Here is a 57,671-nt window from a genome sequence, read left to right on the forward strand (position 1 = left end):
TGGTATCTCGATAACCAGCAATGGGTGGAGGAAGTAACTTCGGGCGATTATATGAAATATTACGAACAGATGTATCACAACAGATGATTCTTTAGTTTAGGATGGAACGTTTAAAGGCAGTTTTGGCAGATAAGATACTCGATATATCAACGGGTAGCGGAGAGGAGGTTAGGATTAAAATCGATAAAATCCAGCGCTTCCGTGACTTTGCTAATGCCTGCCAGACGCTGATGATAAAATATCCGGCTATAGAAGACGAACTTATAAAAATGGTTGAAGCCGAAGATTTTGATACGAAAGTAGCTTCATCACGTGTCGATTCCGTTATCCGTTTGGCCGATACAAGTACTGTAAATCCGGGCACTATTATTATTCCTCCTGTAGATGAACCGTTAAAAATAGAAGAGGGAGAGGAAAGCAACAAAGTGGAGGAAATGTCTGATATAGAGGTTGCCGATCCTGATCTTGAAAACGAACTTAAGTATACTACTTCTGTAGATGATATACCGATGGAAATTATACATACGGAAGATGAAAATATTTATCAACAGGAAGATATAGATGCGGCTGATCTGGAATATTCTTCGGAAATTTTTAATGAAGATTATTTGCACGCAAGTAAAGAATCAGCTATAACATTAGTATCGGAAGAAAGGTTAGACGCTTCTTTGATTTCCGATGCGGAAACCGAACCGGATTCTGAATTGGAGGCAACAGTAAAAGAAAACGAACAAGCCCCTGTTATACATATACATCCAAATGATGAAGACGCACAATTGAGTGATGAAGAACGTGCTGCACACCGGAAAGTAATAATAAAACGGACTATTCAGGTAATTGCTATCGTTGCAATTGTTGTTGCACTCATCTTTATTATTAAATTTGTGATGTCACACTGGCAAACCATTTTGATCATTGCCGGAGTGCTGGCTATTTTAGCCATATTATTTTTCCTGTTCAGGCGAAAGCGTTGAACAGGATTATGTCGAACCAATTATTTCCAAAATGGATTATTATAGGCAAAGTTCACTAAAAAATTACAATTCGTTTAAAACAGAAGCTACAGCAAAAATATTTTGTCAGCCCACCAGTGTTGCAGAGCTTCGACAGTGTTTATCAGATTATCCCGATGAGAAGAAACTTATTATAGGAGGAGGTTGTAACCTTTTCTTTACAAAAGACTTTGATGGGCTCGTCATTCATCCTCAAATAAAAGGATTGCGCGAAATATCCGACGATGAAGAAGAAGACGAGGATATATTTCTCGAAGTAAATGCATCCGAAGACTGGGATGAATTTGTTGCCTATTGCGTTGAAAGAGGATTTGTCGGAATTGAAAATCTTTCGCTTATTCCCGGTACGGTAGGTGCGGCTCCCATCCAGAACATCGGTGCATACGGTGCGGAAGTAAAAGATGTAATTCGTGAGGTAGTAGCCATCGATATGGAAACCGGAGAAAGTGTATCATTTTCCAATGTTGAATGTGAGTTCGGTTACCGTGACAGTATATTTAAGCGGACAAACAAATACTGTATTATATCTGTTGTTTTCCACTTGAAGAGGACATTTGTTTATACACCGAAATATTTCGACCTGAATAAAGAACTTGAAGATATAGATGAGCCTACGATCAAGGATGTTCGCGATGCAGTTATCCGTATCCGTCAGCGTAAACTTCCCGACGAAAAGGTTTTGCCTAATGCGGGTAGTTTTTTCAAAAATCCATATATTACACAGGAAAAAGCTGATAAAATAAAGGCAGATTTTCCGGAATTGCCTGCATTTTTACAGAAAGACGGTTCAATAAAGACATCCGCGGCTTTTCTTATCGACAGGGCAGGTTATAAGGGTGTAAGAGTAGGAGATATAGGTACATATCCGTATCAGCCCCTTATTATTGTAAATTACGGCTCTTCAAACGGGAATGATATCGTGCGCTTTAAGCAGGAAATACAAAAAGCAGTAAAAGACACATTCGATATAGAACTGGAACCGGAAGTAAGAATATTTTAAATCACATACAAATTCTTAGTTGATCTTTTAACTAATAAAACTTATAACTCGAAAAATATGGCATCATTTATCATAGAGGGGGGCTGTAAACTCAAAGGTGAAATTACTCCACAAGGAGCAAAAAACGAAGCATTACAGGTAATCTGCGCAGTATTGCTTACACCCGAAGAGGTTATTATTGAAAATATACCCGACATTCTGGATGTAAATAACCTTATTGCACTTTTGTCTGAAATGGGTGTGGAAACAAAACGACTAAGCGAAGATTCTTGGTCTTTTAAGGCTGAAAACGTAAATATTGATTATCTTCAAACTCCTGAATTTTTGAAGAAAAGCGCTTCCCTACGCGGTTCGGTAATGATTATCGGCCCTTTGGTAGCCCGTTTCGGCAAGGCCATGCTTCCTAAGCCGGGAGGCGATAAGATCGGCCGCCGCCGTCTGGATACACACTTTATCGGTATTCAAAAACTTGGTGCTGACTTCAAATATGATGATGCTCAACAGATATATAATATTACAGCAGATAAACTGCAAGGTACATATATGCTGCTCGATGAGGCCTCGGTTACAGGTACAGCCAATATACTCATGGCTGCCGTATTGGCAGAAGGTGAAACAACTATATATAATGCAGCCTGTGAGCCGTACTTGCAGCAGTTGAGCAAGATGCTGAATCAGATGGGAGCAAAAATATCCGGTGTAGGTTCTAATCTTCTCCGTATAGAAGGAGTTAAGTCACTAGGTGGAGTAAAGCATCGTATCTTACCCGATATGATCGAGATCGGTAGTTTTATCGGTATGGCTGCTATGACCGGATCAGAGATAACCATAAAAAATGTAGCATATGACGATCTTGGAATTATTCCCGATACATTCCGTCGTTTAGGTATTAAGCTTGAAAGAAAAGGAGATGATATACATATTCCTGCGCAGAAAGAATATGAAATTGATACATTTATCGATGGTTCTATTCTCACCATTGCCGATTCCCCGTGGCCGGGCCTTACTCCCGACCTTATCAGTGTGCTACTTGTAGTGGCTACTCAGGCAAAGGGCAGTGTGCTGATACATCAGAAAATGTTTGAAAGCCGTCTCTTCTTTGTTGATAAGCTTATCGATATGGGAGCACAGATAATTCTTTGCGACCCACATAGAGCAACCGTTATTGGTACAGGCAAGCGTCCTATGCGTGCCACAACTATGACTTCGCCTGATATACGTGCAGGTATTGCACTGCTTATAGCAGCTATGTGCGCCGATGGTAAAAGCACGATTCATAATATCGATCAGATAGATAGGGGATATCAGAATATAGATGTTCGTCTGAATCAACTCGGTGCAAATATAATGAGGCTCGATTAAGCACGAAAATATACGATATAATATTATTTCAATTTTTACACTATGACAGAAAATGAGAAATATCTCTACGACCATTTCCTGATTAGTATAAAATCAGGTTTTGAATCGCTGGAAGATATTATTGACAGTACTCTCGAATCAATAGAAGACGAGGGCTGGGAGAATGAAGTATCCGAAGAATGGGTAAGGGAAATCATAAAGAAAGAATATGATAAAAATGTTGAAGCCAGTAAGAATTGGCAGCATCCTACCGACACGGAGAAATTACATGCAGTATTTGATAAGTTATGTGAGCAAAAGATATTGGCTTTGCATAATACCGGATATACACAGTCGGAAGCAATATATGATATTCAGGATATGTGGCAAGACCTCGAAGACGGGGGTATAAAACCAACCGGTTATTGTTATTATCATGGGCAGGATCTTGAGGGAGTGATTAAAACAGGAACTCTTTATATTGGTTTTTACGGAGAAAAAGAAAAGAATGATAAAGAGGCTATAATAATAGGTAACAAGGTTGTATCAGCCTTGAAAGAAGCAGGCTTTACCGTCGATTGGAACGGGGCAGCATCGAAAAGGATAGAAGTGCGGAATTTCAAGTGGCAGAATGTATTCACATCGGATGATGAGGTCGATGAAAAATGGGGGTATGACCGGGTTTTTGAACTAATGACTGATCAGTAGATATAAACATATTATTTATTAATTTTTAGTCCGGATTGGTTGTTTTTTATATAAGATCTTATAAAATCCGGAAAATCGGTTCCTTGGAATGTTTTAGCATAGGTATTATTAATATTGATATCCGGTCCTAATGAATCCACATTGCTAATTGTAGTAGCTTTAGATATTAATGTGGTTAAAGCTACATAATTAGTTCCTTTTTTACAGGATGCCGGATATTGTGGATTACCTTGAAATCTATATGGACCGTATAGGATATTGTCTTTTATTGTATTTTTTACATTTGTGGGATATCCTTCAGAGTTAACATTAGATTTCCACGGAACATATCTGCTATCTATTGTATATCCGCTGATATCATATATCAGATTTCCTATCAATTGGAAATTATATGCACCATCATCACAAAATATGCCTCGATAATCTCTGCGCCCTTTTATACCATGGATAATATTATATCTGCAGATTGTATTATCCTGATGAGTATATATATATATGGCCCCACCATCCATAACAGTATTACGCAAATAATTTTCTTTATAATCTTCAGTAAAATAAATATGGTTATATTCCATAATTCCTGATCTTTCATTAGTAGCAGTTTTATAACCCGTAGAGGTAATTCCGTAATAACCTCCGTAATTTGAAATGTTATTCTGCGCTATGTAAAAATTCTTGGATGTGACAATCATTACACCTCGGAATTTATTAAATATAGAAGTGTTGGATGTATTATTATTGGTGGCACTTGTGTTCCATGCAGATGAAAGGAACATTCCCCCATAACAATCCGATACATTATTATTAGAAATATTTACATAATTAGAAGTGGCAGTTTCCGATTTAGGATAACCGATATTTTTTGATGAAATTTTTATTACAAATTCATTCCCTATATTTTTAAATGTATTATTCTTGATTTCTATATTGTTGCTATCGGAAAAATCGAAAAGATTGGTTTTATCTCCATTATAAGGTAAAATGAAAAGCGAACTGCCAGCGAGAGTGAGGCCATTAATTGATATTTTCTTAAAGTTTGTTTTTTTTATGGTTAGTAATTTATTGTAATTACAGACAAAAACTTTGTTTTCATTTTTGGGTATATATATATTATCACCTATAACAGCTACTTTATTCTTCTCTATAGCATCTGCAATATTGGTTATGTAAAACAGCGGAAATTCTTTAGCGAACGAGTAGTCACTGTCTAAATTCATTGTATTGTCATATTGAAAATAAATAAATTCGTCGTCAGATCTAAGAATAGTCCCATATTTATAAGTATACCATGATTTATAGAATAAGATAGAATTACTAAAATAATCAGCCTCTTTATTTTTAATTAACGAAAGTTCGTCCGGCAACTTAAATCGTGCAATCTTTTTTAAAGAATCGAAAACAGTCACATTCGATTTCGCTCTGTTTATCTTGTTCGATGACAAAAAGCCAGTATCTCCTGTGTATAATAAATTAAAATTTTCATTTACAAATACAGTTCCTTTTATATATTCTGATTTTAGTAAACATTTATAATGAGTTTCGGTTTCTCCAATCTTATCATTTATAGTATATTCGTCACCGTCCGATATAATAATGGTATTCTGATTTTGGGATTCGGTAGTAAACTCAATAACAGTATTGGGATAATCATACGAAGTTAAACTGATTTTGTTCTGATCATTAAATTTATATACGCCTGCTTTGAAAGAAACTTTCAATATTGTATTGTTTTGAGGAGATAAAGATTTTAATATATTGTTAAGTGTACCATTTAGTTTATTAAAGTCAGATTGAGAGCCAATGCCTATTTCCTTTAAAGCCTCGGGTTGCACGCTTTTTATGTTTTTAATGTCTGTAATCATGGCGCTTAAGGGTATTTTAGTAAAAATAATAATCATTATAATAATGGTCTTTTTCATAAGTTTGTATAAATATTTTTATGCTGTTACGTTATAAATTTTTTAATTTTATTCTTCAAGCCCCAAAGTCCTCAAACTCAAATCAATTTCTTTTTCATCACCTGTATGCTTCCCTGCAACATCCGAAAGTTTTACGGCTTTGAGGTAATTCGCATCTTTTTTATGTACTTTCACATCAGTCAGTTTTATAACTATATTCAGTGGCTTCGCGCCTACATCATTAGAGAAAAATGTACCGATACCATATGTATCATGCATACGTCCTGCCACGTGGTCTTTTATCGCTTTTACCGATTCCAGATTTAACGAATCGCTGAATACGAGCGTTTTTGAGGTAGGGTCTATACGGTTTTTTTCGTAAAATTCTATAGCTTTATCGGCAAAGACCAGAGGGTCGCTACTGTCATGCCTTACACCATCGAATAATTTCGCCTGTTTTAGGCTGAACGAATTAAAGAAGGCATCCGTAGTATAGGTGTCTGTGAGGGCTATCCCCAAGCTACCGTCGTATACATCTACCCATGCTTCCAGCCCTTTTATATTTGCAGAACGATAGCCGAATACTGCTCCGTGATACATAAACCATTCGTGAGGCATAGTGCCTATTGGTGTCGTATTATATTTCATTGCCAGATAAAGATTGCTCGTGCCTTTGAAATATTCACCGGAATTTGCCTGCAATGCACCGACAACCTTATCCTGTACATTGAACGAAAAGCGGCGGCGTGTACCGAATTCGGAAAAGTCGGCTTCCATTTTAGCCAAAGCTATCGCTTTTTCCTTTGCTTTTTCAGTCACACCTTGAGGTACGGCCCCTGCCATCTGGAAATATAATTCGGAAATGATAGCTAGTAGTGGAACTTCCCACAGTACGGTTCTGTACCAATAACCTTCAATTACCACACTGAGTTCGCCGCCATTTTGCGTGATAGTTACTTCTTCAGGTTTGTATGTAAAACCTTCTAAAAAATCGATAAATACAGGGTCGAAAAAATAGCACCTTTTTTTGATAAAGGCTTTTTCTTCTTTTGTCAGTTTGAGCTTTGCCATAGCTGCGACTTCTTCACGCATTCTTTCGGCGAAGCCTTCAGGGAATTCTGTTTTACCTCTATTCGTAAAGGCATATTTTACAAATGCCCAGGGGTAAAGGCGCTGAATGGCCATCATTACTGAAAACTTATAGAGATCGTTGTCTGTGAAATGCTTGATAATCATTAAATACGGTTTTATATATTTTGACAAATATAGTTTTTATTATTAACAAATAATTAAAGCCGAAGTTGAATAAAAATTCAAAATCGGCTTATAACTATTATATATAAGGTTAGTTAGTCCAGTTTATGAATCACCAATCCCGAACGTAATTTCGGCTCGAACCATGTGGTTTTAGGAGGCATAATGTTCCCCGAGTCAGCAATGTCCATCAATTGTTTCATTGTTACGGGATAGAGGGCGATAGCCAGTTTCATTTCTCCGCTGTCTACACGTTTCTTCAACTCACCCAGCCCTCTGATACCGCCGACAAAATCGATTCGTTTATCAGAGCGCAGGTCTTTTATTCCTAATATCTCATCGAGGATATATTTTGAAGAAATCGTTACATCCAATACGCCTATAGGGTCGTTATCATCGTATGTTCCTGCTTTGGCAATCAGGCTATAGCATTTGCCGTCGAGATAGATAGAAAAAGTGTGAAGTCCTGTCGGAGGAGCAATATCAGAGCCTTTTTCTTCTACAGTGAAGTGCTCTGCCAATTTTTTCAGGAATTCGGCAGTAGTCAATCCGTTCAGGTCTTTTACTAAGCGATTATAATCGATTATATTCAACTGGGTGTCGGGGAAGCATACAGCCATAAAGTAGTTGTATTCCTCATCTCCCTTGTGATTTGGATTTTGTTTTGCCTTTTCAGCACCCACCAGCGCCGCGGCCGCTGAACGGTGATGTCCGTCAGCAATATATAAGTATGGTATGGCAGCAAACAATTCCGTAATCCTGTTTATATCTTCTTTATCTTTTATTACCCAAAAGTGGTGACCGACACCGTCTGCAGCGGTGAAATCATATTCGGCAACTTCGGATATAGCTTTCTGAACAATCGCATCCAGTTCTTTATTATCAGGATATGCGAAAAATACAGGTTCTATATTGGCGTTGTTTATCCGCACATGCTTCATCCGGTCTTCTTCTTTATCCCGGCGGGTAAGCTCATGCTTTTTTATTTTATCATTCATGTAATCCTGCACATGTGAGCAGACTACAAGTCCGTATTGTGTTTTGCCATTCATTGTTTGAGCGTAAACGTAGTAGTATTCTTCGGGGTCTTGTACAAGCCAGCCTTTTTCCTGAAATTTATTGAAATTATCGACAGCCCGTTCATAAACTTCAGGATGATGCTCGTCTATCATTTCTTCAAAATCAATCTCCGGCTTGATGATGCGATACAGCGATTTTTCATTTCCCTCGGCTTCGAGGCGGGCTTCGAGTGAGCTTAATACATCGTAAGGACGTGAAACTACTTCCTGAACAATACTTTTCGGTGGTCTTACTCCTTTGAACGGTTTAATAACGGCCATGGTTCTTAAATCTTTATTATAAGGTGATACAATATATCTTTTTACAGAGAATTTTCAACAAAAAGAAGTTTCTTTTTGTCAATTGCAAATATATAAAAACAATGAAATATATACATTATCTTATTGAAAATTCAGGTAAAAATATCTGGCTAAAAACATTTTGATATGAGGATTGAAATAAAGTTAATATTATTTTATTCAATATATTCTCGTTTGAGATATAATTACTAATTTTGAGGACTTTAAAAACGAGATAGAAGAATACTAATTACCTAAATTTTATAATAATGAAGAAATATAATTTTAGTGCAGGACCTTCAATTCTTCCTCAACAGACCATTGAGGAAACAGCAAAAGCCATAATGGATTTCAACGGCTCATCATTTTCACTGATGGAAGTGAGCCACCGCGGAAAGGACTTTCAGGCGGTTATGGACGAGACTGTAGAATTGTTTAAAGAATTATTAGATGTGCCTGCCGGTTATTCAGTAATCTTCCTTGGCGGCGGTGCCAGCCTCCAGTTCTGTATGATTCCTTACAATTTGTTGGAGAAGAAAGCTGCTTACCTCAATACAGGTACATGGGCCAGTAAAGCACTGAAAGAAGCTAAATTGTTTGGAGAAGTTGTTGAAGTTGCAACATCAAAACCAGCCAACTTTACATATATCCCTAAAGATTATGTGATACCTACCGATGCCGATTATTTTCACATCACTACTAATAATACAATCTTCGGTACTGAAATCCATAAGGATATAGATTCTCCGGTGCCATTGGTGGCAGACATGTCATCGGACATTTTCTCACGTCCGGTAGATGTTTCCAAATACGCTTTGATTTACGGTGGTGCACAGAAAAATCTTGCTCCTGCAGGGGTGACATTCGTTATTGTTAAGGATGAGCTGCTTGGAAAAGTAACCCGTCAGATACCGACAATGCTGGATTACCGAACACATATCGAAAACGGCTCAATGTTCAATACGCCTCCGGTAGTGCCTATCTATGCAGCTATGCAGACGCTGAGATGGCTGAAAGCTAACGGTGGTGTGTCGGCTATGTACAAACGCAACAAAGAGAAAGCGGAATTGCTTTACAATGAAATAGACCGCAACCCTGTATTCAAAGGAACATGCGCTATAGAAGACCGTTCATTGATGAATGTATGTTTTGTACTTTCTTCGGAATATGAAGGTAACGAAGCTGCTTTCCTTGAGTTTGCAAAATCTAAAGGATTATGCGAACTGAAAGGTCACCGTTCAGTAGGTGGTTTCCGCGCTTCTATATACAATGCAATGCCTATCGAAGGTGTGCAAGCGTTAGTTGCTGCTATGCAGGAATTTGAGAAGAATATTTCAAAATAATTGTTTAATGAGCCGATATGCCTATATGCCAATGCTTTTTCGAAGCTAATGGCTAATGGCTAAAGGCTAAAAGCTTTTTTAAATGAAAGTACTAATAGCAACAGACAAACCATTTGCCGCCGAAGCAGTAAACGGTATTCGTGATGTAATTGAAAAAGCAGGCTTCGAACTAGTCTTGCTCGAAAAATATACAGAAAAGAAACAATTGCTGGATGCTGTAGCAGAAGCAGATGCAGCAATTATTCGCAGCGATATATTCGATAAAGAAGTATTGGATGCGGCAAAGAATATGAAGATTGTTGTGCGTGCAGGTGCAGGCTTCGATAATATCGACCTCGATGCTGCTACAGCCAATAATATCTGCGTAATGAATACGCCGGGGCAGAATGCCAACGCCGTAGCCGAACTGGCTCTCGGACTTGCTGTATATGCCGTACGTAATTTCTACAACGGAACATCGGGTACGGAACTTATGGGTAAGAAGCTGGGTATTCATGCTTATGGTAATGTAGGACGAAATGTTGCCCGTGTAGCTAAAGGATTCGGTATGGAAGTTTATGCTTTCGACCCGTTCCTGACAGCAGAAGCTATTGAAAAAGAAGGTGTAAAAGCTGTTGCTTCGGCAGAGGATTTATATACTACATGCCAGTTTGTTTCATTGCATATACCTGCAACAGCCGAGACAAAGAACTCTATCAATTATGAGTTATTGAATAAGATGCCTAAGAATGCATTGCTTATCAATACGGCGCGTAAAGAGGTCATCAATGAGGCTGAAATCGTAAAACTGATGGAAGACCGTAAGGACTTCAAATATGTTACCGATATCATGCCGGGAAATCATGCAGAAATGGCGGAGAAATTTGCAGGCCGTTATTTCTCAACTCCTAAGAAAATGGGCGCACAGACAGCCGAGGCAAATACCAATGCAGGTATAGCCGCTGCAAACCAGATTGTCGATTTCATCAAGAATGGCAACGAGCGTTTCAGGGTGAATAAGAAATAATTATTCAATATGCCAATGAACTAATATGCCAATGATATAGATGAAGAACTCCGGTATTTGCCGGAGTTTTTTATTTCGTTTATTAATTGGCATATCGGCACATTATTTCATTAATACATTGATTTATCCCGACATATCGCTGCCCATCTTCATCAATCTTACAGGCTTAAATTGTAAAAAATAAAGTATTATACCTACTAACAAAATGATTCCCAGAATCAGCATCCATCCTGCAATTGTTTTTATACTTACGGTGACAGCCTGTATCTGTATTTTCTGATAAAGCAGATTCGTAGCTATTTTCTGCGCCTCTTCCAAACTCCAGCCTTGCGAAAGGGCTGTATTTACAGACGATGTAAACTGACTGTTTGCCAATGTATTCTGCATATCCACACCTTCGGATAGAACGCTTACATTTTGTTGTTGCAGGCGGTAGAGCCAGTTTGTAAGTATCGATGCACCTACAGCCGGAGCAAGCGCCGAGCGAGTAGAGATGAGGAAGAATCCGTTATATATAAGTTGTTTTGGAGTTAGTCCGTAAATACCATATATAGCGAAAGCGACAAAGAGCACGAGCATCCCTAATCCACGCAGAAACATCAATACATAGAGGTCTTCGTATAATCCGTTCGGAGCAATCTGAAAATACAGAAGGGCAATCGACAGCGTAAAGCATCCGAATCCCAAGAGTATGAGCCATGTCATGCGGATTTCCTTCATAAACCAGTAGTAACAGATAATTCCGCCGACAATAAAACCGGGAATCATATATAAATATAATTCGTTTACATGTGTACTATCCAGTCTTAATACATTAGTCGTATAAGACGAAATAAGGATGCTAAATGATGCATAGAACATCAATAGAAAAGACAAAAGAAAAACCGTTACCGAGTTCCTGTTCTTCAATACGCTCATATCCACAAACGGATTATCCGAGAACTGCCTCCGGATGAAGAGCCAACCGGTGAGCGGAATTAATATAATAGCTGTAATTATACTGCCCGATGTAAACCAGTCTTTTGTTTTGCCGTATGTAGCCACGTAGATAATTGCCATAAAACAAACTGAAACCAGAAACAGGCTGAGCCAGTCTATATCTTTGATAGGAATACGTACAAGCCGTCTTGCAAAAGACATGCAGATTACTACTGCTACAATGGCTACAAGCAACATTAATATCATGAAATAATACATATACTGCCAGTTGTAGATATAGGCAAATTCGGCAGTAAGTACCAACGATAGTTGCCCGCAGGTGAGGGTTATCGGATAAAATTTAGCATAGAATTCATTACGCGTACCACTTGGACTGAATGCAGGCATCAGAATGTTTATCGTTTCTATCAATGAAAAGGCTTTGAAATATCCGATAAAGAAACTGCAGACAATGATAACTTCTATATAATTGGTTTCAGCACATACCAGACTAAGTAGAACCTGAAAGAGGAGTACAACAAGAATTATTGTTTTTGCCGTAGCAATCGGCTTCACTTTGGGTATAACCAAATATGCGACAGCCATACCCACCGATGAAGCATAATATGCCATATTGATATCTTCCGATAATACCCCGAGGTAGCTGGATATATCTATATTGCTACCTGTATATGCCCCGTTGACGAGCATTACAGGTATCAGTATAATGATAGCTACAACCACCTTAAGCCATCCGGGAACCCAGTGCCTGAACGGGCTGATAGTCGTTGTGCGTATTACGGGGATTATCATCTTATATCTGATTTATTTACATTAATTAACTGTATTATGTTAAAAAGTAACGAAAGTAACTAATAATAATGTGCCAATTAGTAAATGTGCCGATTTGCAAATGACACAAAGCTAAAAAAACAACACTCTGATTTATGACTAATATTTTTTGCATTTTTTAACTATATATTGTTAAAAGGTAACGAAAGTAACAGATTTTCCTATTTTCGTTCATTAAATAAATTATTGCTACTCCATTTTCTTTGCGCCATTGCGTCTTTGCGAGAGTACAAAAGTTACAAAGGTTACATATCTACACTATTTTACTTTCAAGTATGCTTAATAACCATTTCAAAGAACTAATTATCTATTATATAGATAAATCTTCTCCTAATTCTTTATAGCCTCCGTAATCACCATCATCCCTGCACGGAGTTTCTGCATATCTTCGGCTGAAATATCTTCAAAGTCGATGCGGACAGGAATACGTTGCTGTATCTTTACAAAGTTTCCTGCCGAGTTGTCGGTAGGCAGCATCGAATATTTTGCTCCTGTAGCTTCCGATATGGCAGTAATCTTTCCTTTAAATACTTTGCCGCTGATAGCATCTACCCTTACTTTCACCTCCTGACCGATGTAAATGTTTTCAATCTGCTTTTCGCGGTAATTGGCAATAATCCATTTGTTATCGTTCTTTATCAGGTTGGTGATGGTCTGCCCTGCCTGTACCAATTGCCCTGCTTCTAAGGTACGGCGGCCGACATATCCACTGTACGGAGCAGTGATAGTTGTATACGAAAGGTTTAATTTTGCCATGGCAAGGTCTGCTTCGCGCCGGAGAATTGTAGCTTCCGCATTTCCCTGCTTTCTGCTAGCTTCGGTAGAAGTTGATTTCAAAGATTCCTTTTGCCGCAACATAGCGTTGTAGTGGGCGCTTTGAGCATCATACTCACTTTTTATCTGGTCGTACTGCTGCTGTGAAACCGATTCGGCATCCAGCAGGTTTTTATAGCGTTTCAGGTCTTGTTCTGCTTTCCACAGACGGGCTTTGGCTTCTTCTATGTTAGCTTCCGATACGGTTATGTTGGTGGAAGAGGTAGCTATATTAGAAGATAAGACAGATGAAGAACTTTTCGCATCCATCAACGCAGCTTCGGCGTCCATTTCCTTTATTTTGAATTCCCTGTCGTCTATTATCAACAACGTATCGCCTTCGTTCACCCACTGGTGTTCGGTAAAGCGTACTTCTTTTATATAGCCTGTTACACGTGAATTGATAGGAGTTATATATTGCTCTATTGTGGCATCGTTTGTAATCTCGTAGCGATAGTAGCGGATAAAGAAACTGACACCCCATGCAATACCTCCCAATGCCAGCAATATGCTGATAGTATTGAGGATAATATTCCGTGTACGTTTCTTTTTCAGTTTCAGATAAGCTTCTCTTTCCTGTTGCTTATCTAATATTTGTGAATTGTCTGTATCCATAATTATAAATTTCCACTGACTTTTTGTAATTGATAATAAGTGTATATCGCATTTGTTTTTGCTGCCGTCAATTCCAGTTCGGCATTCAGTTGTACATTATTTGCATCCAAAAGGTCGGTGAGTATAGCCAGTTGATTAAAATACTTATTTTTTACAATGCGGTAATTTTCATTGGCCTGCTCTACCGATTTTTTCAGCGCATCGATTCTGTCCAACGCTTCCTGATGCTTTACGTAAGCCAATTTTACATCTGTTCGGATGTTTTGCTTTTGCTGTTCCTGTGCAAGTACCTCCAATTGTATCAGGCTTTTGGCAGCGTTTGTATTATGCTTCCTGTCGAAGAGTGACGAAATATGATAGGACAAATTGAGGGTAACGCCCCACGCATTCATATATAAATCCTGTGCAGGCGAAATATTCGGAACCGGTCGTGCCAGTGTATTGCTCGCCTGTAAAGAAAGAGTTGGCAAATAATCTGCTTTTGTCAGTTTCAGGTTGTTTTGCGCCAGTGCGATATTCTTTTCCATTATTTTCAGGTCGGGATATTGCGTATAAGCCTGACGAACATAATCGTTTTCCATATTTATTTCGGGACGCGATTTCAGTAATGACGAGTCGGGTTCTAGTATAGTCGATTCATCCAGTCCTAGTACAATATCCAGTTGTTGCGAAATTAATGCTATATCATTTTCCGTTTCCTTGTATGCCAATTGATAATTGGTAAGTACGAGTTGGCTGCGCAGGACATCATTTGTTGTAATCATACCCTGCTCTTTCATTTTTTCTATGTCGCGCAGGCGGGTTTTAGCTTCCTCGATATTTTGTGTATATACGTCGCGATGCTTGTAGAGATTAAACAGGTCGAGATATTTACCCATTAGCCAGAGTTTCAGATCCGATTTATCTTTTTGCAATGATAATTCTGCTATTTCCTTTTCGAGTTCGGCCTTTTCTATATTGTTTTTGATTCGCCCGCCCTGATAGATAGGTTGGGTTGCTGTCACCTGATAATTTTGTTTCCAATCAGGAGTATCGGAACGTTTCATAAATGAAAAATCCTTATCGAGGATTACAGGTGTGCCCGTATATCCGAAAAGCCCTCCTACAGATATGTCTGGCAAGCGTCTGTTTTTAGCCAGTCCGACTTTATCTTCCGAAATCTGGCTTTTTACGATAGAGGATTGTATGGTAATACTGTTTTGCAGACCTCGTTCAAAAAGTTCGCCGACGGTAAGCCTGTAAGCCGTTTGAGATGATAGGGTGAGTGTGCAGCAAAAAAATAGTATGAGTATGTGTAATATTGTTTTCACTTAATTTTCCTTATTCGTTCCGGTAAATTCTTTCATATACTCGATACATAACTCAATATGCTCGGGATTTACATTTTCTTCCAGTTTTGCATACACGTCGTTTATAATCTTGTTTATACGTGTGTGCATTTCTTTACCCTTAAATGTGAGTACAACAAGCTTGTTTCTCTTGTCGTTAGTGTCTTCTTCCCGTATTACAAGCCCTCTTTTCTCCATATTCTTTATCAGATAGGAGAGGCTCGATTTGTCTTTGAACGTCAGATTTGCCAGTTCCTGTTGGTTTACTTTACTTCCGGCCCTGTCCATACACCTCAATATATGTAACATTTCGAATGTCACATCTATATTGTGTTCGCGTATTTTTCTATGGATTATCTGACGGTAGAAAGACTGGGTCTGCAATATTGTCTGTACAAATTTTTGCATCATGTCTCTTCAAATTTTTCGTGTGCAAAGGTATAACAAAATATTTAGTTGAATGTTTAACTAATGTCTTTTTTTATACGTATAGCAAAAAATATAGTTGATACATTTTTCTGATTAAGTATAAATACAAAAAACTCCGGTATTCGCCGGAGTTTTTTAGTTTAGTATTATATGTTTACTATCTTAATATCTCATCCAATTTTTTATAAAAATCATCCGATTCACCTCTGACTACAGCCTGTATAATCCGGTTTTTATCTATAATTATTTTTGTAGGATATGCTTCAATACCATATAGGACGATTACATTCTTTTCCATATCTTTTGTGTCTGCATTTATAAGCTGAGTCCAATTTAGTTGATTGTCGATAACCGCTTTCTTCCAGTCTGATTCTTTATCATAGCAATCTATTCCGATAAACTCTGCTTTATTTTTATATTTATTGTAATACTCTTTCATGCGAGGAAATCCATGAATACACCATCCGCACCAGCTACCCCAAAAATCCAGCACAACATATTTGCCTTGAAAATCAGAAAGCTGTACATCTTTTCCTTCCATGTCTTTTAGAATAAAATCGGGTGCTTCCTTTCCCTCAATTATCTTTTTCTTATTCTCCTTAATTGCGATATATTCCCGGCTTTGCTGAATTCTTTTTTCTAAAAGTGGTTTAAAAAAGCCATTTATAGCAGGTTCAGATAATGTTTTATAATAGATGTCAACGGAATCAAGAGGCTGATTGATCAGATAATATCCGGATAATTCCGAATCGGGATTGTTTTTTATAAAGTTTAGTTCTTCGGCTCTGATTTCATTATTTTTTTTATTCCTTATATCAAACAAAACCTGTATTAAAGAATCTTGCGGAGTATCTTTACCTCCCGGGCCATGCGTATAGTATTCGATTGCTATTTCCAAAGAGTCTATCGTAAGCCCCGTAGTTTTATTTTTATTTCTTGTTTCCGCATAATCTTTACCGATGTCCGAGCCTGAAATATGATAATCAATATAATCTTTTTCTATTTCTCCTTCTATCTTTATTTTTTCGGAAGTATTCACAAACTGGATTATAGATAATCTATCTGATGAATATTTATGTCCTGAGTATCCTGTTTTTATAAGCTTACTAGGACTAAAAGCAACAATGTATTTACCTTCTATAGGAAAATTATAAGAAAATTTGCCGTCATTTGCAATAACAGTGTCTTTTATATACTCTTGATTTTCTTTCTCGGATAATCTACGATACTCAACAAACACAGTATCGTTACCGAGGTTTTTAATATCGGCGTATACCGATTCTTTTTGATTATTACATGAAATAAAGCTGAGGAGTGCCAGTAAAGTATACATGGATATAAATTTTCCCTTATTCATAGTTTTAAATTTAATGATATTACTTTCCATTATTGCCCGTTTTGACGCAGGAAAGAGATAAAGGTTACAAGAATTAAGGAAAAATGTTCGTAAGATGCTTTTATCCGTTGTATGTCTGAATATTACACAGGACTTTTTGATAGATCGGATTCTGATTTAATATATAATCATTCCCCACCATGAAAAGCTGTTCGCGTGCGCGGGTCAATGCAACATTCAGCTTACGGTCTACTGTTCCCTCACGGTTCATATTGCTGAAATATTTCAATTGATAAGGCTTGTTGAAGGAGAATGACAGGATGATTATATCCCTTTGGCTACCCTGATACCGTTCTACCGTGTCGACCATAATATTATTAAGTTCCGGTATGCCGGTTTCTTCCAGTTTTTGCTTTATCAGCGCTATCTGGTTGCGGTAAGGTGCTATAATACCTAGTGTCCGTTCTGGGTCGAAAGGAATGTTGTTTACTTTGTATATTTCCAGTAATGTTTTCGTCAGATTGACTATAACATAAACTTCCGCTCTATTCACCTTATCCGAAATATCCGTATTATCGGTTTCCCTAACGGGAATAAAAGATACGCGGTTTTTTGCTGCTAATAGCTGATAGTTGTCATGGATATCATAAACAGGAAAATTCAAAGGTATCTCCTGTCTTTCAGTAGCCGTAACAAGTAAATTGTCGTAGAAATTTATGTTTACCAGTTCTGAAATATCTCTGTGCATACGCCCGTGATACGTCAGTGTATCGTAAGCTTGTGCCCAGCCTTGTTTCTGGCAAATACGGAACAGCCGCTCAAACAATGATTCGCGGCAATCATACAATCCGATATCGTTCAGTTCTTTTTCTTCTACTTTCGATTTGTCCTCGCTTTGCAGGGTAATTGTAGACAATTGCTTATGGTCCCCAATCATAATGAATTTATCGAATAAGGGCAAAAGTCCGATAATCTGCGGTTCCAGAATCTGGGATGCTTCATCGATAATAGCGACATAAAATCTTTTAAGGTCGAATAATTCAGGCTTTCCTGTAACAGATGCCAGTGTTCCTACAAATATGCGGGTATTCCTAATAGTATCCAGCAATTCTTTCCTGCTGTTTGCAGCATGCGATATATTCTGCAACAATCTGTGGCGGTAAGTTTCGCCGCAGGATAACTCACTGCCGATACGTATATATTTATCGCAACTGCCTTCATCTTCACACAATGCATTCGAGATAGAGGAGCAAAGCTCATCGACAGCTCTATTGGTATATGCTATGACGAGAATATTGGTATCCTGATTTTCATGAAAGCGTTCGATCAACTGACGGGCAAAAATAGATGTCTTTCCTGTTCCCGGAGGACCGACAATCAGAAAATAATCTTCAGCCGATAATGCTTTTCTTATGACGCTTTCCTGCTTCTCCTCTTTTGTTATAACAGGATTGTCGTTGTCAGGCGAAAGGGTAGAGGAGGGCCTTTCTAAGCCCAGTAATAAGTCCTTTTTATACTGTGGCGCGGAGAGGAATGCAAACAGGCTTTTATACATCGAATTGTAACTATGGTCGAGTTTGTCATGTTCCACTGCCCAATACTTGTATTTTGTAAAGAATTCCCTATTCCGCTGCTTATACCTGAAACGGAGAATAACTTCGTCCGAGGAAATCTTTACTACTATCCCTTTCAGAATCTGATTCGTCAATACAGATTCTTCATCGTTTAGCCGCGGATAAAGAATGCATATTTCACCCTCGCGGAAATTGACGCAATCGGCTGAATTAGTACGATAGAAGCGAATAACCATGTCGCGTCCGCTATCATCTATATCTTTTATCTCGAGGTTAGCAAGCAATTCGAGGGCATTTTGCCGCTCTTCGAAAGTTGTGTTCCATAGGGCGGAAACACTCATAGATGAGTCGTAGTTTTCGTCTCCTGCTTTTTGGAGATAAAGTTCGCGGGCGATGAAACCGACATAGCGATAGAAATACATCCTTTCAAGTGGAGTAGCCTTATCTATAACTTTCTCCATTTCAGCCATTTTGTCAATAAAGAACTGGGGTGTGCGTCCGTAATTATCTATATTGAAAAGGGTTCTAAAGACTTTCTCTGCCGTGGCGATATTTCCCGTATATAAATCGTGTTCGGTTGCCACAATCAGATTACGTGTATTAATAATCTCCTTTTCCAGTTGCCGGTATATGGCTGCAAAACGCAGATTTTCCCCGGCATTTTCGGCAGCAGAATAAAGTATCGTAGGATATATATGCCGCGCATCTTTATTGAACACGCTTTGTATCATCAGGCGATAGATAACCGTCTGGGTTTCGTGGTTAGGCGATATCTTAGTTACATCTTCCCGTGGATAGGGAGGTTTGCCCGATTTCAACTCTATAATGCGGTCGATACCCGTCTCGTCATCTGAAAGTTGTAGCAAGTCGAGTCGCCCCTGAAAACCGTATTTCTCACAAAAGAATGAGGGTTCTAATGTGCAAGATGCCGTATCGAATCCGGTTACAGGCAAATCGTTCATTACCACCCGTTTAATATTGTCGAATTGCATGCGTGCTTTTACCATAAATTCCTTAAAAGCAGAATTTTCGGCGATTTCCTTGCAGGCAGCATATTCGAACGGCATTGAGCGGAACGATTTCATAAATACTTCTTCGAAGTCGATATTGGCTGCATCTTCTGCATAAATCAGTTCGTCCAGAAAGAAGTTTGCCAGATTTCCCAGCAGGATATAATGAGTATTGGCATTCGGTTCGAATTTGCGGCGAAAATAATGAAGATACGAACTACCATACGACTGAAAGCATTCGGCCATTGCAGAGGCATCTATCAGGTAATCGGGTTCCAATACGAATATTTTGGGAATATAATAGCCCGAACTGTCCTGTTTAGCATCTATCAGATTGAGTTGTGCTCCAATCCACAGACGCTCTATTGTTTCATTGAAAATATGATTGACAGTCGATACATTGTATCTTACTTTCAGTGTTTCACTATTCTGTGCATCAGACTGGCAGACAAGCAGTTCGTTATCCCTGTCTCTTTCGAGTACCTGTACGCGTATTTTATCTGGCAGGGCAGATTCGGTTTGTGTTTGGTAATCGAAAACTGTATCTTCTACATAATCGAAATCTTTTTTTTCTCCATCGATAAATAACAGGAAATTTTCAAGCGCTTCCTTTGCCTGCTGATATTGGGAGGGTGAAACAAGGTTCTTTTCACTTCGCAAAAGAAAAGAGGATTTTATCCGTATGTTTTGCAGTTGCCATTCCAGATTTTTCGGTAACCCGTACTTTTGCCCGATGAAGACAAGGCGCGAAAATAAAGAAGGAAACTGCAAGGACTCACTTGCGGTGATTTCCTTGCAGCTTCTTTCGAGTATCCGTTTCAGTCGGATATATTTATTTCTTAACGATAGGTCGGAACTATCTGTTTGTTGTATCTCGGAGAGATAGGTAGAGAATAGCGGCTTTGAGATATCCTCAGGCATATTTATTCACGGACATAAAGATCAAGATCTACACCAAATTCAATGTCGTAATCCGAATCTATATCTCCTTTGCCATCTACTATAATAGTAGCATACCCATAACGCCGTATCTGTTCTATCATCATATCAAGGAAATACTGCGCTTGATCAGTTTCATCCTGAACAGGAAAATCGAAATGTATAACATCGTATTGTAGCTTAGCATTCGTCCCTTCTACACGGAGATCCATCCAGTCTATATATCCATCAGTATAGACATATATATCAGAATAGCCGCTGATAAATTTTATATCATGGATTTCCACATATCTGTTATTTCCTCTTAGTCTGATATTATCTTCATAAACTCTGAAACTTGTCTGAAAGACCTTATTGGTTGTAACTGTTAATTCAGCTGTATAATCCAAGCGCCCTCTATCCCAGTAGTAATGATCATCTTTCGAACACGACGAAAAAGAGAATAATACTACCAGAGAAAAGAGAACAGCAAAATAAGTATACTTCTTCATATTTTTTTAAATTTTATGTTACAAAGGTATATTAATTTATTCTTATATCATATATGACTAAGAAAAACCCGTTTTGTAACATCGGGATTGTGAGATATAGAAAAAATTTATAAAAGGTAAACATTTATTTATTAAAAAGGTTTATATATATTTGCACCGAAATCTTTAGGGGTGCCTTAATAAAACGGGCTGAGATCACACCCATAAAACCTGATCCGGGTAATGCCGGCGGAGGGAAAAGAAGAATGCAATTGCGCACATGCATATTCTTACATTTCGGGAAATTATCTTATCAAACCCCTTTTTTGTTTAACATCAGGATATATAACGTAAAGATTGTTATATCCGTATAAATTATGTCTTTAAATGAAAAAGGTCATCTGGGTTTTTATTGCACTTTTCATAAGCGCGGTAGGAGCCATTTATTCACAACCACAGGCGGATAGTTTAAAACTTGTCAAACTGGAAGAAGTCGTAGTTTCTGCTACACGGGTAAGCCGTGGCGCACCTATCGCTTATTCCGATGTAGGCGAAGTGGAGATAAAAAAGGATAATGCTGCAAAGAATATCCCTTTTATATTGCAGACTTTGCCCTCGGTAGTGTCTTATACCGAAGGCGGAACGGCTGTGGGAAATACGGCGCTTCGCATCAGGGGAACGGATGCCAGCCGTATAAATGTGACACTGAATGGTATGCCGTTGAATAATCCTGAAAGTCAGGAAGTATATTGGGTGAACCTGCCTGATTTATCCAACTCCCTGCAAAGCATGCAGGTGCAGCGTGGTGTCGGTACATCTACCAACGGTACCGCTTCTTTCGGCGCCAGCATTTCTATGCAGACAGCCGGAGGAAAAGGCGGTAAGCCCTATGCCGATTTGTCGTCGGCATACGGGCAATACAATACGTTATTGCTGACGGGTGCTGCCGGAACAGGAATATTGAAGAACGGCTTGTCGCTGGATGCGCGCTATTCATATATAAAAAGTGACGGATATATCCGCAACGGGAAAGTAGACCATAAGAATATCTATGCTGCTCTTTCGCATTATACCGATAACCAAATGATTCGCCTGATATATATGAACGGGATACAGCATACGGGCATCACATGGGAAGGGATAAGCCCTGAAATGGTGAGCACCGACAGGCGTTACAATCCTGCGGGGAAATATACCGATGATAACGGGAAAGAACGCTATTACGATAACGAAACAGATAATTATTATTCGAATATCGGTCAATTGATTTATACACGCTATCTTTCCCATTCATTGACTCTGAATGCAAATCTTAATTATAATAACGGGTTCGGCTATTATGAAAATTATAAAGTAGATGAAACTTATGAGGACTACGGATTAGGAAATCAGACTGTCGACGGAAAGACTTACAGCACTTCCGACTTAATCCTGCGCAAACTGATGCGTAACGATTTCTATGTGGGCAGTCTTAATCTCGATTATAAAGTCGGGAAGTTCGGATTCATGCTCGGAGGAATGTACAGTTACTATGACGGTTCGCATTACGGACGTTTGCTTTGGGTAAAGCATAATGAAAATATACCTGACGGCTATAACTGGAACCGCAATACGGCAATAAAGCAGGAGGCCAGCGCATTTTTGAAAGCAGAATACCGACCGCTGGACAATCTGTCGTTATTTGCCGAAGTTCAGGAACGGTATATCGATTACCGTATGAGAGGACGAGATGACGACCTGATGGACTTAACGAATAAGAATTACTATAATTTTGTGAATCCTAAAGGTGGTATCTCTGTTCGCTTCAGTAATTATAATGAAGTTTACGGCTCATTCGGTATTTCCAATCGTGAGCCGCTTCGCGCCGACCTGAAAGAATCGCTGAAAGGTGGTGTTGCGCGCAGTATTACATCCGAAAGATTGTACGACTACGAACTGGGATATAAATATGCGAATTCTTTTATCTCTTTTAGCGCTAATCTTTATTATATGGATTATAAAGACCAGTTGGTACAAACCGGAAAACTAAATGATATAGGTTATAAATTACAGGAAAATGTACCCGATAGTTACCGTACAGGAATAGAATTTTCGCTGGCCTATACTCCTACAGGATGGCTCCGTCTGGATGGAAACCTGACACTGAGCCGTAATAAGATAAAGAATTACACAGCCTATACCGATGTATTCGATAATGCGGATAACTGGAATCTGATAAGACAGGATGCCGAGTTTTATAAATCGACGGATATATCCTTTTCACCCAAAACGGTGGGTAGTCTGTCAATTACATTCAAACCTTTCGAAAAGAAAGATTTTAGCCTCTCATTTATCAATAAATATGTAGGCAAAATGTATTATGATAATACTTCGAGTGCGGATAAACGTTTGCAGGATTATTTTGTTACAGATATGGTAGCATCCTATACACTGGATGCAAATAAAATAGGAAAATTCGATTTCCAGTTCTTTATTAATAATCTGGCAAGTATCAAATACAGTGCAAACGCATGGGTATATACAGCCCATTTCGAAGATGGTTCGGAGATTGTGGATAGAGGATTATATCCTCAGGCAGGAACAAATCTGTTAGGTAAAATAAGATACCGTTTCTGAAAAAATGTAGGATGATAGCGGAGCATCATTTTTTGCCATACCTTTGGTGCTCCGCTTAATAAATATAAAGAATGGATATAATACTCACTTTTATAGAAGATAACTGGATAAGTATAACCGGTGCAATTATCGGGCTCATTTATTTGTATCTCGAGTATAAGGCGAATGTGTGGATGTGGGCGGCAAGTATTGTAATGGCGGCATTCTACATTTATATATTCTATCATACGGAGCTGTATGCCAGTATGGGGATTTATATCTATTTCTTTATGGCTTCCATATATGGCTGGGTAGTATGGATAATGCGGAACCGAGATAAAGAATCGGGTGCGGAAATAATTACATCGGTCGATAAGAAATATGTACTGCCCATAATCATTGGAGTAATTATAATAGCAGTCATTATTTACTTCATCCTTAAGCACTTTAGCCATAATATTCTCTTGGTGACCATAGGCGATGCGCTTACAACCTCACTGAATATTGTCGCCTTGTGGATGATTTCCCGTAAATGGGCAGAGCAATGGTTGCTGGTTATACCTGCCAATGCCATTTCCAGCATTCTACTGTTCGTACAGCACGATATGATGTCGGGCATTTTATTCTTTATTTTCTTTATTGTCTCCATTATGGGATACCGCAACTGGAAAAAAATGATTTTAACATACTGAAAGCCTTGAAAATAAAGTAAAGAAACTCTATAAAACCAATATTTATTCTCATTAATAGATAAATACTGTTATCTTTACATTTTAGATACGTAAGATTAGAGAGGTTGATGAGGATTTTCCAGATTATAACTGTTTCTGAATATGGAGGAGCCCAGACTATCGTAGCAAATCTTGTTAAAACATTAGGTGACGAACATGAACTTTTTGTTTTGTACGGAGGTGATGGTGAAGCTTGGAACACATTAGGAAACAACTTTACAAAAATAAAATTAAACAATCATCGCAAAGAAGTTTCATTAAGGGATATAGGTCTTCTTCTGAAGCTTTTTTATTACAGGTTCAAATATAAACCGGATGTGGTTCATCTCCATTCATCAAAAATGGGGGTGCTGGGGCGTATTGCTTTCAGCCGTAAGAAGACAGTATATACAGTACACGGCTTCGATTCTATCCGTAAGGCATTCAGCCGTTTTCTGGTAATCGAAAAATTTTTGAGGAATAAGGTATTCAGGATTATAGGGGTAAGCCACTATGACGTGAATATGATGCGAGAAGAAGGTATATACAAAAAAGTAGAGTGCATATATAACGGTGTGGCCGATTTATATCTCGAGAGGTTTGAATATAAAGACCGTATAACGGAACAGCTGGAATCGATAAAGCAGTCACATTTCGGACTCATTATGTGCATATCGCGCATATCCAAGCAGAAGAAATTCGATTTATTCCTTGATATTGCCACCCGGATGCCTCATTGTGCATTTGTATGGATTGGAAATAAAAAGGAAGTAACAAATACACCTTCCAATGTCTTTTGTTTGGGAGAAGCCGAATTGGCATGCGCTTATCTTAAATATGCCGATGTATTTGCCCTGCCGTCCAATTATGAAGGGTTGCCGATGTCGATGCTGGAAGCGCTGGCTTTCGGTGTTCCTGTTGTGGCATCGGCTGTTGGAGGTGTGACAGAGGTGCTCGACGGTAAAAACGGCTTTGCTGTGGAGAACAATGTGGATTTATTCGTAGAAAAATTAGAATATATACTTTCAGACGAAAAGATAAAAAAAGACATGTCTTTGTGTGCAAGACAGTCATATCTTGCTAACTTTACAATCGAAAAAATGGTAGACGGATATAAATCCGTTTTTAATGCAATCGTTGCAAATAAGAAATGAACAATCCTCTTGTTTCGGTATTGATACCTTGTTATAATGTGGAAAAATATGTCGAAGAATCGGTTAATTCGATTCTCAAGCAGACATATACCAATCTACAGGTTATACTAATTAATGATTGCTCTACCGATCGTACCGGAGAAATATTACAAAGGCTTGCCGGAGAGGACTCCCGTATTACTATATTTGAAAATGAGAAAAACCTTAAATTGATAGTAACCTTAAATAAAGGTTTGGCCTATTGTAAAGGTGAATATATCGCGCGTATGGATGCAGACGATATTTCATTGCCAACCCGCATTGAAAAAGAAGTCACATTTCTTGAGCGCAACAGAGATCATGATATTGTAAGCACTCTTTTTTATGCTTTCAGGACTGAAAATCCGGGTAAACGTGATTTTCATCACAGCCCGCTGAAAGATGAAGAACTCAGGGCTTATTTGTTATTTAAGTCAGGTATCTGTCATCCGGCAGTAATGATACGTAAACGTGTTTTCACCGAATTGGGGCTTGGTTTCGAAACTGAGTATCTGCATGTCGAAGATTATGCCTTGTGGTCGAAAGCGATGTATAAAACCAAACTGGCAAATGTTGGAGAGCCATTGTTACTATACCGGGTACATAAGTCGCAAATATCATCGGTGCATGAAGATTTACAGACAGATAATAAAAAGAAAGTGTTCAAGATACATTGCCGGCATTTAGGATTGCCGACAGATAATGAATTTATAGATATTTATTCGTCTGTAGCAGAATGCGTACCTTTGCATTCTTCTTTTAAATATCTCGATAAATGCGAGGATTTTATGCTTTCCCTAATCAATATAAATAAAGAAAAGCCATTTTGTGATGCGAAATATCTGGAGCGGATGCTGTCTATACATTGGCTGCGGCTATGTGCAAACTCCCGTCTGGGGCTGAAAGTGATGAGTAGGTTAAAAAAATCTCCATTCTATAAGGAAGAAAATTACACTTCGAGAGATTTTGCCGTTCTTTACACAAAGTGTACTTTTAAGCTTAAATATAAAAAATCGTTTATTTATAAACTTGTTTTCAGATAACCAATGCAGAAACTGAAAGAGATCATACCTATGTTCCTGCCTCTGATGATGACATTTTACTTCATTTATCCGCAGGCTCTCGATGTAAGGGGAAGATCTTTTATTCTACTATCCGGAGTGTTGGGGTTGGCCTTATATGCATATCACAGGTTCCCATTCAGAGAAGTTGCAAACGTAATCATTGCTTTGGGAGTCATGTTCTTTATGTTCTACACTTCGGGCTGGCTCAATAATATGGCCGACCCCTATACGATAGGCTATTTCAGGAGTCAGATTGCGTGGTTTTTTTCCGCCTATCTCATAATATTCACTATATATAGAATTCACAAGAAGCCTTCTTTTAATACCTTATTGCTCTATATTGCCGGAGCAATCGGTTTGCAGGCACTTATCACTTTTGGTATGAATCTGAATGAAGGAATTCATGATTTCTTCTTTTCATTACAGATGAAATCCGAATTAACAGAAGAAGTCATGGATGAAGGAGGTAGCCAGCGACTGATGGGTTACGGTATTGCCTTTTTTGGTGCGGGTGCCGTTAGTGGATTGGGGCTTATTTGTATTTCTTATTTGCTGATGAGGCTAAAGCTTGATAACAAGGGTTTTATAGCCCTGATCTTATTATATGTATTTACTTTTTATATAGGATTGTTTATGGCCCGTACTACGGTTATCGGTGCAGCAGTAGGGCTTGTCGTTATTGCCATTCTGTATTTATGGGACAACAAATCGGTAAGGGCACAGGCAAAGATATTCTTTATCGCTTCCATATTTATGATGGCGGCAGGATACGTATTTGCGATGTTCTATTTTCCGCATTTTTCCGATTGGGCTTTCGAATTGTTTATAAATTTTCTTCGTACTGGAAAACTGGAAACACGTTCGTCGAGTGGTTTGGAAGAAATGTTTCTGATTCCTAAAGATTTACGAGTACTTATGCTGGGCTCCGGCCGAATGTTGTTTATGGGTACCGATGTTGGTTACTCACGTATGCTCTTTTATGTAGGCATTCCGGGAACATTGTATTTTTATATTTACCCTATGATAGTGTCTAAGTTTTATATGACAAAAGACTGGGCTGTAAATCTGGCATCGGCAGCTGTCATTGTATATTCGTTGGGACTGAATGTAAAGGGTTGGATAGATTTGAATCTTATTATATATCTCTTCTTCTTTTATTTTATGTTTTATAAATATTACATCTATATTCCAACCCAGAATATAGGTACAAGGACGCTGGCCAGTTTCAGGAAGGAGAGGAGAGTAAAGAATAATGGAATGCTTAATTCATAAATGGTAGGATGATGAAAGAATGTGTTATTCTGGCAGGAGGTTTCGGAACCCGTCTACAAACAGTAGTAAAAGATGTACCTAAATGTATGGCGGAAGTTGCTGGTAGGCCTTTCTTGTCTTATCTTTTCGACTATGCAGTAGAGCAGGAATTCGATCACATTATTCTTTCCTTGGGATATAAATCGGATGTTGTTATACAATGGCTCGACAATCAGAATGCACCATTTAAAATATCGTATGTTGTAGAAGAATATCCGTTAGGAACAGGAGGAGCTATCAAGTTAGCTTTCGAAGAAGTGACAGGTAAAGATGCTTTCGTTATCAATGGAGATACCTTTTTTGATATAGATTCTAATTCGCTTATGGAATTCCATAAATCGAAGAATGCCGATATATCTCTAGCTTTGAAACCAATGGCAGATTTTGATAGATATGGTTCTGTCGATCTCGATAAATGCGGACGGATAATGCATTTCAATGAAAAGCAATACCAAAAGGAAGGACTTATAAACGGAGGTGTTTATATTATATCGAAAGACATATTTTCAAAACTGAATTTGCCTGAAAAATTCTCTTTCGAAAAAGATGTGATGGAATCACATATAGAAGACATTAACATCTATGGGTGCATACAGGATAATTACTTTATAGATATAGGTATCCCTTCCGATTTTGAAAAAGCCAACAAAGACTTTGCACAGAAATGAGTATATACACACACTATAAATATCTTTTTCTCGACAGAGACGGCGTCATCAATCAGGAAAGACCCGATGATTATGTAAAGAATATATCGGAATTTGTATTCGAAAAAGGTGCATTAGAAGCTATCGCTATACTATCCGCTAAGTTCGATTATATTTTTATCATTACAAATCAGCGGGGTATCGGGCGGAAGATAATGTCCGAATTGGATTTGGCAAAAATACACGGATATATGCTGGCGGAGATTGGTAAAGCCGGAGGGCGTATAGATAACATATATTATTGTACCGACCTGAATTCCGAATCTATCAACAGGAAGCCCAATGTAGGTATGGCTTTTCAGGCACAGCACGATTATCCGGCTATCGATTTTACTCGTTCGGTGATGGTAGGAAACAGCAAGTCGGATATCGAGTTTGGTAATAAATTGAATATGTATACTGTTTTGGTAGGCGATAAATACAAAAAAGAACATAAAATATACAGTACTGCAAATGCTTATTACGAAAATCTCTATAAGTTTGCAGTGGATTTCAAACTTTGAAGACGCAGGACTATGATAATAAGAAGTAAAGCACCATTCAGGCTGGGATTGGCCGGCGGAGGCACCGATGTTTCCCCCTATTCCGATCTTTACGGAGGTTGTATTCTGAATGCAACGATCAGTTTATATGCATATGCTAATATAGAAACACGCAACGATAATAAAATTGTATTCCGTATCCCCCAGACTGATGAAGAATACATCTTCGATTCAGCTCTTGAACTTCCGATCAGCAATGATAAGGCCGATCTGATGAAAGGTATCTATAACAGGGTTGTCAAAGACTTTGTAAATAAACCGCTTTCTTTTACATTGACTTGTGCATTGGAAGTTCCGTTCGGTTCGGGCTTAGGTACATCATCTACTCTGGCAGTTGCTATTCTTGGCGCATATGCAGAATGGCTGAAACTGCCTTTAGGTGACTACGACCTTGCTTATCTCGCCTATCTAATTGAACGCAGCGACCTGAAACAGGCGGGAGGAAAGCAAGACCAGTATGCAGCGGCCTTTGGAGGCTTTAACTTTATGGAGTTTTCCGCTGACGACAAAGTCATCGTAAATCCTTTGCGCATCCGCAATGAAACGATAAACGAGCTTTCAAACAATATGCTGCTCTATTATACAAATACAGGCCGTAATTCGGGTGATATAATAGAAAAGCAGCAAAAGAACGTAAAGGACCAGCGTCCCAAATCGATAGAGGCCATGCACCAGATAAAGAATCAGGCTTACGAAATCAAAGAAGCCATTCTTAAGAACAATCTTGATGAAATAGGACATATACTGCATCGGGGATGGACGTATAAACGGGAAATGGCGGATGGCATATCTACACCTTTTTTCGAAGAAATATATAATACTGCAATCGAAGCAGGAGCGTCGGGTGGAAAAATCTCAGGAGCAGGCGGTGGCGGCTATGTATTTTTTTATTGCCCGGGGAATACTAAATTTGCAGTGTCGAAGGCTTTGGAAAAGCTGGGAGGAAAAGTACAGCAATATTCTTTTACAAAGAAAGGGCTGGAAACATGGCATATAAGGTCGAAATAAATGAAGATAGCTGTTCTTATACGTGTTTATGACAGGATAGAGGATTTGAAATACAATCTTCAGATAATAAGGAACACGTGGAAAGAAAACGATTATTATATTATTGTTGTTAGCAACGGGAAGAACAACGGTTATGAAATATTGCCGGAGTCGTTACCATTGATTGATAAACTGGTTACTCTGGAGGAGAATGCCGGACATAGAAAGGGCAATTCGCAGTTGCTTATGGAGGGGGCGAAATATATCCCTGCCGATTGCGATTATACGCTTATTCTGGAAGCCGATACATGGATGTATGGAGATAGAATCGTATCGAAGTACACAAAATCGCTGTCGGATGATGTGCATAATGTATGGGCGAGTGCCGACTGGTATGATAAGTATTATGCTTTGGCTACTGATTTTGCGATTGTAAAAACGAAATATATCGGGGATAATCCGGGAATATTCGATTTCGAACTTTTTCCCGAATGCCATATAGCAAATTTTCTAAGGAATACCAATGCAGGCTTTATATGGATAAAGGAGAATATGCCGGTACATGTACCGAGTTATATACGTTACAGGTATCCGTATGTACCCAATATAAAGGAAGGGCGTTTCTATGTATTTCCTAAGTCACGGATGGTAACTCATCATATCGAGTTCCTGAGAGGGGGAATGGAACAGAAAAAACGTTATTTTAATATTGTATCCGGTACAGATTATTTTCCCGAAGTTAAGTCGGGGAATAAAGCATGGAATCGTTTTAAAATGAATTTTTGGATCAGCCTTAGCAAATGTTTTATAAAAAGAAGCTGGTATAGTCATAAAACTTACAAAGAAATAGAGTAAAAGAGATTTTTTAGGGTCTATGATATTTTCTACATATATATTCACCTTTGTTTTTCTACCGATAGTATTACTGTTGTATTTCGGCATGTCGCGCTTTGTATCGCGTAAGGTGCAGCATATATTTATAATACTCGCATCTCTTGTGTTTTACGGATATAATCACGTGTCATATGTATGGCTGATTCTTATATCCGTAGCAGTCAATTACATTACGGCGACAGGTACTCAGAATATAACCAACCGTTTCTGGCGGAAAGCATCTTTTGTAACCGGAGTAGTATTTAATGTATGCTTACTCGGTTATTATAAATACTATAATTTCTTTGTCGATAATATAAATACCGTATTTGATACGCATTTCGTTCTAAGGTATATTATATTGCCTCTCGGTATAAGCTTTTTTACGTTCCAGCAGATTGCTTTCCTTATCAGTGTAAACAAAAAAGAGGAGAAAGTTCCGGGTATCATAGATTATACCTTATTTATTACATTTTTCCCGCAACTTGTAGCAGGCCCTATCGTGTTTTCACAAGATGTGATGTCGCAGTATCAGGATGATAAGAACAGGTTTTTCAATGCCGATAATTTTGCGCAGGGACTTTTTATATTTATAATCGGGCTCTTTAAAAAAGCTGTTATAGCAGATACATTAAATATATTTACTTCAAATACATTTTTCGACCCGCATGCACTTACATTTGGCAGTGCATGGCTCGGCTCATTAGCATATACATTCCAGTTGTTTTTCGATTTCAGCGGATATTCCGATATGGCCATAGGTTTGGCAAAAATGATGAATATAAACCTGCCTGTCAATTTCTATTCACCTTACAGGTCTAAAAGCATCACCGAATTTTGGAAACGATGGCATATAACGCTCGGCCGTTCTCTTTTCGTATTGATATACATACCGTTGGGCGGCAACCGGAAAGGCTTGACACGCACATGTATCAATCTTTTTGCCGTATTTTTTGTAAGTGGACTGTGGCATGGGGCTGCATGGACATTCGTCATATGGGGCTCTCTTCATGGCGTTGTCCGCGTATTTGAGAAATTGGCTGATAAGCAATTAGAGAAGATCCCTGATCTTATAAGGATATTCTTTACATTCTTGTTTGTCAGTTCGGCATTAGTACTATTCCGTTCGCAGACTGTGGCCGATGCACTGGTAATGCTGAAAACGATGTATTTGCCTGATACTATATCGTTCGATCGTATATCGCATCTGGCATTCAATACCTCGTTGTCTTATCCGGATATCATCCAAACGATATTTGTGGTAGGTGTTCTTGCAGTGGTGGCTTATCTGGTATTTTTATTCCCAAAGAACAGCATCGACCTTTATAATGATTTCAAACCCAAACCGAAAGTTGCAGCCATTTCGGCTGTATTATTCGCTATATCCGTAATTCATTTTTCGAAAGTAGGAGCTTTTATTTATTTTAATTTTTAGCGTAATATGAGTTCTACAGAAAGAAAATATACCTCGAAACGATTCCTTATAGCTTTTGTTATATCGGCAATTGCTGTATTTTTCATAATAGGGCTTAGTTGCTATATTATCGATCCTTTCCTGCAATTCAGGGTAAGGCCCGAAGCACATTATATTCTTAATCCTCGTTTTGTAAACGGCGGGCTGGCTAAGAACTATGAGTATAACACCGCATTAATAGGCTCTTCCATGTTGCAGAGTTTCGATGTGGCTACTATGCGGAAGGCATATGATGGTATGAAGCCGGTGAAATTATCTTCGGGTGGAATGAACCTGGCTGAGATGAAATTATTATATTCACTTCTGAACGAAAAGACCACAAAAAATATAATTCTTAATATCGATATGCCTTTCTTCAACCAGGAAGGGGTTGTATCACGTTACCCCCGCTATTTGTATGAAGATGGCATATTGAATAAAATGAAATATATGTTCGGCTACGAGTCTCTGATACAATATTTGCCTGCAGACTTAGGTCTGGAACTATATTTCAAACTTAAGGATAACGATGTGCCTGCAGAATACCGGATGAAAACGGATATAGACCAGATTGGTACCGAAAGTTATGCTAAGACATATAGCGCCGAATTCGTAAAAAACTTTTATTTGGCGGGAAACAGTGTCTTGTACCAGCATACGCAAGATATCGAGGGAAGGATGAACAGGAGTATGAATAATTTTATTGAAGATTTGGAATTATATAAGCATAAGGATGTTAATTATACATTTATGTTCCCGTCATATTCGGCTCTTTACTGGTATCATACACAGAGAAACAATTACTATGAGTATTTCCTCGGATTTTCCGCTAAATTTACCCGCGCAATGGAGAAATATGAGAATGTAAGAATCATTTCTTTTATGGATATTCCCGAAATTAACGATCTCAATTATTACGGGGATGTGACCCATTTTAGCCCTGAACTGGCCGATAAGATTATGAGAAATATATATAATCCTGAATATGAGATAAACGCCTCTAATGTTGATTCGATGATGCAGCGTGTGGATAGCCTTGTAAACGTATTCATCGAAGAAAACAAAGACTGGTTACCAAGATAAAGAGCAATGTTTGTAGTAAATGGAAGATATCTGACCCAGAAAGCCACAGGCGTACACCGTTATGCTTTCGAGATATGTAATAAACTGCATGAAATGGGGGTGGACTTCCATGTAGCTATTCCGCAGGAAATACATCCCGATTATAAATTTAGTTTTAAGACTGTAAAATGCGGCTCTTTAAAAACTCATTTATGGGAACAGATTTCATTGCCTCACTATCTTAAAACTATAGGTAATCCATTGCTAATAAGTTTTACAGGCTGTGGGCCTTTGAATTATAACAACCAGATAATGACAATTCATGATGTTTCACATGAACGTTACCCTGACTGGTTCTCTAAGAATTACTACCGATTCTACCATTTCATGATGCCCCGTATTGGTAAAAAGGCACATGCAGTACTGACCGTGAGCGTATTTTCCAAGAGCGAAATTATCGATACCTTGGGAATTGAGGCGGATAAGATACATGTTATTCATAGTAATGTCCCTTTTCACGACAAGCCATCGCGGGAAGAAATACTTTCCTTTCAGCCCGATGCCGGAGCAGAGCGGTATATAATAGCCGTTTCATCTATGGATCCGCGGAAAAACTTTATCCGTCTGGCTAAGGCTTTCGGCAATGTAAAAGATAAATCCGTAAAACTGTATATCATCGGTATGTCTTTTAAAGCATTTAGTACTCCTGATCTGGAGAAACTGACAGGAGAGAATATTCATCTCCCGGGTTATATCCCTGACGATCAGCTGCAAAAGATGTATCAAAATGCTTTGCTGTCTGTTTATCCATCATTGTATGAAGGATTCGGGTTACCTCCACTGGAATCTATGACTTACGGATGCCCTGCCATTTGTTCCGATATTCCAGCCTTACGAGAGGTGAGCGGCGATGCCGCCTTATACCTCGATCCGTATGATGTGGACGACATCACAGCTAAAATAAACCAGTTACTGAATGATGATTCCCTACGCAAGGATTTGCGTTTGAAAGGACTGGAACAGATAAAAAAGTATTCGTGGGATAAGTCTGCCGCTCAGGTATATGAACTTGCGAAAAGATATATGTAAAAAAGAAGCTGAGAAATATCCCAGCTTTTTTAATATTGAATGTTATATTAATTGTATTCCTTCTTGTAAAATTCTACAAAATCATCTTTCCTGAAAAGTTTTCTTAAGGTAACAGTTCCACCGGAGGATCTTGATATTTCATCTTTAAAAGGAGCATCTACCAGAAAATTTATATTTCCTGTATAGATAAAAGGATCGTTTGTTACAATCGGGAACGGTCCTTCATATTCCTTTCCGTCAATTTTGATGATAGTATCGTTATCACTGGATGCCAGTCCGGTACCATATTCCTGCAATACGACAACATAGGTAGATAAAGTAGGGTTCAATGTCACATGATCCTTATCCAGTGTAAATTTGATTTCCTGTCCGTCTCCCACTTTCATTGTATGTTCCCCTTCGCTAATGGTTTCATCCATTTTTTTATATTCTTTTGCATTCAAAGTTATAGGATCTTTCCCATCGATAGATACTTCTATTGGCTGATCGGTAGGGTTATCGATCCAATAAGTTGCACCGCCGAAACAGGATGTCATTAAAAAAATGAGGGAGAAAATTAATAGTGAAAGATAAGCATGTTTGTTTTTCATTGTGTTAATATTTAAAAGTTTAGGATAAAAGTAATCAATTTTGTTAAATTCCATTGTATTATGTCAGAAAAATGATAAAAACATAGAATTTATCGATGGAATAATACTTTAAACATAAAAAGTTCAAAGCCCGTTACTCATTTATTTTATATACTTAAAAAGCCTCTTTTTTACTTTGAAAATCCCTTAATTTAAACTACTTTTGCAGGACAATAGAAAAAAGCAATTACATATGGTTATTTTCTATATTTATCAGCTAAAAATTAACTATTCTAAATAACTAAAAACAAATTTAATTTATGAGTTGGTTACTTAAATCTTCTATTGGTAAGAAGTTGATTATGAGTATCACAGGAATCGCGCTGGTTTTCTTTCTGATATTCCATGCGGCAATGAATTTTACTGCGGTGATTTCTGAAGATGCTTACAATACCATCTGCGCCCTGTTGGGAGCTAACTGGTATGCAGTTATAGCTACAGGCGCCTTAGGTGCACTCGTTGCTCTTCACTTCATTTACGCAATTGTGCTGACATTGCAGAATCGCAAAGCCCGTGGTGGCGACGCATATGCAGTAAGTGTACGTCCCAAAAATGTAGAGTGGGCATCTCAGAACATGTTCGTTTTAGGAATTATCGTGATTGGTTTCATGATACTTCACTTCAGCCAGTTCTGGTACAAAATGATGTTTACCGAATTGGTCGGACATCACGAAGTTTCTCTTGGCGGAACCATGGTATCTCCTCAGGACGGAGCCGCATTCGTAAAGTATTACTTTAGTCAGACATGGGTCGTAGTTGCCTACCTTGTATGGTATGTAGCATTATGGTTCCATCTTTCACATGGTTTCTGGAGCGCTATCCATACTATCGGCTGGAATAATACGCTCTGGATGAACCGCTGGAAAGTGATAAGCCAGGTACTTGCTACTATTCTCTGTCTGATGTTTGCTTTCGTAACCATCTACTTCTATGCACGACATATGCTGTGTCCGTTTGCTTAAGTAGCCACTGATTATTTTTGTTTAAAGATTTAAAGAAAAAACAGATATGAGTAATATACTAGATCCAAAAAAAGATTCAAAAATACCTGAAGGGCCATTAGCAGAAAAATGGACTAATTACAAGGCTCACCAGAAGCTGGTGAATCCTGCCAACAAGCGTCGTCTCGACATTATTGTGGTAGGTACAGGTCTTGCAGGAGCATCCGCAGCCGCATCGCTTGGCGAAATGGGCTTCAATGTGCTAAACTTCTGCATTCAGGATTCACCTCGCCGCGCGCACTCTATCGCTGCTCAGGGAGGTATCAATGCTGCAAAGAATTACCAGAACGACGGAGACTCTGTTTACCGTCTTTTCTACGATACAATCAAAGGTGGTGACTACCGCGCACGCGAAGCAAACGTCTATCGTCTTGCCGAAGTGGCAAACAGCATCATCGACCAGTGCGTGGCACAGGGAGTACCTTTTGCCCGCGAATACGGAGGCTTGCTCGATAACCGTTCGTTCGGTGGTGCGCAGGTTTCACGTACATTCTATGCGAAAGGCCAGACAGGCCAGCAGCTATTGCTCGGTGCATATTCGGCATTGAGCCGTCAGGTGCAAAAAGGCAGTGTAAAGCTGTATACCCGTTACGAAATGCTTGAAGTTGTTCTTGTAAAGGATAATAACGGTGAAGAACGTGCACGTGGTATTATTGCCCGCAACCTTGTTACAGGTAAGCTGGAACGTTTCGCAGCACATGCTGTAGTTATTGCAACCGGAGGATACGGAAATACATTCTTCCTTTCTACCAATGCGATGGGCTCGAATGGTTCGGCTTTGATACAGGCATATAAGAAGGGCGCTTATTTTGCAAACCCTTGTTTTGCTCAGATTCACCCTACATGTATTCCTGTTCACGGTGAGTTCCAATCGAAACTGACGCTGATGTCGGAATCACTTCGTAACGACGGTCGTATCTGGGTTCCTAAAAAGAAAGAAGATTCGGAAGCTATCCGTGCCGGAAAGCTGAAACCGACTCAAATAAAAGAAGAAGACAGGGATTACTATCTGGAAAGGCGCTATCCTGCATTCGGTAATCTTGTGCCTCGCGATGTGGCTTCACGTGCTGCGAAGGAAAGATGCGACGCCGGTTATGGTGTAGGTTCTACAGGGCTGGCAGTATATCTTGATTTTGCCGATGCTATCAACCGTCTGGGAAAAGATACGGTAGAAGCTAAATATGGTAACTTGTTCCAGATGTATGATAAAATTGTAGACGAGAATCCATACGAAACTCCGATGATGATTTATCCGGCTATCCACTATACTATGGGTGGTATCTGGGTTGACTATGAGTTGATGACTTCTATCAAAGGTTTGTTTGCCCTTGGTGAGGCTAACTTCTCCGACCATGGAGCGAATCGCCTTGGTGCTTCTGCCTTGATGCAGGGATTGGCTGACGGTTATTTCGTATTGCCATATACAATCCAGAATTATCTGGCAGACCAGATTTCTGTTCCTCGTTTCAGCACAGATTTACCTGAGTTTGCCGAAACAGAGAATGAAATAAAGATGAAGGTTGCCAAACTGATGAATATCAAAGGACAACGTTCTGTAGACTCTATTCACAAAGAACTGGGCCTGATTATGTGGGACTTTGTAGGAATGGGACGTACAAAAGAATCTTTGGAAACAGCTATCGAAAAACTGAAAGCCGTGAAAAAAGAATTCTGGTCTAATGTACGTATTCCGGGTGAAGCTACCGACCTGAATACCGAGCTTGAAAAAGCGCTTCGCTTAGCTGATTTTATCGAAATAGGCTTATTGATGGCATATGACGGATTGAATCGTAATGAGTCTTGTGGAGGCCACTTCCGTGAAGAGTATCAGACTCTGGAAGGTGAGGCTATGCGTGATGATGAACATTATTCTTATGTTGCATGCTGGAAGTATGAAGGTGAAGACACAGCTCCAGAGCTGGTAAAAGAACCTCTCGACTACGAATTTGTAGTTAGACAACAAAGAAACTATAAGGCTTAAAAGTAGTTACGAGTTACAAGTTACGAGTTACAAGTTATTAGAGAATAATAAGTAGCTAGTAACATGAAAAGATAAAAAATAATGACCCATAAAGAACTAATTGTTTGGCAGAAAGGAATAGCTTTGGTTAAAGCTGCTTACGAACTCACCAGTTCATTCCCTCAGTCGGAACAATTCGGTTTAATTTCACAAATCAGAAGGTCTGCTGTTTCCATTCCTTCAAATATTGCAGAAGGTTGTGGGCGAAATTCAGATAAAGAGCTTATCTACTTCTTATACGTTGCATTAGGTTCTACATCCGAATTAGAGACTCAGATTATTATTTCTGCCGAATTAGGCTACTTGAGTAAAGAAAAAGCAGAAACAATATTAGCCTCGATAAATGAAATTATAAAAATGGCATCATCATTAATTAAATCTTTGAAAACTCGTACTGAAAGTTTATAAATACAAACTAAAGTTACTGTTTCGGTTCTTGTAACTCGTAACTTGTAACTTGTAACTTATGAAATACGATGGAAAAATTAATCAATATAACATTAAAAGTTTGGCGTCAGAGAGGCCCTCAGGAAAAGGGAGCTTTTGAGACATATCCGCTGAATGGCATTTCTACAGAAAGTTCTTTCCTGGAAATGCTGGATATACTGAATGAATCATTAATCAACGAAGGTAAAGAACCTGTAGTGTTCGACCACGATTGCCGCGAAGGTATCTGCGGTATGTGTAGCCTTTATATAAACGGTCATCCTCACGGGCCGGACGAAGATGTGACAACATGCCAGTTACATATGCGTAAGTTCAAAGATGGAGAAACTATTACGGTTGAGCCTTGGCGTTCGGCAGGTTTCCCTGTTATCCGCGACCTGATGGTAGACCGTAATGCATTTGACAAGATTATGCAGGCCGGAGGTTATGTAAGCGTAAATACCGGAGGAGTACCTGATGCAAATGCTATAGCAATACCTAAGCCTGATGCTGATGAAGCGATGGATGCGGCATCTTGTATCGGTTGTGGTGCTTGTGTGGCTGCGTGTAAGAATGGTTCGGCTATGCTGTTCGTTTCTGCTAAAGTAAGCCAGTTGGCTCTGCTTCCACAGGGACGTGTAGAAGCTGCCCGCCGTGCTAAGGCGATGGTTGCCAAAATGGATGAACTCGGTTTCGGTAACTGTACAAATACACAGGCTTGCGAAATGCAGTGCCCTAAGAATGTATCTATTGCAAATATTGCCCGTATGAACCGTGAGTTCTTGAAAGCAAAATTAAAAGACTAATAGTTTTTAATTATAATTTAAAAAGCGGCTATCATATGGTAGCCGCTTTTTGTTTGTATATTTGGTTATGATTTATCTATATTGATAGGCCTTTCTTTTAATGAATATCTTTACAAATGAATAATCTTATGAAAACTATACTGTCCAATCTTGAAAATCATCTCATAAGAACTAAAAATCCTATAGAGAATTATCTAAATGAGAATGATTTTATTCAAAGTCATTTTGTTGAGGTTTTAAATAATTTAGGTCTAAAGGCGACAGAAGAATTAATAGAATTATATTCATGGAGAAATGGATTGGATGCCCAAAAAGCTTTGGATATAAATTTTGAAATAAAATTATTCTCTATGGGTACATATATTGACTATAGATCTACATCCAGTTTATTGATTTTAGAACAACATACAAGTAAATGTTATGAGAATAAATATTTACCTATAATATATAACGGAATTTTGGAAGACCCTATTCTAATTGATTTAAAGCCCGGTTCAAAAACTTATGGGCAATTGTTCTATTATAGCCCGAAAATCACACTCAGCATGGAACCAATCTCCATTTATGATAGCCTGTCAACTTGGTTACAAACAATGAATGAATGTTATGAAAAGAATGTATATAGTGTTAACACGGAAGGATTTTTGGAAGAAAAGAGTGATGAAGAAGCTTTAGTCTCAAAAAGATTGAATCCAGAGTCGATGTTTTGGTTGGATTAATATGTAAAATCGTTACTTTTGTTACCTTTTAACTAAATATGGTTAATAAATGCAAAATAAAAAATTATATATGTCACTAAAATATGCAGTAATAGGCACAGGAGCCATAGGCGGCTATTATGGCGGGAAGCTGGCTCATTCGGGAAAAGAGGTTCACTTTCTTCTCCATTCCGATTATGAATATGTAAAGCAGAACGGCTTACAGGTAGACTCGATTGACGGTAACTTTCATTTGGAGAATGTCAATGTATATAAGACTACTCAGGATATGCCGGCTTGTGATGTTGTATTAGTTGCATTGAAAACAACAAATAACAGGCTTCTAAAGGAACTACTACCGCCCTTGCTGCATAAAGAAACCATTGTAATCCTCATTCAGAACGGATTAGGACTGGAAGCTGATTTGCAGAAGGACTTTCCAAAACTCAGTATAGCAGGTGGCCTTGCTTTCATTTGCTCCAGCAAAATAGGAGAGGGGAACATCGGGCATTTTGACCAAGGTAGGCTCAATCTTGGTTCCTATTCATGTCCCACTCCGGAAATATTAGGACAGGTCTGTGCCGATTTCGTTCAGGCAGGTGTGGAAACGCAGGTACTTGAATTGGAAAAAGCCCGCTGGATGAAACTTGTCTGGAATATTCCTTACAACGGAATAACGGTAGTGATGAATACCACAACCGATAAACTTATGGCTGATCCGGCAATGGCAGAATTACTACGCGAAATTATGCTTGAAGTAATACATGGAGCAAATACAGTCGGACAGGGCCGGTTTTCCATTCCGGAAAGCTATGCAGATAAGATGCTGGAAACAACCCGGATGATGACGCCTTATGCACCGAGTATGAAACTGGATTACGATAATCGCCGTCCTTTGGAGGTAAAATATATCTATTCCCGTCCGATACAGGAAGCGAAAAAGGCAGGATTTGAGATGCGCCGTATAGCTATGCTGAAGAGTCAGTTGCAGTTTTTGGAAGGTCTGTATCAGAAATAAAAAAGGATATCTTTTGGATGCCCTTTGTATATTTCATTTTAATCGCTTTATCTTCTGTCTCTTGCAGAATATGTCGCACTTGACGATGATGATTTAGCTTTGCTGCTTTTAGATGCTTTCGACTTTCTAGGATTCTGGTCGCCAGCAGCCTTTATAGAGTCGTTGATAACCCAAAGGCCTTTATCGAATTGCTTCAATTGGTTTTCTATACTGTCTTGAGCATGTTTAAGTGCTTCGGGAGTAGTAAATTTCTCTTGTAGGAACTTATTCTCCATATTAGTGGTCTTGTATATTTCGCCGTCGTACAGCCTCATTCTGAAATAGTCGTCAACCGTCTTATTCATGACATTGTTCAGGTCTGATGCCATAATAGGCATACGTGCCGCGTATGGTCTCAGATACTCGTAAGGTATCCAGAATTGCGGTTCACGCGAACCTGTACTCGGCATTGCCAGTTCACCGTCGTCATCTCCGAAGTAGCGCTGGCGGAATAAGACAGGACATATGGCAACTGTTTTCACTCCCATAACGGAATTGGACTGGTCGAAATACCAAGCCTCTTTAATATAGTAGCCCAATGCCTCATTGCTGGGTATGCTGAATTCATCGAAAGTATATGTGTTCCCGTTTTTTTGGTAAGGTATCTCCAAACGGTTCAGTACATCGCCAAAGTCGACAATCAATTTATCTACAAATAAGTCCTGTCCGTTGTTCCAGTCGTAGCCGATAAGGTTACCGTTAGCCATGAGTTTAAAAATCATCGTATACAGGTTCATCTTATCGCCAATCGGCTGTACAGGATAATACAGAGCTGCATTCGAACCCTTTGTCAGATCCAGAAAACGGTATACTTCGCGTATCCAGGTTGCATTGGATAAATCGCGTGTCTGGTTCTCGTTCATCATTTCTGCTCTTACGGAAAGTTGCGGAACCTGAGGCCCGTTATCCTGTCCTTGTGTACCCTGCTGTTGCTGTTGTTTCTTAGCAAGCCTGTCGCGTAGGGATTCCTGCTGATTCTGAGCGGTCATAAGACCTGAAACAAACAGGAAGCAGAATGATATAATTGCTGTATGAAGTATCTTTTTCATCTTGTACTCTCTTTTACTTCTTTGATTTTGCAAAGCCTATTTGTGTCCTCACGCACCTGAATCCGATATAAGAACGCGGTTGATTCTGGAACTCGCCTTCTCTCATATCTCCTCTGATGTTACGACCAATGTCTTTCCACGAACCACCTTTTACTACCTTTTTCTTGATAGCATAAGGGTCTTCTTTGGCAGCGTCGTATCTGTATTGAGGATTCATGTCGTTCATCAACTCGGTACCCGATTCTGTAAAAGCAGTGGAAGTCCATTCCGATACGTTACCGGCCAAATCATATACTCCGAAACGGTTGGGAATATAAGAAGCTACACGGGAAGGAATCAGGTTGCCGTCTTTGGTGTAGTTACCCTCTCCCGGCTTGAAATTGGCCATAAAGCATGCCTTTTCGTCCATTGTGCCGTCTTTATCCCATGGGTATTTATTCTCCGAGCGGCCGTTACGTGCGGCAAACTCCCATTCGCCTTCGGTTGGCAGGCGAAAGTTTTCGATAGGACGTGCATTCTTAGGTTGTCCCATGCGGTAGAACATCGTGCGCCATTCGGCAAAGGCCGTAGCCTGTTCCCATGTTACACCCACTACAGGATAATCGTTATAGCCCGTATGTGAGAAATACATTCTCATGTAAGGCTCGTTGAATGCATTGTTGAAGTCGTTTACCCATACGGTAGTATCAGGGTATATATTCACGATCTTTGTATGTACAAAGTCGAAAAGCGAACCTAACGGGCGCACTATCGTTTCGTTTACAGGGATACCTTCATCATTGATATATGCTGTATCTTTCGATATCATCACCACCTGAGTAGGGTCTACTGTGATATCCGTATTCAGTATGCGGTCTTGAGGGTCAAGCCTGTTGCGGCGCTTTGCAGCTTCTGTATAGTCGAACCATTCATATTTGAAATTCATCTGTGTAGGATCTAGTCCTCTTTCTCCTGTAATCGGATGAACGGCCGTCACACTATTTATTGCTTGTTCTTCATCTTCCAACGGTCTTCTGGGAATAGCTTTTCTCCAGTCCAGACGCGGTCTTATCTCGTTGCCTTCCCTGTCTTCGGTAATTTTGAAGGTTTCATCTAATACGGAGAGGCGTTCACGGATGATAGAGTCGCGCACCCAATGTACAAACTGGCGGTATTTTGAGTTGGTGACTTCGGTTTCGTCCATCCAAAAATTGTCCACCGATACGCCTTTTGGGTTAGCTTTTATATCCCATAGGGAATCATTCTCGGCAGGGCCCATTTCTATCGAACCTCTCGATACCAGTACCATACCATAGGGTGAAGGTTCCGCCCACGACGAACCTTTTTCTCCGGTTACTTCGCCTCCTATACCTGAACTTCCCGACGACCGTCCGCAGGAAACCAGTAAAATGAGTGAAGCTATAGTTACAAAAAACAGCTGTTTCATATTTATGCTCATTAGCCTTTGGCTACTTGTTTTTTAAGCTTGGTTTTTATCCCTTCTTGTAATTTTGTATGTATTTGCACTATTGTTTATAATATCCTTATACTTTTGGTAGCCTTCACTTCCCGCTTCTTATGGAGAGGAATGCTATAGCGTATAAACAACTCATGGCTTCCATGACTGACCTTCGATACATCGGATGTAAGGAGATCGTATGAATAGCCTGCGTCTATGTTTCTTATTTTTACGCCCAACAAAAATACAAAACCTTCGTCTTTTCTCCAAGACAATCCGCCATTGAACAACTTATTATATTCAATTCGTGCTGTAATATCGAATTGATAGGTCACAGCATCAGATTTGAAAAAGGCAGAAGGCTGCAATTCTAATAACGGATTATTCAGCTTTATATTGTATCCGCCCATTAAATAATATGTGCGGCCGACAAATGCCGAACTGTTATCATTAAGGTCGAAGGTCGGTTCCCATAAATGGTTTGTAGAGAATCCTACATAATAGTTGGGAGTAATCCATGCAATACCCAGTCCGGCGTCTATAATCTTACTGCCTGCAGCTGTTGGTTTTGCAGGGTCGTTATCATCATGGTAATCGCTATTGGGTATATGTATCTGTGCAGCATCGAAATCTACATTTAGTAAACCTCCCTGTAAACCGATATGCAGGTATTTGTTATTCTTAAACTTGAATTTATAAGTGTACTGCCCCATCATGTACGTGTTGGTGAACAATCCCGCTTTCTCGTTTGTCACAATAGCTCCTATACCATGCTCTTTCCCGAAAAAGCTGATCGGCATATTAATAGAAATAATAGAGGTGACCGGAGCATTTGTAATTCCTACCCACTGGCGGCGGTGAAGCAGGGAGCTTTCGATGTTGCCCGTTTCACCGATGAATGCAGGATTATAAAAATTCTTCAATCTCCAGTACTGGCTAATCTGGGCATCCCACTGTCCGTAGACGGTAAGGATACCTGAAAGAAAGAATATAATGGATAATATTATATATTTAAATCTCATTCACATACAGGATATTGCGCTGCAAAGTAACAATAATTTATTTATTAATAACGCCTAAAGTGCTGATAAATTGTATAGTTTGATATGCAAAGCTTAATCTTTCTTCTCTCTGAATCCGTCCTGTAATGTTTTACCTCTCATTTCGAAATTCTTTATATAATTATTGCTGCAAGGCAAAGCATGGTCGTAGCAGCCACCGTCTATCGGTTTGTAGAAATTTGTTCCGTTCATATCGAAGGTTTCTATCGTTACCGGATATTTATCCAGACGGGTCTGGATGCTTTGCGGTTTGTAAAGTATCTCTTTGTAAAAAACATAAGGTTCTTTAACCACAAGGAAATAGCGGACCGATAATACGCCGAAATATAAGACGGTAACAATCAGGAATAAATTCGCAGAAAGGAATCTGACCGGGTTCTTCAAATCTTTAAACAGAAGATATACAGGAATAGAAAATATGATAGCTATAAAACTGTATCCGAATCTAACTGCCGGAGCCATAACCAGCCAGAATATAAAGCCCATCAGCCCTATTGTCCATACAAGCATCAATGTAATGTTTTTCTTTATAGTGTTTTTATCTTTTAAGAAAGCAATAAGCATCAATAAAGGAGATATTAATCCGGATGCCGCAATACATATATCCAGCGGATGCCGTTCACCTACCCATTTCTGTACTTTTACAGCTAATGGCATATCCAGAATATATTCACTGGAATTATACATGGCATCGTAGCTTATGGCAAAGGATTCTATATAGCGCTTTGATTCTATCGAATATTCGACAGGGAGTTTCCAGTCGAATGAAAATAAGTCGAGTGAAGCATAGGGATGTATCAGGTATCCCGATATGATTACATTGCGCACCAGCCACGGGGTGACTACTATCAATCCGGCAATGCAAATAAATATGGCAACCTTATAATTCTTTTCCTTGATGAACAGGATAAGAAGATATAGCGATAACAGGCATATAAATACCATCGATACTTTCAGTGTAATACAAAATACAGGAATCAGCCAGAATAATATGCTCTTTTTCTTCAGATTTTGCGGGTCGACTAAAAGTGTGAATAGTAGATAAACAATCAGTAAGTTTGGTAATAAGTCAGCGGAAGAACATCCGATATGCGTTTTATATTCCATAAAGAACGGGATAAACACGGCGATAAATAACACTGTTAAGAATATCTGTTGCCGGTTTGCCTGACTGATAATATAAATCATCATAAATGTCATACACAGGGCGTTGATGCCGTAGACAAATTCACCGAATAACGGACGCAGGCCGAATGTAGAACATAGCAAGAATAAATTGCTGTTGAATCCGAAGCGCTCTTCTATATTCGCAAGTCCGGGTACGACGTGATATTCTTCGTTCCAAAGGATATTTTGAATATGATAGTAGTATATATCGGGGAATTGCGGTGGAACAAGGAAAAATAATATAAATGTAAAGCCTGACGCAACTATAAGGATAATTTGAAGAATGGAGAGGCTTTTAAATCCGCTCCTCATCTTGCTTATTATTTCTTTTCGTTTTACAGTCAGTAGATAGATTATAGAAATCACCGCTAACGTAGCAGCTATCTTAATATCGGACGGTAGCCATATAGACGTAATGCAAATAATCGTTCCCGTAACGCATAGGCCGATAAGGAATGTTTCGAAGAAAGAATAACTTTCCTCTCTTTTCAATATATTTGAATAAAGGCTGGTGAATATGTCTCCGAATGAAAAAAAGACTAACGTAATCAGGAACCAACACAATATAGCGGCAATCATCAGGATTGGTTTAAAGTTTTATAAAGAGATATGCAAAAATACGAATAAATCCGGCAATAGCGATACTTCGCTCTGTATTAATGACAAATCATTTCATTCTGACAAAGAAACAATGTTTTGGAATCCGGAACTTTTGTATTCCATATCCATCAGTTGACGGGAAAGATGAATACAACTCCATCGTCATATTTTCTGTGTCTATACTTTTTACTACTCCGCAATGCCCCCATGTATCCGTCCAGAATTGTACCAAATCGCCGGGTAATACATTTTGCAGATTTTCAACAGGTTCGCCGATTCCTTTTTCTGTCAGGGCATAGTAAACACCTTTGGGTATTGGTGAATCTTGCTTTAATAACTCCTGAATATTTTTATCTGTAATAATGCGGATGCGATTTTTATCAGCTTTACTCAGCGTGTAGAATTTCTCAACAATAGGGATAACCAATTCGGTGCAAACGGCTCTTTTATAGGTTGGGGAGATAATTGGGACGTATTTTATAATAGTATCTATAATTTGCTGATTACGTGAAGGTATAGAATCTACTGCCGCTAAGGATATCTCTTTTTCTGTACTACTTTGCACAGTATTGGAACAGGCGGAGATTCCTATAAATGATATAGTAATCAACCTGAAAAATATTTTCATATTCAATCCCATAACTTCAATTGGGTACCTTTGTCCTTCGGTTTCTTTGCATCGCCGAATACAGTCTTTCCTCCGTATTTATAGGAAGTGTCGCGTTCGCGTTGTACAAGGTCATCAAAGTAATTATTCGGAGTATAACCCTTCTCCATCTCCTGTGAAATCTTAGAAAGGTTTTTAAGAGCATCGGACTTATCTTTATCACCTAGCTTTGCCTGATGAATAGCTTTATCGAAAATATCGATAGTTTCATCATATACGCGTGTAGGCACAGGGAACGGATGCCCGTCTTTACCGCCATGGGCAAAGGAAAAACGCGCAGGGTCGGAAAATCGCGACGGCGTACCATGTATAACTTCACTTACCAGTGTCAGCGACTGTAATGTCCGGGGACCGACGCCTTCCAACAAAAGAAGGGATTCCATATCGGTAACATTCGTTTCGTGGGCAAGGATAAGAGCAGCGCCTAAGCGTTTCAGATTCACATCCTCTTCCCGTACATCGTGATGTCGCGGCAAGATGATAGATACTTCATTCATCAGTTTATCCGGCACTTCTTTTGTCAATTCGAGTATTCCCTCTTTTGTCGGATTTGCCAGTTTATCAGTAAGGTTCAATATCAGACCCTGATTTTTCCCGCAAACCGAAGTATGCGGTTCTTCCATAAAGGATTTTAAAGAAGACGAAAGCCAGTGATAACGGCGTGCCATGCGGTTGTTGCCGTTCATTCCCTGCTGTATGACTGTCCAATCGCCTTCTATAGTAACCACAAAAGAATGCAGGTAAAGCTGATAGCCGTCCTGAACGGCTGTATTGTCTACCTTAGCCGATAGCTTGCTGTTCCTTACCAGTTCATCACCATTCAGTCCTGTTCTGTTAGCTATTTCTATTAATTCGGCAGGCGTCTGGCGTGAAGATTTTCCCCTTCCCCCGCAAACAAATACTCCCAGTTCGGAAGAGCGTTTGTTGATAGCTTTTTTCAAAGCATTCATAACGGAGGTTGTAATTCCCGACGAATGCCAGTCCATACCAAGCACGCAACCGAGCGACTGGAACCAGAAAGGGTCGCTAAGGCGTTGTAGCAGGGCAGGGCGACCGTATTCTATAACGATAGCTTCTACAATAGCTCCCCCCAGCAAACTCATGCGTTGAGCCAGCCATGGAGGCACTGTTCCGTAATGGAGGGGTAAGTCGGCAGATCCGCGTTTCATATAACTAAGATATGGAAAAATTACCGAAGTTCTTCGGTAATGGAAATTATTTGTTGTAATGCCTCGTTATGAGATGCTTCGGAAAGGTTTATCCATTTTATATCTTTATCCCGTTTAAACCATGTCATTTGTTTGCGGGAGTAGATACGGGTATTTTGCTTTATTTTTTCAATGGCGAAATCGAGAGCCCATTCACCGTCAAAGTATTTGAAAAGTTCCTTATAACCGACAGTATTTAAAGCGTTGAGATGACGTTGCGGATAAAAGTGTTTAGCTTCATCCAGAAGACCCGAATTCATCATTTCATCTACACGAAGATTTATACGCTCGTAAAGTTGCTCACGCTCCCGCATCAATCCTATCTTTATAATATTGAAAGGACGTGGCTTCTTTGAATTGGTGCGGAAAGAAGAATAAGGCTTTCCCGTCATAAGGCATACTTCAAGGGCATGGATAACCCGCTTATAATTCTTCAGGTCTACTTCGTTATAAAAATCAGGGTCTAAAGCTTTAAGTTGCCTTCTGATTGGCTCCAAACCTTCTTTTTCGTAAAGAGCATATACTTCTTTACGTAACTCTTCATCTATTGTCGGCACATCGTCAATACCATTACAGAGCGCATCGATATAAAGCATGGAACCTCCTGTTGCGATGACCACATTATTTGTCTCATGCAATCTTGCTATTGTTTCTAAAGCATCGCGCTCAAATTCGCTCGCACTGTAGTAATCATTGATATCGAGCATACCAACAAGATGATGCGGTATACATGATAACTGCTCCTGAGTAGGAGCAGCTGTGCCTGTTTCCAAGCCTTTATAAAATTGTCGGGAATCGGCTGATATAATCGATGTATGATAATGTTTTGCCAAATTGAGGCTAAGAGCAGTTTTTCCTACACCTGTAGGGCCGAGCAAAACAATAAGTTGCTTCATTTAGAATTCCTCATCGCTAGGCAGAGGAGCATTATCCAAACCGTCGAAACCTTCAGCGTCCAATTCGTCCATATCGTAGCCTTCGTCGCCATAGAAATTTTCGCCTACATCGAGAGTGCTTGAAGTTGCCGATACTGTATCGAAATCTACAAACTGTGCCGGAGCTTCACCTACTGATTTTGTGCAAACTGCTTCTGTTAGATTTTTCCCTGTAATAATCTCACGCAGTTCCATAAAGAAAGCACGTTCAGTCAGGTAATCGAACACATACATAAGCTTTTGGCGCTCATCTTCAAGGAAATCGTTCAGGACGGATGCTTCCATGGTATACGAATCTTCTTCGGGACTTGTGTCCATTTCTACAAGCGTAATTTCCTGCTCTTTTTCCCAATCGTCGCTACATAAGAAGAATGAAGTCATTTCGCCGTCTTTGAAGTCGACAGATTTAAGAATAGCCTTGTGCAGGTCGAAGAAAGTAGCATCTGCGTCTATCTGAATTTCACGTTTGAAGTCTTCCACTTCATCCGATAAAAGTAAAAATCTGAATATCATTATTAGAGTAATTTTTAATCCTAATCCAAAAGTAATAATTTTTTTAGAAAGTGCATATATTGCTATAAAAAATGAACTTTCAGGGGGTGATTCTTTTCATAAAATTACATTATATTTGCAGACCGGAACTATGTAATTGTTGAAATAGCTAAAGAAATGTCAAAATATAGAACTAACAATTTTATTTACAAACTAAAATTCCCCAAGATGAAGAAATTTTTGGTGTTCATGGCTTTTATAGCCTTATCATTAAGTGCATTTTCTCAAGCCGGATCGAAATCGGTAATGGTGAAAGCCGGATATCAGACAGACTATGAAAGATTTGGACTGGGTATCGAAGGCCGTTATTCTATAACTGATAATATCCGTGTTGCTCCTGATTTTACTTTTTACTTTCCCAATGACCATCTTACCGGTTTGGATTTCAATGCTAACCTGCATTATGTATTTCCTGTACAAAGTGGATTTTCTTTGTATCCGTTAGCTGGTATTGGTATGGTAAATAACAGATTTTCTTTTGACGGACATTCCAAAGGTTTCACTGATTTTGGTGTGAATCTTGGAGCCGGAGGTAGTTTCGATATCGGGTATAACGGTTATTTGAATGTCGAATTTAAGTATACTTTCCAGGATGTGGATTGTGCCAATATCATGTTCGGTTACGGCGTAAAATTTTAATAAACCTATATAAAAAGTGGAACCGGAAATTTTCCGGTTCCACTTTTTTTATGCTTCTATTTTATACTGAATTTCTGAATATTATTTCCGTTATGGAATACAACCGTATCTATTCCAATAGTTGAATCGAATGCAAATATTTTAAGAGGAATTATTGTAAATGATCTATCTGTCGATTCCTGCATTATCGAATATGTAATGTTCAACGTTTTATCCACTAAGTAAGAACTGTCCAAAGATATAGTTACTTCATTTTTTGTCTCAGGTAATACTATAGCTCCGGCTTTTTGCATATCAAAATCTACCATAGATATTCTATTATCCATTGTTTTGGCGGGTTTGAAATGTTTATCAAAATCAGGCTGGTTATTTAATATCATCACTTCGGGCTCCGTAACCTTTTTCACAGAGAAATAGCCCTCTATATCTGTGAGTTCGATACTGTTTGTATCCTCTGCCTGACTGATATCTAATGTAGATTCGATAACCGGATCAGATTTCGGAACATTGTTTTTATTTTGGTTACATGCTGTGAGGGAAAGTGTTACAATCGTAAAATATAGTACTGACTTCATAAATATCAATTTGTGATTTTATATATTAACAATGATGAACCTTCAATGTTTTTGGCAACCGCTAATTTCAGAACTATCCATTCTTAATAAGTTCCAAACGTTTATCAACTACTGCCGGTATCTCATTTTCGTAATGCGTAACATATATGAGAGATTTATCATTATCACAAAAATCTTCTATCAACTTTTTAACTCGTTTTTTATTGACAATATCCAGACCATGCAGAGGCTCGTCCAATATCAATAAATCCGGATTTTTTACAAATACACGTGCCAATAATACCAGACGTTGTTCTCCTGAAGATATATTGAGGAAAGAGAAATCTTTCAGATGACCTATTTTGAAAGCTTCCATCCATCTGAAGGCTATATCTTCCTGTTCGGGACTGCATTTGCGGTATAAGCCGATAGTATCGAAGAAACCGGAGCCAATGACATCCAGACATCGTACATTCTTGTGATAATATAAATGCATTTCGGGCGAAATATAACCTATCCGCTTTTTGATATCCCAGATACTTTCACCTGTTCCGCGTTTCCTGTCGAAAAGTGTAATGTCATTTGCATAAGCTTGCGGATTATCTCCGCATATGAGGCTTAGAAGTGTTGATTTTCCTGATCCGTTGGCTCCCAACAATGCCCATTTTTCGCCGCGTTTTATAGTCCAGTCTAGATTTTTGAGAATAGTCCTTTCTCCATAACGGATATGTATATTTTTGAGAATTGCGGCGTTATCAAAAGGGCAGGGGGAAGAAGTATCTTTATCGGTAATAAGATTAACATCAATAAATCCATTTTGCGGAAATAAAGAATCTATGAGATTTTTGTCATTCAGAAGTTCTTCGCGGGAGACCGTCGGAAGTATAGTCTTTTCACTCACAGGTAATATATGCGTAACGGCTTCTGGTATATCCTGAGGATTGGAAAGTATAAGTACAATCTGTAGATTTTCCATATCGGCAAGACGGGCGAGCAAATCGTTAAGAATGATACGGGATGACGCATCGAGCCCTATAAAAGGATTATCCAGAATAAGTATCCTCGGTTTACTGAGCAAAGAGCGGACAATCAGAAATTTACGAAGTTCTCCGCTCGATAGCAGATTTACTTCTTTTTCCATCAGTTCGGATATGCCAAACCAGTATAAGAGGGTGCTAAGCCATGTCGGGTCAGCTTTCGATACAAGATATTTAACGAGCGGTACTTCCTGTTCGTCACCTTTGTTCCAGCGTTGTTGATAGTAACTATTCTGTGAATCGATGATGCTGTAAATGTCCCGGAAAGCAACACTCTTTACGACGGATGATACCGATATATTATTCCCTTTAATATCTTTACAGATAATTTCTCCGTTTTTAAAGGCATACTTACCCAATAGGATATCCGATAATATAGTTTTGCCGCTTCCGTTAGCACCGATAATAGCCCAATGTTCTCCAGTGTTGATTTTCCAGTTTACCGGATATTTGAATTGCACATGCTCCATTCTGGGTACCGCACCGGATATTTCTATAATTGTTCTTTCTTCCATTTGATGTTTAAAAGTGCAAATGTAACTATTTTAGATCATATTTTATTTTCGTAAATTTGGAGTGCGGACTAAGTATAAATCTGAAAAATACCTGTACTTTAAAGCCTTATAGGGCTTAAAAACCCGCTTTTTTAGTGTTAAAAGAAAATCTTTTCGTAAAAAATCAAAAATAATCTAAGAATATTATATAAATTTGTACTTTAAACGTAAACTATAAACTCACTAAAACTATAAAACAACAGGTATTACCTTAACACCATATTAAATTATGAAAATGAGATTATTATTACTACCAGTTCTCTTGTGGGTGTTGACCATTTCGCTAAATGCACAAAATACAGGCAATACAAATCAACAGGAACCTTGCGATTGTGAAAATGTCAGAGATTCTGTGCTGCTTAGACTAAACAGCGGAGAGGAAGTGATCGTAGTAAAAAGAAGCGCTCAGCAACTGAGTGTAAGCCAGTCTGATATGGCAAAAAGAAGAAAATATTTCGATTGTCCCGATATTTTTGCACCGCCTGCACCAAGGGAACCAACCCCGGGCATTGAAGTAGCACCACCTGCGTTGCCTCAGCCGCCTGCTCCTGAACAACCTGTAAAAGGGAAACCATTCTTCTTACCGGATCCTGTATTCTTCCGTATAAACAAATCGGTAATCGATCAGTCGGAATGGTCTAAGATAGAGTTGGCTGTGAATTATCTGAATGCAAATCCGGGTTCGACAGTAGTTGTTACAGGATATGCCGATAAGAAAACAGGTAATAGTGCAATAAATCTGCGTTTATCAAGAGAGCGTTCGAATGCAGTGGCAAAATCTTTGGAAACAAAATATGGAATTAATAAGAACCGTATTTCAGTTAACTGGAAAGGTGACGGTCTGCAGCCGTTCGAGTTTGAAAATGATAAGAACAGGGCTGTATTATTCCTGATTAATCCGTAAGTTCGATATTTACAATATATAAAAAAAGACCGCTTAATAGCGGTCTTTTTTATTTATGCTTTTTCGACAAACTTATTCTTTATCTCTACCTTTACCATTTTAAATAACTTATCGGAAGGTCGTATCTTATCATTTACCTTTATTGAAAATTTCTCTCCTTTTACTGTTTCTTCAACAGATTTCAGATTTACCCTGATTTCTTCAACAGTTTGGAATACTGCGCCCGTAGTTGGGCCTGTTATTAATATTTCGTCACCGACTTTCAGAGATTGCGTTTCCATCAGAAATTCGGCTACACCAAGATTAGAGAAATATTTGATTCCTTTTGCCAGATACAGTTTTCTTTTGGTCGCGCCCGAACCGTAATTGCTTGACCATTCGCCGAGCCGTTGCCCCAGATAGTATCCGTTCCAAAATCCACGGTTGAATACACTTGCCAGCCGTTCGTCCCATACTGCGATTTTTTCTTCAGTAAATGAGTCTTCGCAATATGCTTTTATTGCTTCCTTATAACATTCTACCACTGTACGGACATATTCCGGGCCTCGCGCCCGTCCTTCTATTTTGAATACGCGTACTCCCGCATCCATCATCTTATTCATAAAATGAATCGTTTTCAGGTCTTTGGGCGACATAATGTATTCATTGTCTATTTCAAGTTCTATATCGGTTTCCTTATCTTTCACAATATATCCCCTACGGCATATCTGGTTGCATGCTCCTCTGTTTGCAGAAAGGTCTTTTTCGTGCAGGCTGAGATAGCATTTGCCCGATACGGCCATACATAAAGCACCGTGTGAGAACATTTCGATACGGATAAGTTCTCCATTCGGCCCTTTGATATTTTGTTCTACTATATCTTTATAGATAGATGCGACCTGATCGAGATTCAGTTCGCGGGCCAGTACGACTACATCAGCAAACTGGCCGTAAAATTTCAAAGCTTCGGTATTCGTAATATTCAGTTGAGTCGACAAATGGACTTCCACGCCTATGCTGCGGGCATACATCATTACTGCCACATCGGATGCAATAATGGCAGAAAGTTCGGCGTCTTTGGCTGCATTCACAATCTGATGCATCAAAGTAATATCGTTATCGTATATGATAGTGTTTACTGTCAGGTAACTCTTTATGCCATTCTCTTTACAGATAGCAGCTATTTGTTTAAGATCGTCGATTGTGAAATTATTGGAAGACTTGGCGCGCATGTTCAATCCTTCGATACCGAAGTAAATTGAATCCGCACCTCCCTGTATAGCTGCTGCAAGTGAATCGTATGACCCTACAGGAGCCATAATTTCAAAATCGGATATAGTATGTTTCATTTTTGGAATTTAAAAGATATGTAATAATTGCCACCTGTATAAATATTGGCGGCAAACACAATGCAAAATTATGATATTAATATGGAAAAGGCAAGTATAGTTTTTGCAGATAGTAAGAATCTATACGTGATTAATTCTATATATTTTTAAAGCTTCTCTTTAGTCACCTTGATGCTCATTTCTATTTCATTTATCAAATCAGCCTGTTCCTCACCGGTCATATTCAAAGCCTGCTGATAATCGGCTAAAGCTTCCTTATAATTTTCCATTTCATAACGGGTATTTCCACGGTTATAATAAGCAATAGGCGAATTCTCGAGTTTAATAGCTTCATCGAAGTCGGCAATAGCTTCACTGTAATGCTCCATTTTCTCATGGGCTAATCCCCTGTTGTTATATGCGCTGGCATAATCGGGGAGAAGTTCTATTGTCTGATTGAGGTCGTGTAAAGCTTTCTCATACATTCCCATGTTGCTGTATATAGAACCTCTGTTGTAATATGCCATGCCGTCTTTAGGGTCGAGTTCGATAATTTTTGTGCATACATTCAAGGTTTCCATTTCATCGCCTAATTGATAATAGATAGTTGCCAGATGCATATACGTTTTTACAAGGACTTTATCCCGCCATTCGGTATCTTTCTTATATTTCTCATCGTTATTTATACGCTCGATAAGATTTTTGAGCATATTGATCTTTTGCTCGGGAGTAGTCAGCTTATTTAATGCTATATAGACATCGTTATTGAATTTAACCAGACTCTTTTCTCCCTGCTTCTTCCTCCTTGCTATCAGATAAAACATGACAGCAAACAATATAAACATCAATACAAAAAGTGCTATAACACCTTTTATGCCAAAAGCAAGTACCGAGTTTGTATTGCACGAAGCAAAGAGAATAGGGAAAAGGAGAACAGCCGTATATTTCATATCGTAATTTTGATTATTTAGATAACAAATTTAGGGAAAATAATCGAGTGGATATTCTAAATTATTATTCAACTATATTAATATATGTTTTGATGAAAGTTCTTATCTTATCTACATATTGCGGTTGAATTTTATCTTTATTATATGCGAGATATAATGTATTCGTTGCCGGAGAGATACCTTTCCACAATATTTTCACAAAACCTTCTTTTAACGCTTTTCCGGCAATAAGGTTAGAGGATACAGCCAGTGCATCACTGTTTCCTATAGCTTTCAATATTGCATTATTATCCGGAATGGTAGCCTGCAATTTCAACAGGGGGCGCTTTTTGAAGTTCTCACGCCAGAAGCGCCTTATCAAAGCCAAATCACTGCTGTACGCAATCCACTTTTGATTTTTCAACCATTTCTCAGCTTCTGTGTAATTACCGGGAGTAATAAGATTATCGAAATCACTGATATCTTGTTCGGGATTGCACACTATCATAAATGTTTCGGTAAATAGCGGTTCATAAGTAAGATTATCTGCATTTTTGTTTTGTCGTGTGATAATCGCAATATCCAAATCGTTGTTTATAACTTTTTCGGTCAATATATCAGCCAGACCGTATTCAACTGTCAGATATAAATCTTTCTGCTGTCCGACATATCCGGCCAGATAATTATAGAATATCTCAGACGGCGTGCCGAATCTGATACTTGGAACTTTATTAAGTACCGTGCGTTTAAACTCCGTCTCCACGCGCTCGAGGTTATCGATTGATTCCACAATCTGTGTATAGAGTTGTTTGCCGTATTCGGTCGGCATCATTTTGCGCGGCATCCTTACAAATAGGGGTTTGCCTATATAGCTTTCGAGCGAAGCGAGCTGAATACTCATATTGGGTTGCGAAATCAGCAGTTCCTGCGCTGCACGTGTCAGTGTACCATATTGGTAAATAGCTTTAAATGTCCTGTACCATTCCAGATTAACCATAAGTATATCTTTTAATAATTACACAAAGCTATAATTTTTTTTATACATCTACATCAAATTATAAATTAATGAATAATAAACAAATTTCACACTTCTATGTTATATAGACAGCAACAAATAATAAACATTAAGAATTGAATTATGAAAAAGTTTTTATTAGCGATATCAGCATTAGTTATAGCAGTATCATGTAACAACGCAGCGAAGAATAAGGTAGAAGGCACAGATGCTCAGCAAGCAGCAAGCGGTACAGGTGTAGAACTTACAGTCGATCCTTCGGCTTCGTCTATTCATTGGACAGGTTCGAAAGTAGGCGGTTCGCATTATGGAACACTCGCCCTAAAGAGCGGCAGTATAGCGGTTAATGGAGAAGAGGTGGTTTCCGGTTCATTTATTATAGATATGAATTCTATTAAGGATGAAGACCTCACAGATGCAAAAATGAATGAGATGTTGGTTAATCATCTTAAGAGTGAAGACTTTTTCGATGTAGCTAAATATCCTGAAAGTGCATTTACACTTACAAAAATAGAGGCGGCATCTTCACCGAATGACAGTGCGAACTATATGATCAGTGGTAATCTGAAAATGAAGGATGCAGAAAAGAATATAACATTCGGCGCAAAAGTTACCCAAGATAATAATGTGTATAAAGCTGTGACTGTT

At 38.8% G+C, this 57,671-nt stretch carries 52 protein-coding genes and 1 riboswitch (2 of these 53 running past the window's edge); of the genes, 28 read left to right on the top strand and 24 right to left on the bottom strand.

Annotated elements, in window-relative coordinates:
• The 5 genes in view from rfbB to K348_RS0106400 are tightly spaced (at most 57 nt apart) and all read left to right on the top strand, a layout consistent with a single transcriptional unit that may run on beyond the window.
• On the top strand, positions 1–87 hold the end of the coding sequence (gene rfbB / locus K348_RS0106380; RefSeq protein ID WP_029904086.1) for a dTDP-glucose 4,6-dehydratase. Its footprint begins 1,050 nt before the window's first position; the window shows 87 of its 1,137 coding nt (coding positions 1,051–1,137); the start codon falls outside the window, past its left edge; the stop codon is at positions 85–87.
• Positions 88–101: 14 nt separating this feature from the next.
• Positions 102–974, top strand: a complete 873-nt coding sequence (locus tag K348_RS0106385; RefSeq protein WP_029904088.1) for a transmembrane domain-containing protein — start codon at positions 102–104, stop codon at positions 972–974.
• Between the two features lie 31 nt (positions 975–1,005).
• On the top strand, positions 1,006–2,013 hold the full coding sequence (murB, locus tag K348_RS0106390) for a UDP-N-acetylmuramate dehydrogenase (protein ID WP_029904090.1): 1,008 nt from the start codon (positions 1,006–1,008) through the stop codon (positions 2,011–2,013).
• A 57-nt stretch (positions 2,014–2,070) separates the two neighbouring features.
• Entirely contained in the window at positions 2,071–3,375 is a 1,305-nt protein-coding gene (murA, locus tag K348_RS0106395) for a UDP-N-acetylglucosamine 1-carboxyvinyltransferase (protein ID WP_029904092.1), read from the top strand.
• Between the two features lie 42 nt (positions 3,376–3,417).
• Positions 3,418–4,062, top strand: a complete 645-nt coding sequence (locus K348_RS0106400) for a hypothetical protein (RefSeq protein WP_029904094.1) — start codon at positions 3,418–3,420, stop codon at positions 4,060–4,062.
• Positions 4,063–4,073: 11 nt separating this feature from the next.
• Here the strand turns inward: K348_RS0106400 and K348_RS0106405 are convergent, their stop codons facing one another.
• The 3 genes from K348_RS0106405 to K348_RS0106415 all read right to left on the bottom strand — a co-directional run bounded on the left by K348_RS0106405 (position 4,074) and on the right by K348_RS0106415 (position 8,554).
• A complete protein-coding gene (locus K348_RS0106405) occupies positions 4,074–5,981 on the bottom strand; it encodes a right-handed parallel beta-helix repeat-containing protein (RefSeq protein ID WP_029904096.1) in 1,908 nt (635 codons plus the stop codon).
• 48 nt (positions 5,982–6,029) lie between these two features.
• Positions 6,030–7,196 (bottom strand): nicotinate phosphoribosyltransferase, encoded by a 1,167-nt coding sequence (gene pncB, locus K348_RS0106410; protein ID WP_029904098.1) that lies wholly within the window; start codon positions 7,194–7,196, stop codon positions 6,030–6,032.
• 113 nt (positions 7,197–7,309) lie between these two features.
• Positions 7,310–8,554 (bottom strand): DUF1015 domain-containing protein, encoded by a 1,245-nt coding sequence (locus K348_RS0106415; protein WP_029904100.1) that lies wholly within the window; start codon positions 8,552–8,554, stop codon positions 7,310–7,312.
• Positions 8,555–8,841: 287 nt separating this feature from the next.
• Between K348_RS0106415 and serC the strand changes: the two genes are divergently transcribed.
• Positions 8,842–9,915, top strand: a complete 1,074-nt coding sequence (serC, locus tag K348_RS0106420) for a 3-phosphoserine/phosphohydroxythreonine transaminase (RefSeq protein WP_029904102.1) — start codon at positions 8,842–8,844, stop codon at positions 9,913–9,915.
• 82 nt (positions 9,916–9,997) lie between these two features.
• Positions 9,998–10,921, top strand: a complete 924-nt coding sequence (locus K348_RS0106425) for a 3-phosphoglycerate dehydrogenase (protein ID WP_029904104.1) — start codon at positions 9,998–10,000, stop codon at positions 10,919–10,921.
• 123 nt (positions 10,922–11,044) lie between these two features.
• Here K348_RS0106425 and K348_RS0106430 read toward each other — a convergent pair whose 3' ends face one another.
• The 7 genes from K348_RS0106430 to K348_RS0106460 form a co-directional block, all read right to left on the bottom strand.
• Positions 11,045–12,652 carry a transporter gene (locus K348_RS0106430; protein WP_051697666.1) on the bottom strand — a complete coding sequence of 536 codons (1,608 nt, stop codon included), beginning with the start codon at positions 12,650–12,652 and terminating at the stop codon, positions 11,045–11,047.
• A 369-nt stretch (positions 12,653–13,021) separates the two neighbouring features.
• Entirely contained in the window at positions 13,022–14,119 is a 1,098-nt protein-coding gene (locus K348_RS0106435; protein WP_051697668.1) for an HlyD family secretion protein, read from the bottom strand.
• A gap of 2 nt (positions 14,120–14,121) precedes the next feature.
• On the bottom strand, positions 14,122–15,429 hold the full coding sequence (locus K348_RS0106440; RefSeq protein ID WP_029904111.1) for a TolC family protein: 1,308 nt from the start codon (positions 15,427–15,429) through the stop codon (positions 14,122–14,124).
• Positions 15,430–15,858, bottom strand: coding sequence for a MarR family winged helix-turn-helix transcriptional regulator (locus K348_RS0106445; protein ID WP_029904112.1), 429 nt, complete (start codon positions 15,856–15,858; stop codon positions 15,430–15,432).
• 175 nt (positions 15,859–16,033) lie between these two features.
• Complete coding sequence (locus K348_RS19540; protein ID WP_304412637.1) at positions 16,034–17,233, bottom strand: peroxiredoxin; 1,200 nt, start codon at positions 17,231–17,233, stop codon at positions 16,034–16,036.
• A 100-nt stretch (positions 17,234–17,333) separates the two neighbouring features.
• The gene (locus K348_RS0106455; protein WP_029904114.1) at positions 17,334–20,717 is read right to left on the bottom strand and encodes an AAA domain-containing protein; all 3,384 of its coding nucleotides are present in this window, start codon (positions 20,715–20,717) and stop codon (positions 17,334–17,336) included.
• A 2-nt stretch (positions 20,718–20,719) separates the two neighbouring features.
• Positions 20,720–21,226: a hypothetical protein gene (locus K348_RS0106460; RefSeq protein WP_029904115.1), complete on the bottom strand. Its 507-nt coding sequence runs from the start codon at positions 21,224–21,226 to the stop codon at positions 20,720–20,722.
• Positions 21,227–21,383: 157 nt separating this feature from the next.
• Positions 21,384–21,480, top strand: a riboswitch (TPP riboswitch).
• A 112-nt stretch (positions 21,481–21,592) separates the two neighbouring features.
• Between K348_RS0106460 and K348_RS0106465 the strand changes: the two genes are divergently transcribed.
• The 12 genes from K348_RS0106465 to K348_RS0106520 all read left to right on the top strand — a co-directional run bounded on the left by K348_RS0106465 (position 21,593) and on the right by K348_RS0106520 (position 34,770).
• Positions 21,593–23,821 carry a TonB-dependent receptor gene (locus K348_RS0106465; protein ID WP_029904116.1) on the top strand — a complete coding sequence of 743 codons (2,229 nt, stop codon included), beginning with the start codon at positions 21,593–21,595 and terminating at the stop codon, positions 23,819–23,821.
• Between the two features lie 71 nt (positions 23,822–23,892).
• Positions 23,893–24,492: a nicotinamide riboside transporter PnuC gene (gene pnuC / locus K348_RS0106470; RefSeq protein WP_029904117.1), complete on the top strand. Its 600-nt coding sequence runs from the start codon at positions 23,893–23,895 to the stop codon at positions 24,490–24,492.
• A 107-nt stretch (positions 24,493–24,599) separates the two neighbouring features.
• Positions 24,600–25,664: a glycosyltransferase gene (locus K348_RS0106475; protein ID WP_029904118.1), complete on the top strand. Its 1,065-nt coding sequence runs from the start codon at positions 24,600–24,602 to the stop codon at positions 25,662–25,664.
• Positions 25,661–26,725, top strand: a complete 1,065-nt coding sequence (locus K348_RS0106480; protein ID WP_029904120.1) for a glycosyltransferase family 2 protein — start codon at positions 25,661–25,663, stop codon at positions 26,723–26,725. Before K348_RS0106475 ends, K348_RS0106480 begins: the two co-directional genes overlap by 4 nt.
• Positions 26,726–26,728: 3 nt before the next feature.
• Positions 26,729–28,018, top strand: a complete 1,290-nt coding sequence (locus tag K348_RS0106485; protein ID WP_029904122.1) for a hypothetical protein — start codon at positions 26,729–26,731, stop codon at positions 28,016–28,018.
• 11 nt (positions 28,019–28,029) lie between these two features.
• Positions 28,030–28,725: a nucleotidyltransferase family protein gene (locus tag K348_RS0106490; protein WP_029904124.1), complete on the top strand. Its 696-nt coding sequence runs from the start codon at positions 28,030–28,032 to the stop codon at positions 28,723–28,725.
• A complete protein-coding gene (locus K348_RS0106495; protein WP_029904126.1) occupies positions 28,722–29,267 on the top strand; it encodes an HAD-IIIA family hydrolase in 546 nt (181 codons plus the stop codon). The genes K348_RS0106490 and K348_RS0106495 overlap by 4 nt, the downstream gene beginning before the upstream one ends.
• A gap of 12 nt (positions 29,268–29,279) precedes the next feature.
• Positions 29,280–30,314 (top strand): dehydrogenase, encoded by a 1,035-nt coding sequence (locus K348_RS0106500; protein ID WP_029904127.1) that lies wholly within the window; start codon positions 29,280–29,282, stop codon positions 30,312–30,314.
• On the top strand, positions 30,315–31,148 hold the full coding sequence (locus K348_RS0106505; protein ID WP_029904129.1) for a glycosyltransferase family 2 protein: 834 nt from the start codon (positions 30,315–30,317) through the stop codon (positions 31,146–31,148).
• A gap of 19 nt (positions 31,149–31,167) precedes the next feature.
• A complete protein-coding gene (locus K348_RS0106510; RefSeq protein ID WP_029904131.1) occupies positions 31,168–32,601 on the top strand; it encodes an MBOAT family protein in 1,434 nt (477 codons plus the stop codon).
• Positions 32,602–32,607: 6 nt separating this feature from the next.
• A complete protein-coding gene (locus tag K348_RS0106515) occupies positions 32,608–33,702 on the top strand; it encodes a hypothetical protein (RefSeq protein ID WP_029904133.1) in 1,095 nt (364 codons plus the stop codon).
• Positions 33,703–33,708: 6 nt separating this feature from the next.
• On the top strand, positions 33,709–34,770 hold the full coding sequence (locus K348_RS0106520) for a glycosyltransferase family 1 protein (protein ID WP_029904135.1): 1,062 nt from the start codon (positions 33,709–33,711) through the stop codon (positions 34,768–34,770).
• 47 nt (positions 34,771–34,817) lie between these two features.
• Here K348_RS0106520 and K348_RS0106525 read toward each other — a convergent pair whose 3' ends face one another.
• Positions 34,818–35,360 (bottom strand): hypothetical protein, encoded by a 543-nt coding sequence (locus K348_RS0106525; RefSeq protein WP_156032797.1) that lies wholly within the window; start codon positions 35,358–35,360, stop codon positions 34,818–34,820.
• Positions 35,361–35,659: 299 nt separating this feature from the next.
• Between K348_RS0106525 and K348_RS0106530 the strand changes: the two genes are divergently transcribed.
• From K348_RS0106530 to K348_RS0106555, 6 genes are all read left to right on the top strand, one after another.
• Positions 35,660–36,361, top strand: a complete 702-nt coding sequence (locus K348_RS0106530; RefSeq protein ID WP_029904139.1) for a succinate dehydrogenase cytochrome b subunit — start codon at positions 35,660–35,662, stop codon at positions 36,359–36,361.
• Between the two features lie 46 nt (positions 36,362–36,407).
• Positions 36,408–38,381 (top strand): fumarate reductase/succinate dehydrogenase flavoprotein subunit, encoded by a 1,974-nt coding sequence (locus K348_RS0106535; RefSeq protein ID WP_029904141.1) that lies wholly within the window; start codon positions 36,408–36,410, stop codon positions 38,379–38,381.
• A gap of 81 nt (positions 38,382–38,462) precedes the next feature.
• Positions 38,463–38,828 carry a four helix bundle protein gene (locus K348_RS0106540; RefSeq protein ID WP_081852531.1) on the top strand — a complete coding sequence of 122 codons (366 nt, stop codon included), beginning with the start codon at positions 38,463–38,465 and terminating at the stop codon, positions 38,826–38,828.
• A 68-nt stretch (positions 38,829–38,896) separates the two neighbouring features.
• Positions 38,897–39,652, top strand: coding sequence for a succinate dehydrogenase/fumarate reductase iron-sulfur subunit (locus tag K348_RS0106545; protein ID WP_029904145.1), 756 nt, complete (start codon positions 38,897–38,899; stop codon positions 39,650–39,652).
• 128 nt (positions 39,653–39,780) lie between these two features.
• Positions 39,781–40,371: an SMI1/KNR4 family protein gene (locus K348_RS0106550; protein ID WP_156032799.1), complete on the top strand. Its 591-nt coding sequence runs from the start codon at positions 39,781–39,783 to the stop codon at positions 40,369–40,371.
• 70 nt (positions 40,372–40,441) lie between these two features.
• Positions 40,442–41,368, top strand: a complete 927-nt coding sequence (locus K348_RS0106555) for a putative 2-dehydropantoate 2-reductase (protein WP_029904149.1) — start codon at positions 40,442–40,444, stop codon at positions 41,366–41,368.
• Between the two features lie 47 nt (positions 41,369–41,415).
• Here the strand turns inward: K348_RS0106555 and gldN are convergent, their stop codons facing one another.
• The 8 genes from gldN to K348_RS0106595 form a co-directional block, all read right to left on the bottom strand.
• Complete coding sequence (gene gldN, locus K348_RS0106560) at positions 41,416–42,456, bottom strand: gliding motility protein GldN (RefSeq protein ID WP_029904151.1); 1,041 nt, start codon at positions 42,454–42,456, stop codon at positions 41,416–41,418.
• Positions 42,457–42,469: 13 nt separating this feature from the next.
• On the bottom strand, positions 42,470–43,882 hold the full coding sequence (locus K348_RS0106565; protein WP_029904153.1) for an SUMF1/EgtB/PvdO family nonheme iron enzyme: 1,413 nt from the start codon (positions 43,880–43,882) through the stop codon (positions 42,470–42,472).
• Between the two features lie 86 nt (positions 43,883–43,968).
• Positions 43,969–44,916: a type IX secretion system membrane protein PorP/SprF gene (locus K348_RS0106570; protein ID WP_029904154.1), complete on the bottom strand. Its 948-nt coding sequence runs from the start codon at positions 44,914–44,916 to the stop codon at positions 43,969–43,971.
• Positions 44,917–45,009: 93 nt separating this feature from the next.
• A complete protein-coding gene (locus K348_RS0106575; protein ID WP_029904156.1) occupies positions 45,010–46,701 on the bottom strand; it encodes a hypothetical protein in 1,692 nt (563 codons plus the stop codon).
• Positions 46,702–46,789: 88 nt separating this feature from the next.
• Positions 46,790–47,350, bottom strand: coding sequence for a hypothetical protein (locus K348_RS0106580; RefSeq protein ID WP_156032801.1), 561 nt, complete (start codon positions 47,348–47,350; stop codon positions 46,790–46,792).
• A 2-nt stretch (positions 47,351–47,352) separates the two neighbouring features.
• Positions 47,353–48,558 (bottom strand): DUF763 domain-containing protein, encoded by a 1,206-nt coding sequence (locus tag K348_RS0106585; RefSeq protein WP_029904159.1) that lies wholly within the window; start codon positions 48,556–48,558, stop codon positions 47,353–47,355.
• Positions 48,559–48,578: 20 nt separating this feature from the next.
• A complete protein-coding gene (gene miaA, locus K348_RS0106590; protein ID WP_029904161.1) occupies positions 48,579–49,493 on the bottom strand; it encodes a tRNA (adenosine(37)-N6)-dimethylallyltransferase MiaA in 915 nt (304 codons plus the stop codon).
• Positions 49,494–50,045 (bottom strand): hypothetical protein, encoded by a 552-nt coding sequence (locus K348_RS0106595; protein ID WP_029904163.1) that lies wholly within the window; start codon positions 50,043–50,045, stop codon positions 49,494–49,496.
• A gap of 207 nt (positions 50,046–50,252) precedes the next feature.
• On the opposite strand from K348_RS0106595, the gene K348_RS0106600 reads away from it, so the two are divergent.
• The gene (locus K348_RS0106600) at positions 50,253–50,723 is read left to right on the top strand and encodes an outer membrane beta-barrel protein (protein WP_029904165.1); all 471 of its coding nucleotides are present in this window, start codon (positions 50,253–50,255) and stop codon (positions 50,721–50,723) included.
• Positions 50,724–50,779: 56 nt separating this feature from the next.
• Here K348_RS0106600 and K348_RS18750 read toward each other — a convergent pair whose 3' ends face one another.
• Together K348_RS18750 and K348_RS0106610 are read right to left on the bottom strand one after the other, a co-directional pair.
• Positions 50,780–51,298, bottom strand: coding sequence for a hypothetical protein (locus K348_RS18750; RefSeq protein ID WP_051697671.1), 519 nt, complete (start codon positions 51,296–51,298; stop codon positions 50,780–50,782).
• Between the two features lie 73 nt (positions 51,299–51,371).
• Entirely contained in the window at positions 51,372–52,829 is a 1,458-nt protein-coding gene (locus K348_RS0106610; protein WP_029904169.1) for an ATP-binding cassette domain-containing protein, read from the bottom strand.
• 268 nt (positions 52,830–53,097) lie between these two features.
• Here K348_RS0106610 and K348_RS0106615 point away from each other — a divergent pair, with 268 nt between their 5' ends.
• Positions 53,098–53,772, top strand: a complete 675-nt coding sequence (locus tag K348_RS0106615; RefSeq protein ID WP_029904171.1) for an OmpA family protein — start codon at positions 53,098–53,100, stop codon at positions 53,770–53,772.
• Positions 53,773–53,825: 53 nt separating this feature from the next.
• Here K348_RS0106615 and K348_RS0106620 read toward each other — a convergent pair whose 3' ends face one another.
• The 3 genes from K348_RS0106620 to K348_RS0106630 form a co-directional block, all read right to left on the bottom strand.
• Positions 53,826–55,100, bottom strand: a complete 1,275-nt coding sequence (locus tag K348_RS0106620) for a peptidase U32 family protein (protein WP_029904173.1) — start codon at positions 55,098–55,100, stop codon at positions 53,826–53,828.
• A 146-nt stretch (positions 55,101–55,246) separates the two neighbouring features.
• On the bottom strand, positions 55,247–56,029 hold the full coding sequence (locus K348_RS0106625) for a tetratricopeptide repeat protein (protein WP_029904175.1): 783 nt from the start codon (positions 56,027–56,029) through the stop codon (positions 55,247–55,249).
• Positions 56,030–56,093: 64 nt separating this feature from the next.
• The gene (locus K348_RS0106630) at positions 56,094–57,005 is read right to left on the bottom strand and encodes a LysR family transcriptional regulator (protein ID WP_029904177.1); all 912 of its coding nucleotides are present in this window, start codon (positions 57,003–57,005) and stop codon (positions 56,094–56,096) included.
• A gap of 141 nt (positions 57,006–57,146) precedes the next feature.
• Here K348_RS0106630 and K348_RS0106635 point away from each other — a divergent pair, with 141 nt between their 5' ends.
• On the top strand, positions 57,147–57,671 hold the 5' portion of the coding sequence (locus K348_RS0106635; protein WP_029904179.1) for a YceI family protein. Its footprint extends 132 nt past the window's final position; 525 of the gene's 657 nt are visible here — the first part of the coding sequence; it begins with the start codon at positions 57,147–57,149; its stop codon lies beyond the right edge, outside the window.

Origin of the sequence: Prevotella sp. 10(H) (assembly GCF_000711235.1) — a bacterium.
GTDB lineage: Bacteria > Bacteroidota > Bacteroidia > Bacteroidales > Dysgonomonadaceae > Dysgonomonas.

What these genes read in the sequence shown, in the direction of transcription:
- K348_RS0106385 (WP_029904088.1), top strand. Translation starts at nt 102, where the DNA reads ATGGAACGTTTAAAGGCAGTTTTGGCAGATAAGATACTCGATATATCA.
- murB (WP_029904090.1), top strand. Translation starts at nt 1,006, where the DNA reads ATGGATTATTATAGGCAAAGTTCACTAAAAAATTACAATTCGTTTAAA.
- murA (WP_029904092.1), top strand. Translation starts at nt 2,071, where the DNA reads ATGGCATCATTTATCATAGAGGGGGGCTGTAAACTCAAAGGTGAAATT.
- K348_RS0106400 (WP_029904094.1), top strand. Translation starts at nt 3,418, where the DNA reads ATGACAGAAAATGAGAAATATCTCTACGACCATTTCCTGATTAGTATA.
- K348_RS0106405 (WP_029904096.1), bottom strand. Translation starts at nt 5,981, where the DNA reads ATGAAAAAGACCATTATTATAATGATTATTATTTTTACTAAAATACCC.
- pncB (WP_029904098.1), bottom strand. Translation starts at nt 7,196, where the DNA reads ATGATTATCAAGCATTTCACAGACAACGATCTCTATAAGTTTTCAGTA.
- K348_RS0106415 (WP_029904100.1), bottom strand. Translation starts at nt 8,554, where the DNA reads ATGGCCGTTATTAAACCGTTCAAAGGAGTAAGACCACCGAAAAGTATT.
- serC (WP_029904102.1), top strand. Translation starts at nt 8,842, where the DNA reads ATGAAGAAATATAATTTTAGTGCAGGACCTTCAATTCTTCCTCAACAG.
- K348_RS0106425 (WP_029904104.1), top strand. Translation starts at nt 9,998, where the DNA reads ATGAAAGTACTAATAGCAACAGACAAACCATTTGCCGCCGAAGCAGTA.
- K348_RS0106430 (WP_051697666.1), bottom strand. Translation starts at nt 12,652, where the DNA reads ATGATAATCCCCGTAATACGCACAACGACTATCAGCCCGTTCAGGCAC.
- K348_RS0106435 (WP_051697668.1), bottom strand. Translation starts at nt 14,119, where the DNA reads ATGGATACAGACAATTCACAAATATTAGATAAGCAACAGGAAAGAGAA.
- K348_RS0106445 (WP_029904112.1), bottom strand. Translation starts at nt 15,858, where the DNA reads ATGATGCAAAAATTTGTACAGACAATATTGCAGACCCAGTCTTTCTAC.
- K348_RS19540 (WP_304412637.1), bottom strand. Translation starts at nt 17,233, where the DNA reads ATGAATAAGGGAAAATTTATATCCATGTATACTTTACTGGCACTCCTC.
- K348_RS0106455 (WP_029904114.1), bottom strand. Translation starts at nt 20,717, where the DNA reads ATGCCTGAGGATATCTCAAAGCCGCTATTCTCTACCTATCTCTCCGAG.
- K348_RS0106460 (WP_029904115.1), bottom strand. Translation starts at nt 21,226, where the DNA reads ATGAAGAAGTATACTTATTTTGCTGTTCTCTTTTCTCTGGTAGTATTA.
- K348_RS0106465 (WP_029904116.1), top strand. Translation starts at nt 21,593, where the DNA reads ATGAAAAAGGTCATCTGGGTTTTTATTGCACTTTTCATAAGCGCGGTA.
- pnuC (WP_029904117.1), top strand. Translation starts at nt 23,893, where the DNA reads ATGGATATAATACTCACTTTTATAGAAGATAACTGGATAAGTATAACC.
- K348_RS0106475 (WP_029904118.1), top strand. Translation starts at nt 24,600, where the DNA reads ATGAGGATTTTCCAGATTATAACTGTTTCTGAATATGGAGGAGCCCAG.
- K348_RS0106480 (WP_029904120.1), top strand. Translation starts at nt 25,661, where the DNA reads ATGAACAATCCTCTTGTTTCGGTATTGATACCTTGTTATAATGTGGAA.
- K348_RS0106485 (WP_029904122.1), top strand. Translation starts at nt 26,729, where the DNA reads ATGCAGAAACTGAAAGAGATCATACCTATGTTCCTGCCTCTGATGATG.
- K348_RS0106490 (WP_029904124.1), top strand. Translation starts at nt 28,030, where the DNA reads ATGAAAGAATGTGTTATTCTGGCAGGAGGTTTCGGAACCCGTCTACAA.
- K348_RS0106495 (WP_029904126.1), top strand. Translation starts at nt 28,722, where the DNA reads ATGAGTATATACACACACTATAAATATCTTTTTCTCGACAGAGACGGC.
- K348_RS0106500 (WP_029904127.1), top strand. Translation starts at nt 29,280, where the DNA reads ATGATAATAAGAAGTAAAGCACCATTCAGGCTGGGATTGGCCGGCGGA.
- K348_RS0106505 (WP_029904129.1), top strand. Translation starts at nt 30,315, where the DNA reads ATGAAGATAGCTGTTCTTATACGTGTTTATGACAGGATAGAGGATTTG.
- K348_RS0106510 (WP_029904131.1), top strand. Translation starts at nt 31,168, where the DNA reads ATGATATTTTCTACATATATATTCACCTTTGTTTTTCTACCGATAGTA.
- K348_RS0106515 (WP_029904133.1), top strand. Translation starts at nt 32,608, where the DNA reads ATGAGTTCTACAGAAAGAAAATATACCTCGAAACGATTCCTTATAGCT.
- K348_RS0106520 (WP_029904135.1), top strand. Translation starts at nt 33,709, where the DNA reads ATGTTTGTAGTAAATGGAAGATATCTGACCCAGAAAGCCACAGGCGTA.
- K348_RS0106525 (WP_156032797.1), bottom strand. Translation starts at nt 35,360, where the DNA reads ATGAAAAACAAACATGCTTATCTTTCACTATTAATTTTCTCCCTCATT.
- K348_RS0106530 (WP_029904139.1), top strand. Translation starts at nt 35,660, where the DNA reads ATGAGTTGGTTACTTAAATCTTCTATTGGTAAGAAGTTGATTATGAGT.
- K348_RS0106535 (WP_029904141.1), top strand. Translation starts at nt 36,408, where the DNA reads ATGAGTAATATACTAGATCCAAAAAAAGATTCAAAAATACCTGAAGGG.
- K348_RS0106540 (WP_081852531.1), top strand. Translation starts at nt 38,463, where the DNA reads ATGACCCATAAAGAACTAATTGTTTGGCAGAAAGGAATAGCTTTGGTT.
- K348_RS0106545 (WP_029904145.1), top strand. Translation starts at nt 38,897, where the DNA reads ATGGAAAAATTAATCAATATAACATTAAAAGTTTGGCGTCAGAGAGGC.
- K348_RS0106550 (WP_156032799.1), top strand. Translation starts at nt 39,781, where the DNA reads ATGAAAACTATACTGTCCAATCTTGAAAATCATCTCATAAGAACTAAA.
- K348_RS0106555 (WP_029904149.1), top strand. Translation starts at nt 40,442, where the DNA reads ATGTCACTAAAATATGCAGTAATAGGCACAGGAGCCATAGGCGGCTAT.
- gldN (WP_029904151.1), bottom strand. Translation starts at nt 42,456, where the DNA reads ATGAAAAAGATACTTCATACAGCAATTATATCATTCTGCTTCCTGTTT.
- K348_RS0106565 (WP_029904153.1), bottom strand. Translation starts at nt 43,882, where the DNA reads ATGAAACAGCTGTTTTTTGTAACTATAGCTTCACTCATTTTACTGGTT.
- K348_RS0106570 (WP_029904154.1), bottom strand. Translation starts at nt 44,916, where the DNA reads ATGAGATTTAAATATATAATATTATCCATTATATTCTTTCTTTCAGGT.
- K348_RS0106575 (WP_029904156.1), bottom strand. Translation starts at nt 46,701, where the DNA reads ATGATTGCCGCTATATTGTGTTGGTTCCTGATTACGTTAGTCTTTTTT.
- K348_RS0106580 (WP_156032801.1), bottom strand. Translation starts at nt 47,350, where the DNA reads ATGAAAATATTTTTCAGGTTGATTACTATATCATTTATAGGAATCTCC.
- K348_RS0106585 (WP_029904159.1), bottom strand. Translation starts at nt 48,558, where the DNA reads ATGAAACGCGGATCTGCCGACTTACCCCTCCATTACGGAACAGTGCCT.
- miaA (WP_029904161.1), bottom strand. Translation starts at nt 49,493, where the DNA reads ATGAAGCAACTTATTGTTTTGCTCGGCCCTACAGGTGTAGGAAAAACT.
- K348_RS0106595 (WP_029904163.1), bottom strand. Translation starts at nt 50,045, where the DNA reads ATGATATTCAGATTTTTACTTTTATCGGATGAAGTGGAAGACTTCAAA.
- K348_RS0106600 (WP_029904165.1), top strand. Translation starts at nt 50,253, where the DNA reads ATGAAGAAATTTTTGGTGTTCATGGCTTTTATAGCCTTATCATTAAGT.
- K348_RS18750 (WP_051697671.1), bottom strand. Translation starts at nt 51,298, where the DNA reads ATGAAGTCAGTACTATATTTTACGATTGTAACACTTTCCCTCACAGCA.
- K348_RS0106610 (WP_029904169.1), bottom strand. Translation starts at nt 52,829, where the DNA reads ATGGAAGAAAGAACAATTATAGAAATATCCGGTGCGGTACCCAGAATG.
- K348_RS0106615 (WP_029904171.1), top strand. Translation starts at nt 53,098, where the DNA reads ATGAAAATGAGATTATTATTACTACCAGTTCTCTTGTGGGTGTTGACC.
- K348_RS0106620 (WP_029904173.1), bottom strand. Translation starts at nt 55,100, where the DNA reads ATGAAACATACTATATCCGATTTTGAAATTATGGCTCCTGTAGGGTCA.
- K348_RS0106625 (WP_029904175.1), bottom strand. Translation starts at nt 56,029, where the DNA reads ATGAAATATACGGCTGTTCTCCTTTTCCCTATTCTCTTTGCTTCGTGC.
- K348_RS0106630 (WP_029904177.1), bottom strand. Translation starts at nt 57,005, where the DNA reads ATGGTTAATCTGGAATGGTACAGGACATTTAAAGCTATTTACCAATAT.